The organism is Bacillus sp. 7_6_55CFAA_CT2 (genome assembly GCF_000238655.1).
GTDB classification, from domain to species: domain Bacteria; phylum Bacillota; class Bacilli; order Bacillales; family Bacillaceae_G; genus Bacillus_A; species Bacillus_A cereus.
Genome location: NZ_JH414710.1, coordinates 277438 through 335108, shown reverse-complemented (window position 1 = coordinate 335108; position 57671 = coordinate 277438). Strand labels below are relative to the sequence as shown.

Here is a 57671-nt window from a genome sequence, read left to right as displayed (position 1 = left end):
ATTTTGTCATACCTTTTGTAATTTCAAATGGTACAGGCTTTTCTAATTTTTTGTAGCCTGGTAAACTCTCTACTTCTACTAGCATGTACTTTCCTACTGATAAATCTGAAACTGTTGCTTTTCCAGCTTTATCTGTCGTTACTTTCGTTACTACCTTGCCTTTGTCGTCTTGTACTTCAAAGACTACACCTGCTAACGGTGCCTTATTATCTTTATCTATTTTTGTAATTTCTACATTTCCCGTATCTACCATTTCATTTTCTATGTTTAATGATAGAACTTCTGTCATACCCTTTTTAATTTCGAATGATACTGGCTCTGTTAGTTTTTTGTAGCCTGGTAAGCTCTCTTTCTCTACTAATTTGTACTTTCCTACAGATAAGTCTGAGATTTTTGCTTTACCATTTTTATCTGTTTTTACTTCCGTTACTACTTTTCCTTGTTCGTCTTGCACTTCGAAGACTACGTCTTCTAATACTTTTTGACTATCTTTATCCACTTTTGTGATTTCTACTGAGCCTTTGTCTACTAGTTCATTCTCTACTTTTAGTGATAAGACTTCTGTCATACCTTTTTTGATTTCAAATGATACTGGTTTCGCTAGTTTTTTATATCCTGGTAAGCTCTCTACCTCTACTAGCTTATATTTTCCTACTGATAAATCAGCAATCTTTGCTTTTCCTTCTTTATCTGTCGTTACTTTTGTTACTACTTTGCCTTTTTCATCTTGTACTTCGAAGACTACACCTGCTAATGCTTTTTGACTATCTTTATCTACTTTTGTAATCTCTACTGAGCCTTTGTCTAACTGTTCATTCTCTACTTTTAATGATAAGACTTCTGTCATACCTTTTTTGATTTCGAATGATACTGGCTCTGTTAGTTTTTTGTAACCTGGTAAGCTTTCTTTCTCTACTAATTTGTACTTTCCTACAGATAAGTCTGAGATTTTTGCTTTACCATTTTTATCTGTTTTTACTTCCGTTACTACTTTTCCTTGTTCGTCTTGCACTTCGAAGACTACGTCTTCTAATACTTTTTGATTATCTTTATCTACTTTTGTGATTTCTACATTTCCCTTGTCTAACATTTCGTTTTCTACTGTTAAAGCAAGAGATTTTGTCATGCCTTTTTCAATTTGGAAAGTAATCGGATCTACTAATTGTTTATATCCTTTTGGTGCTTTTACTTCTACTAACTTGTATGTGCCGACTGATAAATTAGTAACTTGTACTTGTCCTTTTTTATCTGTCGTTATTTTAGCGACTACTTGTCCTGCTTCATCTTGAATTTCAAAGACTGCATCAGCTAAAGCATCTTTATTTTCTTTATCTACTTTTGTAATTTCTACATTTCCTGTATCCACTAATTCATTTTCTACTGTTAGCTTTAGCGCTGTTACTCTACCCTTTTCAATTTCAAATGAAATTGGCTTTTCTAGTGGTTTGTATCCTGCCGGTGTTTCTACTTCTACCAACTCATACTTCCCGATAGATAAATCTGAAACGTTTGCTTTTCCTTCTTTATCCGTTGTTACTTTCGCAACTACTTTCCCTTTTAAATCACGTACTTCAAATACAACATTTTCTAATGGTGCTTTACTATCTTTATCTATTTTTGTTATCTCGACATTCCCTGTATCCACCATTTCATTTTCTACTTTTAATGATAGTACTTCGGTCATGCCTTTTTTGATTTCAAATGATATTGGTTTTTCTAATTTTTTATAACCAGGTAAACTTTCTACCTCTACTAATTCATACTTTCCTACAAGTAAATCTGAAACATTTGCTTTTCCATCTTTATCTGTCGTTACTTTTGTAACTTCATTACCCTTTTCATCTTGGACGATGAATGTTACTCCCGCTAACGGTGCTTTATTATCTTTATCTATCTTTGTTATCTCTATATTTCCCGTATCTACCATTTCATTTTCTATTTTTAATGATAGAACTTCGGTCATGCCTTTTTTGATTTCAAATGATACTGGATCTGTTAGTTTCTTATAGCCTGGTAAACTTTCTTTCTCTACTAATTTGTACTTTCCTACTAATAGATCTGAGATTTTTGCTTTACCATCTTTATCTGTTTTTACTTCCTTTACTACTGTTCCAGCTTCATCTTGCACTTCAAAAACTACGCCTTTTAATGCTTTTTTGCTGTCTTTATCTATTTTTGTAATTTCTACTGAACCTTTATCTAACTGTTCATTTTCTACTTTCAACGATAGGACTGTTGTCATACCTTTTTTAATTTCGAATGATACTGAATCTGTTAGCTTTTTGTAGCCTGGTAAACTTTTCGTCTCTACTAATTTGTACTTCCCTACTGATAAATCAGAGATTTTTGCTTTACCATCTTTATCTGTTTTTACTTCTGTTACTACTTTTCCTTGCTCATCTTGCACTTCGAAGACTACGCCTTCTAATACTTTTTGACTATCTTTATCTATTTTTGTAATTTCTACTGAGCCTTTGTCTAACTGCTCGTTTTCTACTTTTATTGCTAAAGCTTTTGTCATACCTTTTTTTATTTCAAATGGTACTGGTTCTGTTAGCTTTTTATAACCTGGTAAGCTTTTCGTCTCTACTAATTTGTACTTTCCTACTGATAGATCTGAAACATTTGCTTTTCCATCTTTATCTGTTACTACTTTTCTTACTACTTCATCTTTCTCATCTTGGACTTCAAATTCGACACCCGCTAATACTGCTCCGTTTTCTTTGTCCACTTTTGTAATTTCTATATTACCTTTGTCTACCATTGCATTTTCCACTTGTATTGGGAATATGCCGTCCCCTGTTACACTTACTTCGAACTCTGTTTCTTTTAATTGGTAGCCTTCAGGCGCTTTCGTTTCTTTTAAAATATATTTTCCTAGTGCTAACGGTTTAGAGATTGCCTTACCATCTTTATCTGTAACAATATGTTCGACTACTACACCGTCTTTTACTATATCAAACTCTGCATTTGCTAATGGTTTTTCACCATTTTCCGAATCAATTTTCTTTATTTCAATTTGACCCTTTTGCACAGTATTTTTAATTTCAATTGTTTTTGTTTCTCCAGCTTGAAGTGTAACCTCTACTGGGCTTGTTAATTTTTGATATCCTTCTGGTGCTACTGTTTCATAAACTTTATACGTCCCAGGAGCTAAAGTTTGAGGTACTGAAAAACCTTTTTCGTCCGTTGTCAGTTTTGCAACAACTTCATTTGCACTATTTCGAACTTCAAATTCGGCACCTTTCAACCCTTTGTTCGGATTCTCAGAATCTATTTTATGAAGCGATACTGTACCATCTTTTGGAGCTTCAGGCGGTGTAATAGTTACTTCTTTTGATGTTAATGTTTTATCATCAAAATGTAATTCCGCTTTATTAGGAATCTTCTTCTCTACGTAAGAAGATAAGTCTGCATTATTTTTAATTTTCGCCTTGATACTAAGATTAATTATCTGGTCTTCATATGACTTATAATCAAAATTCTCACCAAACGTAAATGTTACTTCACTTCTTTGTTTATCTATATTTAACGTCCCTTTAGAAGTAATATCTTGGCCATTTTTATCATACACTTTTGCCTCTAATACTTCTAAAACATCTTCTAAATCATCACTAATTACCATAGATGTGTATTTAGGAGGATCGTTCGGTATATGTGTACCAACTTGGTATTGAATAACTTGATCCATTTGTGTTAGCTGCTCATTCTCTACAAGCTTGCCATTCTCATCAACTATATTTTTTTCAATGCTAGGTGGATTATTGTCACCTGAACCGGATCCTCCCCCACCACTCACAAATACTTGTCCTACTTTTTCTTCAGTTTTAATATTTTTACCTTCTAATTTCACAGTATTTTTATGAGGTTTTGCAGCAGGATTTGTAACCTTTGTTTTATATCTTAAAATATAGCCTTTTGAACTGTCTGGAAATTCAATTGTAAATCCAGTCTTTGTTGCATTTATTTTAATGTTAGATAAATTTGCTGGCTTAATATTTGTTGGTGCATAACCATCTTCAAATACAGCCTCTTCTAATACTACGCTGTCTGTAATTAACTCATGCCCAGGTCCTAATGTATCTGTTAATTTAAGATCTTGCATTTCTGTTCCAGTTGCATTTACATATACAAGCCAATCAGCAATAGACGGATCTTCTTGATTATAAGAACCCCATTTCAATAGATTTTCCGTATTGGGTTGTGGCTTCGGTCTCTCTGTCGTATTACTTACATTTACTTCTTTATTTACGATTTGACCATCAACGTTAAATTCTAATGGAATTTCTTTAACACCATCATATGCTTCTAGACCAAAGTAGAATTCTACGAATAAAGAACCTTTAATGTTGTTCTTTCCTTCTACGTAATCACCCATAGTACACGTTAATAGACCCTTTTTCATCTCACATGTACCAACTGTTTTTCCTTCAGCATCTTTTAAAGGAAAACTCATATTCATAAGGTCTTTTCGAAACTCTTTTGGCATATCAATTGTGAATTGATCTCCACTTTTTATTTTTTCTTTAGCTGACCACTTCACTTCTACTTTCATACCATCTGAGGCTTGATATGGTTCAGATGTCGTGCCATCAGTACGGGAAATATTAATTTCGTCCACTGGACTTTTCATAACAGCAGCTTGAATAACTGGAGCCCACACATTCAGCACTGAAAATAATACTAGAAAAACTAATGAAACCATTGAAATATGTCTTTTAGTACTTTTCATTTGCATAGTTCCCTCCTAAATTTTTATATTTATATAACAAAAAAAGATCGTCCGGTTGCATCAAAAATGTGCAACCAGACGATCTTAGTAACCAATATGTATTACCGTAGACTCTAAGCTTTGCGGCCTATCCTTTCGAATAGTGTGCTAAAAATATCTTTTATTCTTTTTTTGTTTCATTTTCCTCTTAAACCAAATATTACTATACCGTCTGGACGGTTATAATTCAATACTCTATAAAATTGTTCTATTTTTCTAATAAAAAAAATAATTCACCACTACATTAAAGAAGCAATGGTGAATTATTTTAAAATTATATAGTTCGCATATTCTATTTATATGAATTACTAATAAGAGCTTGAATTACTTTTTCTCTTAACTCGGGGCTTAGTCTTCCAACCCCTAAATATTCCGAATACCATAATCCATCTGCTGCTAATCTAATAATTGTTGCACAAACTGAATCTATCTCATCATTCTCTATATTCTTTTGCAGTTGCTGAAATGATTGTTGTAATGGCTCAAGTAATTCAGGTTTTAACATGAGTGCTGCCATCATACTGCTAGACAACTCTTCTGTTCTTCTCTCATTACTTAATCTTTCCTCTACAAAAGAGCGAACCCATCTCCCTTTCCTCTCTGAGTCTTCCGCTACTTTATTGTAAATGGCCCCTTCATAATCCTCTACCCCTCGGACTATCATACCTTCTATTAAAGCTTCTTTATTTGAAAAGTGATACAATAATCCACCTTTGCTTAAACCCGCCTCTTTTGCCACTGCTTCCAAGGTTAATTTAGCAACCCCTTTACATTGTACAATTTGAGAAGCGGCCGTCAAAATCTTTTGCCGCGTTATGCTTATACTCATTCCTTTTTAAAACCCCATTTCTACTAAATTTATATAAATACGAATCTTATTTTTAATATTGTTGATTACTACTAAGTATTTTCTTTATACAACAAAAGCTTCATTACCTTTGAATTTTTAGTTACTTATTCTATTAAAAATTTCCATATCATTCAATATGATAACATTAAATACACAAAGCTGACTATACATCTATACTTTTGTGTTTATTGAAAATATATCCATTAATAAAATTTACCGATTTATTCCTTCTTATTACTTTAAGACAGCATTAATTCTTTCAGCACTAAATAAAAAATGTTATTACTCCCATTAAATTGAGTAATAACATTCTACTTAACAAATTCGCTGCCAACTAGCATCCTTCACATCTTCACTAGTCGGTTTTCTAACTGATCCAATAAAGTGAAACTTTATATCCGCAACATGGACAGGTGTATTTCATTTTGTCACTCCATTATTAACTTGTTTTCCCATATATTCCGACTCACAAAGAATGTAACAGCACAAATCATAGTTATCCCCATGAAAAATGTATTAGAATCTTCATATGTAGTTGGAATGCCTACCGTTACGAAAACAATACTAAAAGCTAAAAATAGATATAATAATAAAGATATAATATAGCTTAGTTTAAATCGTAAAATGATACCTCTAAACAATAGCTCACCAAGTAGACAGCCACCTAAAATAATAGGTACTCCGAAATACAATGTAAGGACTCCCATTTGCGCAGTAGATTGAATTATCTTTCCAATTATGTTCGGCGAAACCAGCTCACTATCGTTTCCCATCCTATCATATAAATCAAGTGCTGTTGCTGAAATAAAGAAACTTAATATAGAAAATGAATACGGTATTAAAAATTTGCTCACTCTCATTCACCTCGCTTTTTTCTTTACATATATTATTCATTATTTCCTATCATTTTTACATAAAAAAATAACCCTCTATGATAAAACATAGAGGGTAGCATTTCTATATAAAAATCTATACCTTATCCTGAAGTGAATCCCGAAAATAGGACAAATATCAAAACACCTAAACCATCTGCTATCTGCTCCCTACATTCTTTAGGGTAGATAGTTTATATGTTTTATTAGAAAGTAGTGCCTTCTTTTTTATAATATTCTTTTGAAATCTCTTCATAAAATGCGGCTGATGTCGCGTAGAAATAAGGTGCTAACCATAAGAAACCGATTCCTACAGTAAGAATACTTAAAATGAACCAACCTAAGAAACTTAAGCATAGTAAAAAGTAATCCATTTTATGTCCATTCATCATATGACGACTCTCAGTAATCGCTTGATTCGCTGTATATTCTGGATGATCATTCAAAATAAAATATGTCATAGAATAAGAAAATGATTTAATAATACCTGGAATAATAAGAAGTAATGTCCATAGAGTCAAGTATACATAAATTAGTAAATATGTTAAAAACGACTTCATCAACTTACTTCCATCGCTAAACCATCTAAATATATGACCAATGCGAGCATCAGTCCCACGAATTGCATTTAAAACAAGATAATAGGCACCTATTGTTAATGGACCAATAACAAGCATTACTATAATACTTACTGTAAGTGAATCACTTGCTTCTTCCCAACCCCAAAATATCGAGAAAATACCTGTTGTTAGCATTTCAACAGCTCCAATAAGGATTCCAATTAATAAGGTTGCCCCTACCGCTAGTCCCCATCTTCCTTTTAATGCATCAAGTGCTTCTCTTTTCAACTGACTTATCATATATAACCTCCTAATACTATTTCCATTTTATTATACCATTTATATCAAAAATCCCACATATTTTCCTAAAACAGAAGCATATTACCTTTTTTCATACGTATTGATACATGTGTGCTGTAGTTGTACTAATATATGGATTAAACGACTCTTTTCCCTATAACAAAAAAGCCTGCCTTTCATAATAGGCAAGCTTTCTCAAGTTACATCTCATTTATTTTCTTCTTATACCAATCCTGCATTCTCTCCGCATCTTCTACTCTCGTATGCTCTATTTTATAACTAGATGATGCACTCGAAAACTTATACGTACATAAATCCGCACGGCGCTGGAAATATGATTGTGTCTTCTCCATTGATTGGACGTGTCTTCTTCTAATAAGTCCTGTATATTTTCCGACGCTACGATAGACAAGTGTAATTTGTTCTCCGTTAACACTGTAGCCATTTGTTTTAAATGTTGCGTAGCCAAGTGTAAAGATAAGGATTGCGAGCGGTAGTAATGCCCACATGATGTAATACTTTTCAAAGTATATGCTTATTCCAGTAAGCGGGATTGCGAGCATAGCAAAAAAGATAAAACTATCAATGAGATAGCGGCGCAATGCTGCTTTTGGTAACGAAGTAATACTTGCATTCAGTTCGTATGGTAATTGTAAATGCGCGAGTAATTGTTGCACTCGATCTTTTCGAATGATAGGATGCAGTGTAACTTTTTCTTCTTTCCCTTCACTTTGAATGACTTCTACTTGCACAGCACAATAACCGAACGGTTGGCGTAAAATGCCTTCTTTTATCGTAATCCCTTGAATGCGGTGCAATTTTAGTACGAGTTCTTTTCTCTCCAGTAACCCTTGCGAAATACGGACTTCATCATTTTTTCGATTCACTGTGAAGTTACCGTGTTTTAACGCGTAGCCAATTGTAGATATCATCCAAGAAACGACAAGTAAAATAGCTACCATGTAAATCCAGCCATATATATCGTGGTCCATTACATATGACGTCACACTATTTTTTATCCATTTCGGAATATACTCATCTACTTGGTGATAAACGAAAAAGATTAAAGAGAACAATACTCCAAATTGACCAGATGTAACAGACGCTATTAAAATCTCTTTCCACGTTAACTTGTACTCTGTCGTTTGTTTTTCCTCTGTAACAATTGCTTTTTCTACTGTATTTTCTGCTGCTTCGTCTAACGTTTTTTCTGCTTTCACTTCTGGAGTTGGCTCATTTAGCAAAGTAATAAGCTCCGTCGCCTCTTCTACCGTAATTCCAGCTAAGCTAACTTCTGCTTCATCGCCCCCGCCAGCTGTTTCAATCTGAATTTTTTTCAAACCGAGCATTTGGTATAGTACGTTAGAACTTGTATTAATTGTTTGAACACGTTCTTTATTTAAGTAGCTCTCCTTTTTCACAAAGAGACCTTGTTTCACATGTAATACGTTATTTTCGACCCAGTATACTTTGTAATACCAGCCTACGATAGCTGAAATAATTGTGATCAACGCAAAACCAATAGGAACTAAATACCAAAATGGAAACTTTCCCCTTAAGCTAAAAAGAAAAATAATGAGTGGTATAAAATCTGTTATTTTTAATTCTAGTAACATCGTGATTGGATGCTGCCTCTTATACATCCTCATCACTCACTTTCGCTAATTCTGCGATTTTCGTTTTCAACATTTCAGCTTCATACATCGTTAAACCTGGGATGCTATGAGAAGTTGCTGCTGTTGAAATGTGTAATTCTGCTAATCCGTATTTTCTCATAATTGGCCCTTGTTCAATCGTAACGTGCTGCACACGAATCATCGGTACTAATACGCGCTTTACGACGAAAAGACCATGCTGAATTTCAAGTTCTTCTTCATTTAGTTGGTAGCTGTAATAACGTTGACGTAGTTTCGGAAACGTAAAGTAATCAAACGGTGTATATACAATTGTTAATCCGATGAGCACATAGAAAATCCAAGCCCACCAATTAAACTTAATCATAAAGAAAAGATATGCCAAAATGACTATAATACTGATTCCTAGCTCAATTAAAGAACGCGCTTTCCACACCTTGACCATGTCAGGGTGAATTTCATTTTTCAATGGATCCATGTAACCACTCCAAATCTAGTAATCTAATATATGAATACTCTCAATCTATATTTTACGTAACTTTACAGAAAATTGAAATTCAATCTTCTTTCTTCTCAGGAATAAAATATCCGAACCAAAGTAGCCAAATGAAACCGATTAACTTCATCCAATTTCCATCCGCTTGAAAAGCTTCAATCATACCTGGTATTTTATAAACCCCAATAAATCCAAGAAAACCGAGCCACCAGTTTTTTTGCATTTTCATCTTTACTCCTCCTTCATGACGTTTTTCACATTTCGAATCCAAATTTCTTTATACTTTAACTGGAATCCCATGAGCATATAGTTGCTCATATTATCAATCACGAGTGCTAGCGTATGAGCATTTTCTTCCGTTTCATGTTGTGACACTACGTCAAGTCTTGCGCCTTTCTTCAATAAATCGTGGAAACCATTTAAGAAATCTTCTTGTATTTCAAATAAGCGTTTCTGATACTTTTCATTTCGCGATGCAGTTACGATAAATTCATTGATAACGCGTAATATCCCTTCTTGCCCTTCATATTCAGAGAGCATATGTAAACCATCAGCAATTAACTTTTCTGCAAAGTTTTCTTTCGTATATTGCTCTTTATCGAAATAACTCACGAAATGATATCCAGAGAAAATTTCTTCAAATAAAAAATCGATTAACGCTTCTTTAGAAGAAAAATGATAATAAATAGCCGGTTTTGAAATACCTACCTCTTTCGCAATCATGGAAAGACTCATCTTCTCAATGCCGTGTTCTGCTATAAGTTTAAATGAAGCCTCTACAATGTTTTGCGATGTTTGTAAATTCTTCGTCATACTGTACCTCACTTATTTTTACTTACCGTTCGGTAAGTAAATTATAAAACAAAACGAAATGATTTTCAATTTGGTTAGCACTACAGAAGGTATTTATTGGAAAATACAGAAAGTTATAAAGTAAAAGCAACATATAAGAATAAGGAGGATATCATATGGGACTTGGTGGTAATGGCGGTAGTGGTGGTAATGGCGGCGGTGAAGCGGGACAAGCTGGTAAGAGCGGATTTTCATTAATCATTGTACTTTTTATCGTATTGATTATAGCTGGAATTAGCTATATCGGACTTAGCTTCTAAGAAAAGGCGTCCTACGTTACACATGTAGGACGCCTTGTTTTTAATCTCTATTCAGCAATCGCATACGATAACAATTCATCGTCACTTCTCCAAGCCTTTGCAGTAATTGATAGTTCGCATATGCGCCGACTGGGGCACCGATTACTGGTACGAGCTGAAGCATTTTCGCTAAATCAATATAGTCTCGGTACTCTGTTTGGAACTTTTCCCAGTCCATATGATTTTCTTTTTCTGTATCCCACGTTTCGATTGCTTTCCATATTTCTTTTCTGTGATCGTCACTTGAAAAGGCAAGTTGGAAAACGTGAAGGATAAAAAGACGCTCTTCTTGTTTACTCGTATCAAATCCGTACAATGTCGCTGCATCGAATAAAAATTTAATTTTAATTGTAAGTAAAAGCGGAAAGTCAGCAAGACCGAGGAGAATACCACCAGCTCCAGTCCCTGCTCCTTCTGCCGCTGCTATTTTTTTGTACTCATCCATTTTTTTACGAACTTCATCGTCACGTCTTTGCAGTGACCATGTCGTCTCTTTTAGCTTCGGCTTTATAAAGTTTGACCCGGCGCTAATCGTTTGCACCATCATACGAATCGTCTCTGTTAGTACCTTTTGTACTTTCGCTGGAATGAGCTGTTGCACCTTCGTCTGCACTTTTTTGGAGAACCGTGTCATCATAGAAGAATCTTTCATAAATGTAGCTTTCCACTGCTCCAATTCTTTTATAACCTTCTCTTCGTATGTAATCATAGGTTCATTCCTTTCAATTTAAACGCTCAATGCGCTTCGCCCCGTATTGGTAAACGAAACCGATACTAAATAATATGCTTACGATAAGTAAAATTCCTGTCATCATGAAATCTTTCGTTGCTAGTGCAAATATAACTGTAAAGATTACGCTTCCGATGATTAGAATCGCGTTTAATAAAGCAAGAAAATCTTTCTTCTTCTCTTCTCCCCCTACTGGATACAAATCAAGCCAAATTTTCATGCGATGATGTTTCCATAAAGTTAATAGCTGATAACCGATTAAGTATAGGAAGATAAGGCTTACGATAAATCGTCCATATAAAAATGGAATGAAGTAAAGAATTACTCCGCCAAGAGCGAGCAGACGCACATATAATCCAAAATAATTACCAGATCTTAAAAACGTTCTCGTATATAAGTATAAATATGTACGCTTTTCGCCTATCATCGACAGAATGAAATCTAGCCATTTTCTGCGGGCTACTCTTTCTTTTAATGCTGGTACATCAACGAACATGTTCGCAATGCGGTACAGTAGCATCATCTTCTTACCTTCTTCGGAAATTAAATACTCCCAGTTTAGTGGCTTTCCTTTGACCATTTGATGCATGATAGCAAGGTATAACACCATGAGAAGGACGATTCCACCAATGAAAAGAACTGAAGTACGTTCTACAAGGAAATATACAAATAAACCGTTTAGGATAAAACGAATAAACCAATCAGCCCTTTGTATATTTTGATCTGTTAAAAATGACTTTTCCCACGCTACAAATAAATTCCACGCTTTTACAATGACAAATGCGAGTACGATCCATATGTAGCCAGCTCCTGTTTGCTTCATTTGTTGGAAGTATAACGGAGCAAGCGCAGCTGCTACGATTGCGATTATGTATAACTGAATCATAAATGTAAAAAGAAATGCCTTTGTGAAGTAAGGTTTTAACTTTTCTTCAACTGGCAGTAAGTAAACGAGATCCGCTTCTTTTAATAACGTTTGAATGGATCCAGCCGTTAACACGAGTCCAATTAATACTGCCATTGCGAGCGCAGTTGGAAACGAAGGTGTTAACGTTTGTAACCATTGCTGGTAATAATACGCTCCCGCACCGATGATGAACACGAAAATAAATTTCAAATGATCATTAAATACGTATTTACTATATGTACGAACTTCTTTTAGAAAGTGACGAAATCGTTCTTTCCATAACGCTGTGCTATTCATAATCTTCTTCCTTTGTTAGCGCGATGTAAATATCATCTAACGTTGCACCTGGCATATTAAACTGTGATTGCAGTTCAGATAGCGTTCCCTTCGCTCTTACTTCACCTTGATGCAAAATAATGAACGAATCACAATAACGCTCTGCCGTCGCTAAAATATGTGTGCTCATTAAAATACCGGCACCACTCTTTTTCATTTGGTCCATCATTTGAAGAAGGGATTGAATCGCTAACGGATCTAATCCAACGAAAGGTTCATCTACTATGTAAAGAGATGGCTCCACTAAAAATGCACTCATAATCATTACTTTTTGTTTCATTCCTTTTGAGAAATGAGATGGAAACCATTTTAAACGATTTTTCATACGAAACTCTTGTAGTAGTTGTCCTACACGTTCTTCATATTGTTTTTCATCAACGCCATACGCCATAGCTGTTAATTTCAAATGCTCTTCTAACGTTAATTCATCATATAATACTGGCGTTTCCGGAATGAATGAAAAGCTAGAACGGTACGCTGTCATATCATCACGAATTGTTTTCCCATTAATTGTGACAGTTCCTTTTTTCGGTTCCATTAAACCGATAATATGTTTAATCGTCGTACTTTTACCAGCTCCATTTAAACCGATTAAGCCGACAAGTTCGCCTTTATTAACAGAGAACGAAACGTCTTTTAATACAGGTCGTTTCGTATATCCTCCTGTAACATTTTCTACACGCAATAACTCGCTCATACGACACCACTTTCTTCATTAGTATTCATTCTATATTCATCTTACCAAAAATTATGCTGTACTACATAGTATCCATGTACTCAAAAAAATTTTTAAATTTATTAGCATATATTTTTCCGAAAGCGGACATCATAATTATTGAAGAAGGAACACATTGAAAAAGCAACCACCAATTGATGAGTACAACAACATAGTGAAGTCATCATGAAATGGGGTGTCCAAGTTGGACAATGAAATTTACACATAACCAGATCATTTGTTTCATTTTCGAAACGGGGTGTCTCTGAAAGAGCATATACTGTTTTAAAAAATAAACAATTTCATTTTAAAAAAGATTGCAATTCATTTCACTTGAAAATGGGGTGTCTACGGCAGAAACTTTAGCCGATTTACCGTGCATTTCTTAAATAAATGAGGTGTCTGCGAAACGTAAATTACGATAATGCTTTTTCAATCCCTCTTCAGAAAACAGGAAGCTGAGTCAGCTTCCTGTTTTTCGTGTTTGTTCTCTTATGTAATTATGGTAAAATACGGCTAAGGATATTTGAAAGGATGAGATCAATGAATCATACAGCAGACAATTGTATTTTTTGTAAAATCATTGACGGGCAAATCCCTTGCTCAAAAGTATACGAAGATGAACATGTGCTTGCATTTTTAGATATTAGTCAAGTAACAAAAGGACATACTCTTGTTATTCCAAAAGTTCACAAACAAGACATTTTTGCGTTAACGCCAGAAATCGCATCACACATTTTTTCTGTCGTTCCAAAAATCGCAAATGCGATTAAAGCAGAGTTTAATCCAGTTGGCTTTAACCTACTTAACAATAACGGTGAAAAAGCTGGACAAACTGTGTTCCACTTCCACCTTCATTTAATTCCACGCTACGGTGAAAAAGATGGTTTCGGTGCTGTTTGGAAATCACATCAAAATGAATACACTATGGAAAATTTACAAAACATCGCAAGTACAATTGCAAATAGTGTGAAATAATGACACTATAAGAAGGCGTAATACATAACAAGCCACTTCCCTGAAGTCATCAAATTCCGCATGGCTTGTTTCTTTACTTAAAATGCTCAGGGATGATTGTTTGTGCATAGCACATATAAGAAAGATATGCATATTTTTCCCATCATGAATACGAACAAAAAATAAGGAGGTCTCCTTTTATGTCAAAAGCTAAATCCTTTATTACAGGTGTTATTTGCGGCGGAGCAGTTGCTGGACTAGCTGTTCTTTTCTCAACTCCTTCTTCTGGTAAAGACATGCGCGGCAAGTTAAAAGAAAAAGGAAATGATATTAAAAAGACTTTAGCTGATATTACAGCTGATACGAAATTATTAAAGCGTCAAATTGTTGAAACTGCTTCAGAAGGTAAAGAAGTGTTTCAAGAATTAAAAGATGACATGCAAGACACGCTTTCTAACTGGAAGCAAGATATTTCTCAAAACAAGCGCCATATTGAGAAAGAAATTTTGGACATCCAAAAGTCAATTGAGAAACTACAAGAAGCTGTTCCAGAAAAAGCGTAAACAAATTCCTGCTTAGTTTTTTGCATATAACAAATATTTTTTATATAAATTGACCTTGACACGGCATATCGTATAGATATGCCGTGTTTTTATGCATTTACAATATATGTTATCACTTAACATGTAAGGACAACGTATGTATTCACGACTCATAAAACGCTTCCATAGTTATGCATGATTTGTATAGAATGTCATTTTTCCGAAAAATTTTCACAATTCTCACAAAAAGACTTTATTAATTTTTATTTTACTGGCATAATAGATAGTAATGAAAAAAGAATGTTAAAGTGGGTGAGTAAATGAAAAGTGGAGAAAAAGATTACTCGGTAAAAGAAGCGATGATTTTCAGCCAACGCATTGCTCAATTATCGAAAGCGTTATGGAAATGTGTAGAGAAAGATTGGCAGCAGTGGATTAAACCTTACGATTTAAATATTAATGAACATCATATTTTAACAATCGCTTATCATTTAAAAGGGGCTTCTATTTCTGAGATTGCTAAGTTTGGAGTTATGCACGTATCAACAGCGTTTAACTTCTCGAAAAAGCTGGAAGAACGCGGCTATCTTGTATTCTCGAAAAAGGAAGATGATAAACGAAATACGTACATTGAAATTACAGACAAAGGGGAAGAATTACTACTTCGCTTAATGGAAGAGTATGACCCTGAAAATAATTCAGTGTTTAATGGGGCTCTTGCACTTCGTAATTTTTATGGGAAGTTCCCAGAAAATATCGAACTGATTGCAATCCTGCGTAACATTTACGGACAAGACTTTATCGATATTTTTGAGAAATCATTAGAAGATATTGAAGAGAACTTTACAGAATCCGATCAAAAGTTAGTTAAGAAATAATCTCTTTATTTTTTCGCAATCATGCTTAAGAATTCATTCATAAGCGGCTTAAATAAACCTTGTTTTGCTAGCGCTTCCGCAGTTTCGTGTACTTCGAGCTGATGTGGAAGCGCTTTTTCAAATTGATCTAACAGCGCATCGAACAAAAGAAGCCCTTCTGCTTTCTCCACTACATATTGCTCGTTCAGTTTTTCACAAAGATTTAGTATACGTTCAATATCTTTTTTACGAGCTTTTTTCTTTATGATCAAAGAATAAAATGGACACTTCTCTTCATCAATCATTTTAAATAATAAGTCTACATAGTATTCAGCTTGTTCTAATCTTCTAACAACGTCCATTTTCTCCCTCACTTTCTAACACAAAGTCTTCTATTTCTGAATTTTGTAACACGAACAAAATATCGTGTGATACAATATATGTATATGTATTTTAGCCAAAAGGAGGTCTCGCCTCATGACACTTATAACAGTTGTTTTTGTCGCATTCGCACTTCTTGTTATATTTTACACGAATTTCATGACACATACACTGTGTGAACGAAAACAAATAGCTGCGAGCCGCCAGCCCGGTGTCTTTCGGGTTATTAATGTATGTATAACAATTTTATTAATTTCTAGTTATATAGAAATTATATTTCATGGAAAGTGAGGAAGGAAAGCCCCTTCCTCACTTTTTTCCTCTATAAGCAAATTATACCTACAATAACCAATAAAATAAACAGTACAAGTAATAAAATAAGTTGAGAATTCATCCCCATCCCCTCCTCTATTCTGTATATGCGGCATGCGCCCAATATGGCACACTTTCAAAATCTGACACGTGCTGGTTAATTTTTCTTTATCAATATGAAAACGGTTCGAAATATGATATATTAAATTTTGTACATATTGCTTATACTATAGAACAAAACATTCATCAAAACTTTATCCTCAGCCACGGTAAGCCCTGTTAAGCGCGCTTTACCAATATAAAAAAGCAAAAGTATCAGTGAGACTTAATCGGGCTCTTATGAATCAAAATTCATTGGTGTAGGATAAATTAAAAATACATAATAGTAGGAGTGTTTATTGAATGAAGAAAGCTATGCTTGCCTTAGCCGCAACAAGTGTAATCGCATTATCAGCATGTGGAACATCATCATCAGACAAAATTGTTACATCTAAAGCTGGTGACATTACAAAAGAAGAATTCTACGATCAAATGAAGACACAAGCTGGTAAACAAGTACTAAACAACATGGTTATGGAAAAAGTACTTATTAAAAACTACAAAGTTGAAGACAAAGATGTAGACAAAAAGTTCGATGAAATGAAAAAACAATACGGTGATCAATTCGATACACTATTAAAACAACAAGGTATTAAAGAAGAAACGATAAAAACTGGTGTGCGTGCTCAATTAGCTCAAGAAAAAGCGGTTGAACAATCGATTACTGATAAAGATGTAAAAGCAAAATTCGAGGATTATAAAAAAGAAATTAAAGCAAGTCATATCCTTGTAAAAGATGAAGAAACTGCTAAAAAGGTGAAAGATGAACTTGCTCAAGGTAAATCTTTCGAAGAATTAGCAAAACAATACTCTGAAGATACAGGCTCAAAAGAAAAAGGTGGCGACTTAGGATTCTTCGGACCAGGGAAAATGGTAAAAGAATTTGAAGAAGCAGCTCAAAAGTTGAAAAAAGGTGAAGTAAGCGAACCTGTAAAAACACAATTCGGTTACCATATCATCAAAGTAACTGATAATCACGCAGATGCAAATTTCGATAAAGCAAAAACTGATATTAAAAAATCACTAGTTCAAGAAAAAACACAAGATGCTCAATTTATGAACGATCTTATGATGAAAGAAATCAAAAAAGCTGACGTAAAAGTTGACGATAAAGATTTAAAAGATCTTTTCGAAGAGAAAAAAGCTGACGCTAAGAAAGACGAAAAGAAATAATGAAGTAAAAAAAGCTTGGGCTTCGGCCCGAGCTTTTTTTTATCTCCTCTTCTCCCGGTAGTTATATCTAGATTCGGTAAATGAAATTATATCGGCGATTTTTCAAATATATCGACCGCAACTCCAATTATATCGGCGATTTTCAAACTATATCAGCGCAACTCCAATTATATCAGCGATTTTCGAAATATATCGACTTACCGACAAAAAACGACAACAAGCGTGACTCCCTCTTCAAACACAAAAAAACCTTGATCCACGCCACGTAGAACCAAGGTTTATCTTATTATCATTGATTAAATGAAAAAACTATGTTAAATTAGAACAGAAACACGTTTCCCAAAACAAAAGGAACGTATTTATCCGTATCTTAATTGTACACCAAAATACATCTTCAGTCAACCTCTATTTTTCACTTTTAAAGGAGTGCTTACCGTATGAACAAAAAACTTGATCTAGAGCAAAAAAGATTGGATACCGTAATTGAAACAATTACGGAGCAAATTGATAAACTGGAAAACGAAACTGGCAGACGCCGAGCAGAAGTAATCAATATTCGTAAACACTTTTGGGATGATGTGAAAGTGAATACTGATACTTTCGATGATTATCTTGAAACAGTTATCAACTTAAGACAACAAGCTCAGTCACTAGCTGTCACACAAATTACCCATAAGCACACCTTTAATCGACTTGCCGCATTAAGACGTATGCATAAAGCACCTTATTTCGGACGAATTGATTTCAAAGAAGAAGGAGAATCTGCCGCGGATCAAATTTATATCGGCGTCGCTACACTTACTGATGCAAGCGGAGAAAACTTCCTTATATATGACTGGCGCGCACCTATTTCGAGTGTGTACTATGATTATCCACCAGGACCTGCTGAATACAGTACACCAGGCGGCGTAATCCACGGTAATGTGGAGAAAAAATTACAATACATTATTCAAAATGGCGAGATTGATTCTATGTTCGATACGAGCCTCACAATTGGTGATGAAATCTTGCAACAAGCGCTTGGAAAAGGTACGAACAAACATATGCAGAGCATCGTTGCTACGATTCAGCGCGAGCAAAATGAAATTATCCGCCACGATGAAGGCCGATTCCTTATCGTTCAAGGAGCTGCTGGTAGCGGTAAAACATCAGCTGCTCTGCAGCGAATCGCCTACTTACTATATAAATATCGCGAATGGCTAAAAGCAGATCAAATTATTCTCTTCTCTCCTAACTCTATGTTCAATAGCTACGTTTCTAACGTACTACCTGAACTTGGTGAAGAAAATATGCAGCAAGTTACATTCCAAGAATATTTGAATCATAGACTAAGTAAGTCATTTGAAGTTGAAGATCCTTATGAGCAATTAGAATATATGTTAACTGAAACGAATAGCCCTACCTATAAAACGAGAAATGCGAGCATCCGATTTAAAGCATCCACTCAATTTTTCGAGATGATTAGAGCGTACAGACAATCTCTTGAATCTTCAGGCATGCTATTTAGAGGAATGAAATTTAGAGGAAAACTGATTGTTTCTGCGAAAGAAATTACAGAACAATTTTACAATACCGACTCCTCCCTCCGCTTCCATAGTCGAATTGAGAAGTTAACGGATTGGCTAAATAAGCAAATAGATGCACTTGAAAAAGCAGAACTGAAAAAGCCTTGGGTAGAAGAAGAAATTGAATTACTTAGTAAAGATGAATACCAAAAAGCTTATAAATATTTGCAGAAAAAAGGAGAGTTTGACGACAACTCCTTTAATGATTTTGAAAAAGAAACGAGAGTACTTGGACGTATGATTGTCCGTAAAAAATTGAAGCCCCTTCGTAAAGGTGTTCAAACATTACGCTTTATCAATTTCACAGGCATATATAAACAACTCTTCACAGATGCATCATGGGTTACTGAGAAAAAACCGAAAGAGTGGGATGACATTTGCTCCTTAACAGTAAACATGCTTGATGAAGGAAAACTATATTACGAGGATGCGACTCCATTCTTACTTTTAAAAGAATTAATTGAAGGCTTCCAAACGAACAGATCGATTAAACACGTACTCGTAGACGAAGCGCAAGATTATTCTCCATTTCAGTTCGAGTTTTTAAAACGTCTCTTCCCTGCCGCAAGAATGACGGTACTCGGAGACTTTAACCAAGCGATATTTGCTCATGCGAGTGAAACGGTTAATTTCGATACACTTACAAATTTATACGGTCCAGACGAAACAAACGGCATTAACTTAACTCGTAGCTACCGCTCAACAAAACCGATTATTGAATTTACACGTGCTCTCGTACCGGAAGGCAAGAACATTCACGCCTTTGAACGTGACGGCGAGAAACCTACAGTGACGAAAGTAGCGAATGAGAGCGAACTGCACGAACGTATTACTGCCAAAGTTGCTGAACTACAAAAAGAGCAGCACAATACGATCGCAATTATATGTAAATCTGCAGCTGAAAGCGCAGCTGCATACGAAGCACTTAATCATATCGATAATATTAAACTCGTGAAGAGTAACTCAGCCGAGTATGAGCAAGGCATTGTCGTAATCCCTGCTTACTTAGCGAAAGGTATTGAATTTGATGCTGTTATTATTTACAATGCTTCTAAAGATGTGTACAGCGATAAGAGCGTACATAGATTGTTCTACACTGCTTGTACGCGAGCGATGCATGAATTGCACCTTTATAGTGTTGGCGAGGTTAGTCCTTTTGTGCTTGGGGCTGATTCGGAGAGTTTTGAGCTTATAATGAAAACACCTTGATGATCATCAAGGTGTTTTTCTCATTCTAAAAGGAATATCTTTACGTCGATATACACTTAGCACGATTCCCATTATAAATGCGTGAAATAGAGTTGGTATCAAGCCGTAACTAATAAAGGGTAATGATATAGAGACACGTGGTAATATCCCAAGAATCATGCCAACGTTATAAACGAAATGGAATACAAAAAGAGTTACTCCACCAACGAGGAGTAATTTACCATAACCATCATTTATTTTATAAGCTATATTCATTATTCTTACTGCAAAAAGAGACAAAATCAAGACAAGAACTAGCGCAAGCACATATCCATAATAGTAAGTCAAACTTGCAAATACAAAATCAGTATGAGTAGCAGGGATAGACTTTATATTTCCATATGTACCAAACCAACCTGCCGATGCCATTGCCTCTTTTAAACGTAAATACCATTGATCATGCGCTGGGTTTAAAAACCCTAAAATTCTAGCTATCCGGTATTCTTTTACGGCAGACCAGGAAAATAAATCCCTAATAATAAAGAAACAAATCGGTAACATTGTAATGAGCCAGGCCGTTTTCTTTCCTAGCTTACTCCACCAAAGCATAACAAATACCATCGTGATATAGATGAACAGTGGTAAAAGAGTTGATGTAGTTAGAAATAAATATAAAGAAAATAAATACAACATGAGAAGATGTATAAACTTTAATCTACTGTTATTGAAAAAAGAAGCCCAGGCTAGAAGGAAGAATGGTATTGTCATTAGACAGTCAATTATGATGGAACCAATTTTCATTAATGGCTCACCATTCAAAAAAGCAGTCGGAAAACACTTTATCATTAACAAGATAAGTACACCAATTGTATAAAACAGCCAACCGAGTCTCTCTAACTTCCGATAATCAAATAGCATCATCCCAATCGCTGTTGTAACACCGAGAATTACAAATATCACCTTATTCATTAATAAGTCAGCATGTCCAAGCGCTATAACTGGCAAAAATCCTAGCCCCATCGCAGCCACTAATAAACCAATTAAGAACCAATCAACCTTTGGCTTATGTAGTTTATTAAGTTCCTGGCCAAGCTTAATTGGACTTCCCATTTGTTCAACAGCCTTATCTTCAGCAACTTCCTCACTTAAGCCTTTCTCTATCCACATATTCTTCGTCTGTTTCAAGTGAAAGTCTAGTTCTGTTGCCACCAAGTCCTTTGCTTCTTTTGATTTAATATGGTTCGTAACTTCTTTTAAAAAACGCTCCCCTTTTTTGCTCAATTTTTTCTCACTCCTGTACTAATCCTTTTAATATAAATCGTGCCTTCGTAGCATTCTTCTCTGCCTTTCGCAGCATCTTGTTTCCTTTATCATTTAATTGATAATATTTAGCTCCCGCATGATCCCAGCTAGATTGGATAAAGCGATTCTGTTCTAGACGATGCAATAAAGTGTATAGAGATCCTTCATCACCTTCGAATTTTTGAATTCCTCTCCCCCGCAGTAACTGCATCAATTCATAACCTGTTTTTTCATTCATAAGAAGTTGCAACACTGCTAAAAGGATGTCTTCTTCCTTTTCGGACGATTGATTGATTTTTTCGTGCACCCGCTTTTGGTGCCGATCAGAAAAACTCAAATGTTTAAACGTTGTGTTCTCCATTGATTTTCGCAAGCCTTTTAATCGACCTTCCATTCGATTATTCCTCCAATCCTTCCTTCAAAAGCTCCTTCGCTTTTTTCAGTCTCGTTTTTATCGTGTTTTCCTTTACTTCTATTACTGTAGCAATCTCTTTAATTGATAATTCCTCATAATAAAATAGATAAATGACTTCTCGATATTTTATCGGTAAATTCATTACCGCAGAAGCCAACCTACTATCCTCAGCATTTTGAATAACTGTTTGTTCGACACTTTCTTTTTGACTCTCCATATACGTAAAGTCATCCTCTGTCACGATAACTTTTTTGTTATACCAACTTTTTATATAGTCCTTACATTGATTGATTGCAATTCTCCATAACCATGTTTTCACATTCGAATTCCCTTTATATGTATGAAGAGATTTATAGCATTTCACGAATATATCTTGCGTTACATCCTCCGCAACCTCTTTATTATTCACATACGAATACACAAGCTGCAGGACTTCTTGTCCATACTTGTTCATTATTTCGTCGATAAGGTCCTCCTTATCTTCTATTTCAAACGCTTCTATCGTTAATTCATCCACATCATTTCCTCCTTCCCATATATTAGACGACGCACTGTATGGAAAAGTTTTATAAATACATAAAAAAATACGGATGGTAATGTCCATACCGTTTTTTTATAAATATTTATTTACTTCTTGTCCCCTGACACTAATGTTCTGCTTAAAAACAGGAATTTTCATCCATATATCTTGTTCCCTATTTTAAAACATAATACAATGAATACGTAACTTAATAAGCTATAACTAGTAGGTGTGGCAATCATCTCTTCCATTTTGAAAAAAGGGGGGAGGTGATAATATAATCGCGATGTTTATAATTAAATTAGTGTATGGTATCCTAACCGGAGCTGGCGTTGTCATCGGTAGAAGATACGTTGGTCCGTGGCTAATTTCTGTATACAAAAAAGCGAGAACCACCCTGCTTCGTGGAAAAGGTAAGGGCGGTTCTCGGCTAAAACGTTAATGTAATTGTCTTATAACCGCACCTACTACCACCACAATAGCAAGTTAGGTTACACAAGGCAGAAGTTTCTCAGGCTTCTGTCTTTTTTATTTTATGCAAAATTCACACTACATACTCTATCATTATTGTAACACATTTTATTTATTTTTAGTCAAGAGAAAAACTACCTAAAGGGCTCCCCTTCAGGTAGTTCTCTATTTTACGCTAACGCAGCTAGACTTTTTCAAGTTCAGCTGTGCCGCTCTCATCATTTATAGCACCAATAAAGACGGATTATGTACCCGCTTCATAACAATGAGTAAACAAGGAACAACACCTATTACGAATATAAAAAATCCTCTCACTATATAGCACCTATGTTTTCAGCAATACTCTATTACCATCAAACTAAATTTGTATAATTTAAACTACAGAATAGCAAGCTAATTTTCAAATATCTTCTTGCGCATTATCCTAAATTTATTATCTATTTGTATCATGCTTATAAATAAAAGATATCCTACCGACGCACCGAGCATATTTATAGCAATCCGCCACACATCAAAAACATCAGACAAAGTTAGTAAATGTAATATCTCCCAAACAAGAAAGGTCATAACATACCACTTACGAGCTTTCTTATAGTTAGTCACTTTATTAATCAGCACTGGAACGAAAAATCCAAATGGAACTACTAATATTATATGTTGTAAAACACTTAACCAATAAGTTGAGTTTCCCCAAGGACCTGGATGTGCAATAAAATCTTTAACTTGCCAAAGTGTTATTCCAAAAAGTTGTAATAACGTTTCTAAATCAGATATATGTAAAAATTGCTGCCAAAATTCAATGGGATGATAGACAGTCCCACCTGTCAAACTGCGAACAGAGTCAAATGTAGAAGTTGAAATAAACGTTCCTAAAAAGACAATAAAACAAATGATTATATAAGGAATACATAAAATTTTTGATAATACCTTTAATGGTCTAGGAACTTCGTATACCGATTTATTAATCTCTACGCCAATAACTTTTGATTCTCCAAAACTTTGAATCGCTTTATAAATCGCTTCTTTTTCATTCATACCTTGTTCCATATATTCTTCTTTCAAGCTGTTCAAGTGATCATACATTTCTAGAAATAACTCATCCTGTTCAATATCACTAAGTTCTGAATAGGCTAAAATAGACTTAATATACTCATCAAATTCACTCATAAATAACTCCTTTCTGACAAGCTTGAATTAATGCTGTTACACTCTCCCAAGAATTCACTTTCTTCTGCAATTCTTTTTTCCCTTTATCTGTAATAGTATAGAATTTCCTTTTCATCCCATTCTCAGATTCATTCCAATAAGATTCAAGAAACTCCTTTTTCTCTAATCTCTTTAAAGCAGGATACAAAGTTCCCTGCCCCATACTATACAAATCTTCACTTGCATCCTTTAAACTTTGAGCTATTTCATATCCATATGTATCACGTTTTGCAATGATAGAAAGTAATAAAATATCTATACTTCCCTTCAAGATTTCTTTGTCCAACAATACCACCACCTTATATACATCGTATAACAACATATGTCGTTATGCAATATAGTTAGAAGAATATTCCATAAAAAAAGAACCACCTAAAGGCTCCCCTTCAGGTGGTTCTCTATTTTATGCTAACGCAGCTGCCTGTTCTTGTTGATCTACAGGAATAACAGCGTCTGTTAGTGCTTTTTCTAGTTCTGCTGTATATTTCATTTGTTCTTCTTTGCTCCAGCCTAGTTTCGCAGCCATGTAGTTGATTACTGCTTCTTTCCACTCGTATACCCAGTGGATGTTGAAGAATACAGCGCCTCTGCGGCGTACGAAGAAGTCAACTGGTTTTGCTGTCATTTCATAATCCATTGCGTATACAAGTGGGATTAGAACGTCAAGCGGCATGTTGTATTCTTTCGCTTCGTCTTTATGTTTTTTCGCTAGGTCAAATAGTACGTCAACGTTAGAACCGTAGAATTTCGCGAATTCTTCTGCTTGTGCTGTTGTTAAACCATATTTCGTACCTTCGCCAGCTTTTTTCGCAACGAATGCTGGGAATCCGTGTGAACCATCTACATGTCCACCAGAGATTGGCATATGTTTCGTGTCGCTCTTCGGATATGCGCTATGACCTTCTTTTTGTAGTAAGTTCGTTACGTAGTCTACTACCATTTCAGCCATTTTGCGGTATCCTGTTAATTTACCACCTGCGATTGTAATTAAACCAGATTCAGAAGTCCAAATTTCATCTTTACGAGAAATTTCAGATGCACTCTTACCTTCTTCATAAATTAACGGACGTACACCAGCCCAGCTTGATTCAATGTCTTTCTCTGTAATTTTCACGCTTGGGAACATGTAGTTAATCGCATTAATGATGTAGGTGCGATCTTCAGTTGTCATTTGTGGTACAGCTGCGTCTTTATCGTAGAACGTATCTGTTGTACCTACATAAGTTTTTCCGCCGCGAGGAATCGCGAACACCATACGTTTATCTGGTGTATCGAAGTAAATCGCTTGACCTAATGGGAAACGTTTTTGGTCAATTACTAAGTGAACACCTTTTGATAACTGAAGTACTTTTCCTTTTTTCGAGTTATCTTTTTCACGAAGTGTATCTACCCAAGGGCCAGCTGCGTTTACAATTTTCTTACCGTAAACTTCATATACTTCACCGTCTAGTAAATCGATTACACGTACACCGCATACTTTTCCATCTTTATATAAGAAACTGTCTACTTTTGCGTAGTTAACAGCTTTTGCGCCGTGCTCAATTGCTTCTTTCATTACTTCAATTGTAAGACGCGCATCATCTGTACGATATTCTACGTAGTAACCGCCGCCTTTTAATCCTTCTTTTTTTACAAGAGGCTCTTTGTTTAATGTTTCTTCACGGTTAAACATCTTTCTGCGCTCGCTTCGTTTTACACCTGCTAAGAAGTCGTATACACGAAGACCAATTGATGTACTAAATGATCCGAACGTACCACCTGTATGGAACGGAAGTAACATCCACTCTGGTGTTGTTACATGGGGACCGTTCTCATATACGATCGCACGCTCTTTACCCACCTCTGCTACCATTTTCACTTCAAGTTGTTTTAAATAACGTAGACCACCGTGTACAAGCTTCGTTGAACGACTTGATGTACCTGCTGCAAAGTCCTGCATTTCAAACACAATTGTTGATAACCCGCGTGTTGCTCCATCTAATGCAATACCAGAACCAGTAATACCTCCACCAATTACGATCACATCTAACTCTTGTTTATTTACTCCGTTTAATACGTCTTTACGTTGTTTACTTGAAAATTTCATGGTAATTCCTCCCTTTGATAACGAAAAAAGAGACCACAAACTCCGCTATAGATTTCGCCTCTATAGCGCGTTGTGGTCTCTCCAAATCTCCTACCGAATTATTAACTTGTCACCATTATAACACTGTTTATGATTATTTGAAAGCTTTTGTTGCTTCAATTGCTTTTTTCCATCCAGCATATAGCTCTTCGCTTGTTTTCGCTTCCATCGTTGGTTCAAAGCGTTTGTCCATATGCCACTGTTCTTTAATTTCATCTTGGTTTTTCCAATATCCAACCGCAAGACCAGCTAAGTATGCTGCACCTAGAGCCGTTGTTTCGTTGATCACTGGACGCTCTACAGGAACATCTAAAATATCACTTTGGAACTTCATTAAGAAGTTATTTTTAACTGCTCCGCCATCAACGCGTAATGTTTTCAGTTCAATACCTGAATCTGCTTCCATTGCGCATAATACATCTTTCGTTTGGTAAGCTAAAGATTCTAGCGTTGCACGAATGAAGTGCTCTTTCGTCGTACCGCGTGTTACACCAAACATAGCGCCGCGTACTTCACTATCCCAATAAGGTGTTCCTAGTCCAACGAATGCTGGTACAACGTATACACCATCAGTTGATTCAACGCGACTCGCATACACTTCACTCTCACTTGCATCTTTAAACATGCGCATTCCGTCACGTAACCACTGAATTGCAGAACCTGCTACGAAAATACTTCCTTCTAATGCGTAGTTTACTTTACCATCTATTCCCCATGCAATTGTTGTTAATAGACCATGCTCAGAAGCTACTGCTTTTTCACCTGTGTTCATTAACATGAAGCAACCAGTTCCGTAAGTATTTTTCGCCATACCTTCACCGAAACAAGCTTGTCCAAATAAAGCTGCTTGTTGGTCACCAGCTACACCTGCAATCGGTACATTTTGGCCGAAGAAGTGGTAATCAATTGTTTCTCCGTAAATTTCAGATGATGGACGTACTTCTGGAAGCATGCTCTTTGGTACTGTTAACATTTCTAGAAGCTCATCATCCCACTGTAAGTCGTGAATGTTAAACATTAACGTACGTGATGCATTTGAGTAATCTGTTACGTGTGCTTTACCACCAGATAGTTTCCATACAAGCCACGAATCAATTGTTCCGAATAATAGATCGCCGTTTTCTGCTTTCTCTCTTGCACCTTCAACATTATCTAAAATCCATTTTACTTTCGTACCAGAGAAGTATGCATCAATTAAAAGACCTGTTTTTTCGCGAACAATTTCGCTATAACCTTTTTCTTTTAACTCATCACAAATTTCAGCTGTTTGGCGAGATTGCCATACGATTGCGTTGTAAATTGGTTTACTAGTTGTTTTATCCCAGACAACCGTTGTTTCACGTTGGTTCGTAATACCGATACCAGCGATTTGTTCTGGTTTTACATCTGCTTCACTTAAGCAAGTTGCGATAACTGCTAAAATAGATCCCCAAATTTCTTGTGCATTATGCTCTACCCAGCCCGGCTTTGGAAAATGTTGTGTAAACTCTTTTTGAGCTGAATGAACAATTTCACCTTTTTTATTGAAAAGAATTGCGCGTGAGCTTGTTGTTCCTTGGTCTAATGAAAGAATATATTTTTTCATATCGGTTTCCCCCTTATGCTACTTTTCTACTATTTGTATTGCTTCCGCTTTTTTTACTTGTCATATAAGAGATTGCTAGTACAATCACAGTTGCGATAATCACATAAATAAGTGCTGAATTTTGCTTTCCTTCAAATACAACTTGATGGAATAAACCTGCAAGTGATCCACCTAAAATTGGACCAACTACTGGAATCCATGCATACTTCCAGTTTGAACCGCCTTTTCCTGCAATCGGAAGGAAGAAGTGTGCGATACGCGGACCTAAATCACGTGCTGGGTTAATTGCGTATCCTGTTGTCCCACCTAATGATAAACCAATACTTACAATTAAGAAACCTACGATAAATGGATTTAATCCATCTGCAAATTTATTTGCACCAATTGCTAATATACCAAATACTAAAACGAATGTTCCAATCATTTCACTTAAAAGGTTTGCAAATGTGTTCGGAATTGCTGGACCTGTTGCAAATACACCTAACTTTGTTCCTGGATCTTCTGTTTCTTTCCAGTGTGGTAAGTAATGTAAATATACGATAACTGCCCCGATAATTGCCCCAATCATTTGTGCTGCGATATAACCAGGTACGTCACTCCATGGGAACGCTCCCTTAAATGCTAATCCTATCGTTAAAGCTGGATTCAAATGTGCCCCACTAATTGATCCAACCGCATACGCTGCAACCGCTACTGCTAAGCCCCAGCCCATTGTAATAACAATCCAACCTGAATCTTTCGCAAACGATTTCTTTAAACTTACACCAGCACAAACGCCGCCACCAAGTACGATTAACAACGCAGTCCCTATTAACTCTCCTAAAAATGCTGACATAGTATCCCTCCACAATCAATTTAAACGCTTCCAAATGTGATAGAGGTAAAATGAATGGCCATTCGTTTTTGTCAAAAGAAAAAGACCCACAGCTTGCACGCTTCTATATAAATTTATATAGAAACAATGAAATGTGGATCTCTACTTTTCTCCGTCACGTTTATTAACTTGTCTATAATGTTAACCGTAAATGAAAGCGGTGTCAACGAAAAAATTCACATTTTCGTCACTTTTTTTGGTAATGTTTCCATAGTTCGCGTTTTGATGTCGTAATTGCTGTCGCACCAGCGTTTAAAGCTCTTTCCACATCTTCTACAGTACGAATAAAACCACCTGCTAAAATTGGTACACCAGTACGCTCTTTCACTTCAGCGATAACGTCCGTTAACGCTCCAGGAAGTACCTCAATATAATCCGGTTTCGTCTTATCTAAAAGATTGCAGCTCTTCTCCATCGCACTCGAATCGATTAAAAAGATGCGTTGTATTGCCACAACACCTTTTTGCTTCGCCTTCATAATAACGCTCGCCTTTGTTGAAAGTAACCCGTACGGTCTAAACTCCTGACATAAATATTCCGTCGCATGCCCATCACTCTGCAAACCATGAATTAAATCCACATGTAAAAATACCTTTTTACAATATTGCTTCGCAAGTGATATAACACTCTTCAATTGGCCGACATGAATATCTAAAATAACGATATATTCATACGAACTATGTAATAGCTTTTCCAAATCTTTAATTTGCCTCACTGCCGGCAAAATCTTCTGTTCATGAAATTCCATTCTAAATGTCCCCTTCTTTATGTCATCCTATCCTTTATAGTACACAATTTAAGTGAAAAGAACAGCTAGTGTTGGGGATTTCTTTCAAATCTTTCCTCTATTTATATATTTTCTTCAACTTATCGGAACCTATGCCACCTATAGTCATGAATGCAAGGGGCAAAAGATTCATTACATATGGCGCATCTGCTACAATTGTAATACTTGCTCCAGCAAACTTATTTAGCATCCATACAACGATTTTTGCAATAAACAAAAATACTCCTATCATAAATAGACTATCAAAAAACACCTTCCATTTTGGATACGCCAATTGCTTACTATCTTCAATTACTTTCTGCGTCAATTCTTCATCACCCCTTAGCAATTCATCAATTGTAATACCGAACAGATCACTTAAATGAATAATAATTTCAATGCTCGGATAGTTCTTTCCCGTCTCCCATTTCGAAACCGACTGCCTACTTACATGAATTTTTTCAGCCAAATCATGTTGCGACCAATTTCGTTTTTCTCGTTCTTCTTTTAAACGTTCGCTAAAAATCATACTGTGTTTATCACCTCTCTACGTCTAGTATGGACAAATACATAATGAAGAGTAAAGCGAGTTGTCGTTGCGTTAGCTGTGCAACTTGTGCGTTACACCTGAAAATAAAGCTATGTAGTATGTCGATTTCATATATTTTTCTTCTATAATAATTTCCCGAACAATAATACAACGAACAGATACTAGTTAAGACTAGATTAGGCATAAAAAATACGCCATCCCTTCTTATCAGTCTCCAGAAAGAATAACGCAAATTTTCATTTTTACTCATCATTTTTCGGACTATATGAAAACCCCGGATATTTCACAACAGGCCTCTTCTCCTTACGCAGGGAATCCATTACTTGCGGGCCAACATGTATATTACTCTCCACTATTTCTCTAGGAGTCAGTGCCATCCATTGATTTAACGATACATCTTCAAAACGATTACTTCTGAACATCTCTAAAAACCATAATGTTTCGGTACCTGTATTTTGAATATAATGCCCCGTCGCAAACGGTACATATCCGACATCGCCAGCTCTATAATCAAATGTACGAGCGGTACCATTTCCAAGAAACACAGTCATTCTCGCTTCCCCTGTCAAATAATATTGCCATTCATCATTATTCGGGTGCCAATGAAGTTCTCTCATTCCACCAGGCTCAACCTCAACGAGCGCTGCTGCGATTGTTTTGGAAATAGGAAAATTTGTAGAATCTACAATTCGAACGCTACCACCAGGCGTCTTAATCGGCTTTTGTTTTAACAATTCATGTTTAAATGTTAAAGGAACTTCTCCTTTCGGTGATTGAATTTCCTGACTTTCAAGCGAACCTGGCACCTCTCCTTGATAAATATAAACTTGATCTGAAGGGATAGAACAAAAAGCACTCTCAGGTACTCCGAAATTAGCCGACAACACTTCTTTTGGCGTATGCGCAAACCAATCAGAAATAGCTAAAGTAGATAAATCAGAAAAATGCCCATCATCGAAAACGAGTAGAAATTCACAATGTTCCAATCCTTGAATGGAATGCGGAATACCAGGCGGAAAATACCAAAGATCACCTGGTCCAACATCAGCAATAAAATTACGCCCATTTTGATCAACAGCCGTTATGCGCGCCCGTCCTAAAAGCATATACGCCCATTCCGCTTCTTTATGCCAATGTAGTTCTCGTACTCCACCGGCCGTTAAACTCATATTTACTCCCGCAATCGTCGTCGAAACCGGTAGTTCCCGAGCAGTAATCTCCCGAGACCACCCGCCTTGTTTCAAAATCATAGAAGTGTCCGAGAATGAAAACTTCAAGTTAGGAACTAACCCTGCATCCGTTATAGGCGGAACAAGCATATTCGGATTTTGAATATCCCGCATAACATTACGAGGTCCAGAATCAATCGCACCTGCTCCGTCGCTGCGGATTGGTTGTGGCACATTCCCTCCCGCTTCATTAACAGTACGTTTCTTCATGATTACACTCCTTTTTCATCCGATTAGTAAGTAAAAAGCCTCCATCATAGTGTATGAATTGGGCTTTAGATGGTTACAGTTACTATGGAGTTACATCATCTGCCTATCATTATCGTTTTGTTCATTTCTCAACTTATACTAGTATGCTTAGCGCTTAGGAAGACAAAAAATAAACTAGAACTAACAAAAAACCCTGTAAAATTTATTACAGAGTTTTTCACCAATTATTTATTGTTTTATATATCGAATACGAACATTATCGTCCATTTGATAAATTTGTAATGTGTTCCCATAACTAATTCCTAACTCTTCACTTGCACCAACTGCACCCACAAGTACCTCTTAAAATAATTTATTCTTAGTTGGTTTTACTACCGATACTCTTCGCTGCCTCTTCAAACAGTTTCGAACCTTCTTGTGCTTTACTTACTGATTGATGCATTTTACTTTCGTCTTCTTGATCTAATGCATCAAAGAGAAGTTGAAAACAATCCGCATACAGTTCCATCGACTGCTTTATCTTCGCCTGTTCTCCCTGTAACTCAGGAGGCGCTTGTAGATTCTTCAGTTTCGTTGCAGTTGCCTTTGCTCCACCTAAACTCAGTTGTACTTCACTTTTCTTTTGTTTGTATGATTTTACGTCTGAATCTGCTATTCCTTCAATTAATTTCATTGTATCTTCAATTTGAGTAGCACTATTTATGATATCTGCCTTGTACCTTTCAACATCTGAACCAGTTACCTTACCAGTTGAAAAACTAGAAGAAGTTGAATTATTTGAAGAAGAACTTGGTTGACTACTTGATGAACTACTGTTTGTACCTTCACCTTTCGCTACAGATAAGCTATCCTCTTTCTTGCTATCAGTTGACTTACTCTCTTTTTCAGAAGTCTTATTCTCTTTCTCTACCTTTTGCGTTTCTTCTTTCTTTGGCTCAGCTTTCTTACCATCAGTTTCAATTGTAATACAACCACTCAATAACATAACTGGTAACGCTAAACTTACTAATTTCTTTGCTTTCATGATTACTAATACCCCTTTATTTGTAAAATGTAGTGCAAACAAATTAATATACTTAACTAATAAATTTCCCCCGAATAATTTATTAAAATCTACTATCCATAGATTTCCTGTATATTCATAATCTTTCCACAGATATCATTTTACAAAGAATTACATATTTGGTCAAAGGGATTTATGTAGTCCTTAAAAGAAAATTTTAATCACAAAGAAAAGAAGCTAACAATAAATTGTTAACTTCTCAATCGAAAGTAAAATACTATCTTTCCTTATCTTCTAATATCTAGGTTGTGATTGAATATTTGTAAGATGAACATCATACATATCAATGATTTCAAGAAATCTATCAGCTTCACGGAAAACATGGTCTGCTAATAACGGATGAATGATACTCTTTATTTTACATTGCTCAATTAAATCACGTGCTGTTTTCTTAAAATCCCGAAGAGATGCAACCGACACACGATTTTGATCTAAAAATTGATCTAAAAGAGGGGCTGTTTGGGATTGTGGTTTCATAGATTCTAAGTCAATTGCTTGATACATCAATTCATCAAAATCATTGCTAAAATTCCGTGCTGTATCTACAAGCTTTCTTTCCGATGGATCAAGAAGATGGCCAATAAATTTAGCATGGTCTGCCATAATCCGTAAAAAGAAAACATTTTCTTTAATAATAGCATCAGGAAGCGCATCTAATTTACCTTCATTTAATTGTATTAAACGTTTTCTAAAATAATCAGCTTCCCTACTTGTATGGTCAACTAAAAGTGGAAAGTTATTTTGTCCTGGCAATTTACATGTGAGAATTAATCCTAAAATTTTTCGTTTAAATCCCCAAATATTAGTTGCGGCTTGTTGTACTTCTGCATTAAATCTTTTTATTTGCTCAGGATCTGTTTCATTTGTATAGGAATGCGCTATTTGTTCAATATGTTCAAACAATCGATAAAATTGATTCGCCTCTTCGATTAGTTGAGTATCCTCGCACCTAAATCCTAAACGAAGAAAAAAAGAATGCTCCTTCATGATTCTAGACCAAAAACGAATTTCATTTAATGAACGCTCAACAAACATTACAGATGTAACACCTGTATCCGGATGTAATGAAGTTTCATCCCTATGCATTGTTAATCCCCCCCCAGTAAAATCCCCACTAGTTCCATTCTTATGAGTAAAAAAATATATAAATACCATCAATAAAAGTTTATGATGACTCTCTTATACATGTAAAATTAAACTAATATAACCTTAGCTTGATGAACATATACTGCTCCCGCAGAAGAAAAAAAGCTACCACCGAGATATAAAATCCTACTAGGTGGTAACCTTTCAAAATTTCTATTAAAGCAATACCGAATCTTTATCACTTTCCTGATTACGTTTCTCACGCTCTTCTTCTAAACGCTTCATATATACTTCGCCTTCTTTTTCAATAAACTCATTATCCATATCTTGCTCTTTTTTCGAAGTATATAAAACCATGTAGCCACTTAGTACAATCCCGACAATCACAAGATACACCCACCATGGTAAAGTTTCCAAATCACTTCATTCCTTTCCTTAGACAAGCCTTATTAGTTTCACTTTATGAGGAAAGAAGTGGATTTATGCTTAAAATTTTTATTGTGGATGCTTCGCGAAAAATGCTTGTACATATTCCATAAACTCAATTGGTTCTTGACGAAACGGTGCGTGGTATCCTTTTTCAATAATATGAAACGTACTATTTGCAAATAGCCCATGATACAGTTCACCATTTTTCCAAGAAACGCTCTTATCGTGTCGTCCCCATATAATTAAAGTCGGCACCTTAATCTTATCGGCTTCCATCGCGATGCGGCGCTCTCTCATTTTCGTAAGCTGATCATAATGCTCTTTATCATCACGACTATTTTTCACTTCATTTTTATTATACTTCGTAATCTCGGTTACAGTTTGTAAGTCCGTCGATAGCGGTGGTACTTCATAACTTTCTTTTTGCTGGAAAGACTCTATCCCTGTAGCATCCGCCAAGATGAGATGCGTCACTGCATCCGGATATAAATACGCTAAATTGAGAGACATCTCTCCGCCCATTGAATGGCCGAGCACCGCAAACTGATCGTATCCGAGCTTCTTCATTAACTTATAATATAAATTCACTTGCGCAGGAAACGAATACTGAAAATCAATAGGTTTAGAAGAACGCCCAAACCCTAAAATATCAACCGCAATAATCGTATGGTCTCGCGCTAGTTCCGGATAAATATCACTAAACCCATCAGAAGAACCACCAAACCCATGCAACATAAGTAAAGGGGGTTTTCCCTCACCAATTTGTTTAAAATAAATCGTCTGTCCATCAATTTGCGCCATACTCTCTTTCGTATTCAGCTTCATCATAACAGTATCTTTCACTTCGCCAACCTTCGCAATCGGCTTCTCAACGAAGTTACAAATAATTAACAAAACGAGCACAATACCGCTAATCATATAAAACTTAAACCTTTTCAAAGTTCCCGTCTCCTTTCTCTTGTTGCTATTTAAAAGTTTTTACATTTTTTGGTTATTTTATGTTCTCTTTTTAATTGTAACTAATACAGTTACAATTATACTAAAAAAATATAACTCATTTCTATTACTAATGGTTATACTGCAACTATTATAGTTACATATTTAAAGTAAGTCAATTCTTTTCTCTACATGGCCTGAAAATAGAAAAAGGGACTTCATGTTGAAGTCCCTTTCTTTGTTATTATAGTTGGCTTACTCCGCCGCCGTCGCCTTTATTATCTGCTGGTGCTCCTCCTGTGTCGCCAATGTTAACGTAGTCTGGTCTTGCTGGTGCTCCACCCGTATCTCCTCGACTAGCGTATTGATTAGATTCAGTAGAGCTGTTTAATCCTATGGCTAAAGCCCCCAAAATTGCTAATCCCGCTATTAATTTGCTAAGTTTTTTCATTATTTCAAAGCTCCCTTTTCTAAATATTTTTTATTCGCCTTATTATTTATATAAAAATATTTACTTGCTTTGATATGATTACCTTCTTCATAAAATTGCATTGCTAATTTTTCACTGTATTCTTTTATACATTCTAACAGATTTTTACTTTCAAAATACGAAATGCTTTCTAATACAATTTTCTCCATTTCATTTGCATTAGAGCCCTTATTCAATTCTTCCAATATCATAAAACGATATTGAAATTCTTTATTTTTTAATTCGTTACATGTTTCAATTCCCATCGCAATATATTTTTGCGCTAACTCAATTTCACCCAATTTCCAATACTCTTCAGCCACTGTAAAAATCGCTTTATAATGTTTAGGTAATTTCTCAGCAACTTCAGAAGCATGACGAATGGCTAAATCAGATAGATTTTGAGTACCATATAACCAACCTAAATTGTTTCTAATCATCAGAACGTACTTTTTATGATTTAATCTTTGGAATACATCTAAAGCAATATTAAAACTTTCTTCAGCTAATTCAAATTGCTTTAATTCCACGCAACATAAACCATATATATTTTCACATAATGCAACATTAATTTGGTACTCAGGATGATTTATAAATTCTTCTTTCGCTTTTTGAATATGGTGAATAGCTTTCACTTCCTGGTATGTATGATAGTAAAATTCACCTAAACGATAATTAAATTCTGCTTTTTCACAAGGATTTTGAATATATTCTAATAATTTTTCTGCCTGTTCAAATTCTTTACTAGCTTCCTCATAATTTTCAACCATTCTAAAATAAAGCGCTTTAAACAAATGATAATAATAAGCTAGCAAACCTTCTTGCGGAACTTCAAAAGGTTCTACTTGATTAAAGTGACCTTCTTTAATCGAAACCCAATCATTCAAAACTTGATACCTAAAATTCAACAACGCATGATAAATCAATACATCCTGATCCACGTCCAACCCACTAATCTTACTTTCAATCTCCTCTTTCATTTCCGTGGCCTTCTCTATATTTTGCTGCAACATTACACGATACCAATCATCCAATAAGTGTTTCATTTGCTCCCGCGTTACTACATCTGCTCCCATACACTCGCATCCCCTTTTCTCCAAAATTACAAAATTAGGATTTTTATACAATTATCAAAATTGTATATTACCACTCCTTTTCTATGTATTGAAAAATAATTATCAGAAAATTAAATATTTTAATTAATTATACCAAACTTTTCCTTTTTAATAACTTGAGAAACAATTGTCAGAAAACTTAACAGGACAAATAAAAAGCAAGCAGTTCCAGCACTCCGCTAAAACTACCTGCTCTCCTACTTACTATCTCTATTTTTACTCTTTAATAAATTCCTTCGTACTTCTCACTGTATCAATTGGACGAACTAATTTTTCAATTTCTTCACGTTTTGGCTCTAGGAATGGAGGTAAAGATAATTTTTCGCCAAGTGTTTCGTATGGCTCATCTCCCATAAACCCTGGGCCGTCTGTTGCAAATTCAAATAAGATTTGTGGTGCAACTCTTGCGTATAATGATTCGAAGAAGTGACGGTTTACATAGCCAGATGAAGGAAGTCCAACGCTACTGATTCTCTCAATCCATTCTTCTAATACAGCGCGATCTTCTACACGGAATGCAGCATGGTGAACCGTACCAAAACCTTGTCGTGCTTCTGGAAGAACCGTATTATGTTCTACAATGACAGAAGCACCGTTTCCACCTTTATTCACTTCAAATAAATAGAATTCTCCTTCTTGCGCAACCTCTTTAAATAATAAAACTTTTTCTAACACTTCTTTGAAGAAACTAAAGTTTGCAATACGGATGAATACAGGCCCTAAACCAGTAATTGCATATTCTAATGGAACTGGTCCGTTTTGCCATGGTGTACCTGATTCAATCCCTTTATCAAGTTCATCTGAGATTAATTGATAGTGTTGGTCATCAAAGTCAACGAAAGAAAGAGTTTTCTTACCAAATTGCTCTTTAATTCCTGTATGTTCTACTTCAAGACGGTCAAAACGTTTCACCCAATATGCTAATGCTGCATCAGTTGGCACTCGGAATGAAGTTTTTGAAATTTCATTCGTACCGTGTACTCCTTTTGGAATACCTGGGAAGTCAAAGAATGTCATATCTGTTCCTGCACTACCTTTATCATCTGCAAAGAATAAATGATACGTTTGAATGTCATCTTGGTTTACTGTTTTCTTAACTAAACGCATTCCTAAAACGTGAGTGAAAAACTCATAGTTTTTTTCTGCACTACTTGTAATCGCTGTAACGTGGTGAATTCCTTTTAATTGGTTCATTTTATATTCCTCCAATGGTTTTTAATTTATATTTTCTCTCCTATTACTTCTCTTCAATAGGTGCTAAATTTGCTTCAATCTCTGCACGCTGATTTTCTAAGAACGGTGGTAAATCAAGTTTTTCTCCTAGATGTTCCACATCTCCATCAACTGTAAATCCTGGTCCATCTGTCGCAATTTCAAATAGGATTCCGTTTGATTCACGGAAATATAAGCTTTTAAAGTAGAAACGGTCAATGATTCCTGAAGAATGGAAGCCTCTTTGTTTCACTTGTTCTTCCCAATAGGCAAGCTCTGCATCGTTTTTCACGCGAATTGCTAAATGGTGGATGCTACCGCGGCCGGGCTTTTCAGTAGGACCATCTAAATATTTCACAACGATTTCTCCAAAAGCCTCTCCTTTAATGGACTGAAAAATTGCTTCCTCTTCGCTTCGGCTAACCTCTGTATAACCAAACATCTCTGTAAGTGTACTCGCCAGTTTATCAAGTCTACGCACTGTCATTTCCACTGAACCCATTCCTTGAATTTGATGCTTTGCAGGAACTTCTGATTTCTCCCAATTTTCCCAGTGCTCTACTTTTTCTCCGTTTGAAACGAGTAGTACTAAGCGAAGACCTTCAGCATCCTCAAATTGTAAAGCAGGACGATTTGCATATGTTGTCATCTCACTATGTTTCACATTAAATTTCTCAAATCGTTCTTTCCAGTAATGTAAGCTTTCCTCTGAAGGAACGAGTAATCCAATTCGAGTAATCGCATTTGTACCGCGATATGTTCTTCCTACTAAAGGAATTTCAAAAAATGATAACTCTGTACCCGGACTTCCTGTTTTATCTCCGTAAAATAAATGGTACATTGACGGATCATCTTGGTTCACTGTCATTTTCACACGACGTAATCCAAGCACATTTTTATAAAAGTGATTATTTTCATTTGCATTTTTCGTAACCATTGAAATGTGATGATGCCCTTTAATTTTATACATTTTTAATTCCTCCGCTTCGTTTTACTAGTCAAGTGATGATAAAAAAATAATATGCTTTTTAGCTGTTCAATTTATTCTCATTATGTTTTTGTAAATTCATCTTAGTTTTTACTGCATAAGTTACTTTCGTTTTTAACTCAAAAACAACTGATTGTATGTTTTTCATATGGCTCAATTACTTTCGTTACTATCACTTTACAACTCAAGTGATTAAAAAGCAAGTATTTTATCTCGAATTCGAGATATTTTTTTATTAAATAACATTTTGGACTAAAAACACGAGAAATTCTTGGTTTGAGGACATTATAAAATTCATAAGTTGATGGATGTGAGATATCGCCAGCATTTTTGAAAAAAACACGCTAAGAGTATGCGAGATTTTATACAGTTTTTTCGTTAATCCAATAACAGACAAGAACCCTAAAACCGCACCAGAATAGGAATGTATAAAAAATTGCATAGATTGATAGAACAAAAAAAGGAGGTTCCCTTGTGAGATTAGGGTTCCTCCTTTTTTCTTGCTACCGATAATAGGACGTTATGTTAACTGATCATGTATAGGATATTCATATAGAAATTGTTTCTATCAATGCTGAATTATACAAAGAAGGAGGCATGATAATGAAAAAAGAACAATTAATATTAATTGCTAGTCTTACTCTTTTATTTCCTGTCCTTGAATTTTTCTTCCAGAAATATGATTACTTCAATTTTTACGCACATATAGGTATTATAGCCATTGCTGTATCAACTGTTGTATTCACACTCCATTATATAAAACAAATTTATTGGAAATTATCGATCGTATGAGGAAATTATGAAAGAATAGAATTTAATTGAATATGTTTTCTATTACCCGTTTCAAGCTTTTCCCCATACCTTTTACTGCCCATACTAGTTTAAGGAACACTTTAAAGATAGCATCCCATACGTGTTCATTAATAAAAAATTCGTATACTTTCTTTAACCACTCTTTCGGGGATTTACTCTTACGTTTAAACCTTTGCCAATGCGTTTCTTCACTAGTTTTCATAACTACCCCTTCTTTCTTAATCGAATATGCTTTCTATTAGAAGTTTTAACACCTCGCTATAATGATGAAAAGAACGAGGTTTATCATATCTGGCAATTTAATCACTCCTAATTTTAAATTAAATTCATTATATAACGATTTCTAAATTTTTAGTTAATTACTAGTGAGAATTAAGCAAAATTTAAACAAAAACACCTATGTTAGGCTTTAGTTACAGGTTTTCCCCCTATAAAATCAACTATTTGCGCCACCAACTATGGGGTACGCGAATTACTTTGATATTATCTTTGACGAACAAAATAACTCCTTTCGAAAAACAAATGAACTAATATTAATCAACTTCCAATATCGAGAATTATGTAAATAAGCTGCCCATATGGACAGCTTATTGTATTTTTTGCTTAACATATTTTTTCTGAAATGCTGGCGGTACTCAATTTAAAAGTTGATATGCCCCCATTCTAGTGGCAAGATATGTTTTATTAGTTCTTCGTTACACCCATGCGTACTTCTTAACTATTTTATTTCATTTTTAATAAAGTGAAACTTTAATCAGTGGGGGTTTTCTTCCCCCCACTGATTATCAGCCCTCACCAATCGGACTTTAATGACTTAACATTATGCTTATCTTGGGAGCAAGGTATTTTATCGGTGAGTGTATACAAACCATGTAATGCTTGCTGTTAATAATGCTGACGAAATCAAAGCTGTAAGAACACTATATGTTTGCCACATAAGTATTGTTGACCAATCGAAAGCGCAGCACAGTATACCCAGAGCAATCGTAGCGATCAGGAAAATAACTGTTACGGTTATTCTCTTTTTTGTCATTGGCTGTCGCTCATTCGTTCTCCTTCTGCGTAATCCTAAGAGAAATAGCAAAACGGCCAATAGGCAAAAAATAATTGTGATAGACGACAAAATGATATCCAAAAGCTGTGTGCCGCTTATTTCATATGACTGAGTTAGATTGCCTTCTAATATATCTTTAACTTTTAGTACCATGTTTGTATTGGTATTTGTGCCGTTGCTCAGCAAGGAGACGGCTGTTCGTTCATTTGGCAGTATGACTACTTCGGTTCTGAAATTTGGATTGCCCCCAGTGTGTTCTATAATCGTTTGTTCGGCATTTACGGACCAACCTGCCGCATAATACATACCGTTGACAGCCGAAACAGACATATCACCCCTATGTGATTTTTCGATAACCGTGTAAAATATTTCGGGTATGTCCTGCACGATACCCATCTGTATGCCCAGCCAACGAGCCATATCTTTTGTATTAGAAATGATGTAGCCTGCGGGTTTATTCCCAGCATAATCCGGAGCTTTAAATGGAGTTGTCATAAAAAAGGAAGAACGGTAGCCCTGTGCCAACTGTCCAGTAGCTTGAGCATCTTCTTTATAAACATACGTCTGGTGAAGACCTAGCGGCTGAAATACCTGTTCCTTCATAAAGTCTTCATAGCTTTGTCGCGACACAATCTCAATAACCAAACCCAATACGTCATAATTAACGGTTCCATAGTTATACTGTTCACCGGGAGGGAACGCCAATTCAGCATCAACGAGCATTTCCACAGTCTTTTGCAACATATCCGGTGTATTGCCTTGTGGAATATTTTGAAGATGCCTAATATTTGTTAGACCACTGGTATGGTGAAGAAAGTTATTTAGTGTAAGACTTTGCATATCAACAGGTTTCCCTTGATACTTTAATGTAAACCAAGGTAAATATTTTTGGACAGGGTCAGTCATTGAGAGCAGCCCTTGCTCTTCCAATAGCATAATACCCATACCGGTAAAAGCTTTACTGACCGAGGCTAACTCATAGAGTGTATTTTCACTTGCAGACAACCCCTTTTCACGGTCTGCATACCCTGAAGAAAAGTAGAACACTTCATCATCAGCAAGTATTGAGATTGACATTCCCGGCACACCTGATATACGACAGGCATCATCTAGCAACGCTTGTATTGCCGCAGATTGCGAATCTGACAACGCATAACTTTGTGTTGCGAATCCTGAGAATAATATAAATATCGTTAATACAAAAACATTAATCTTTTTCATAAACTCTCCCTTTTGGAAAAATTATAAGAGAATAATATAAATAACCTCCTTTTACAACTACGAAACTAATTTTTAATGTATCTTTCTATTCACCTATATAATATCAAATAATTGCGAATAGTTACACTTGAACGAACAGATGGATGTAATTTGAAACAACTTTAAAGAGCCTTGCTACGTAGAATGTAGTAAGGCTCTTAGCTTTTTAATAATCAAAATTCAATAACTTTATTATCATTATACAACAGCCCCACTAAGCGTATTAACACTTAATGAGGCCACTTTATTCACACTATTAATTATGGAACGTCGGTTTATAGAACGAACGATTATCAAGTGCAAAGACACGCTCTGTGTATTCACCTGGTTTTGTGCGTCCTAATGCGCGGTCCATCATGTTCATTTTTGCATCTAGGTTATCGATGTAGTGCAGAATTTCTGCTTCTTTTACTAATGGTGGTTTTGGGCTACCCCATTCTGCTTTTCCGTGGTGCGAAAGGACGATGTGTTGAAGAATTAATACTTCTTCTGCATCGATTTGCAATTCGTCTGCTGCTTTACCAATTTCGTTCACCATAATAGAAATGTGGCCTAGTAAATTTCCTTCTAACGTATACGTTGTAGAAATTGGGCCAGATAGTTCGATTACTTTACCAAGGTCATGTAAAATAACGCCTGCATATAGTAAGTCTTTATCTAACGATGGATATAGATTTGAGATAGCTTTCGCTAAATCAAGCATTGATACGACGTGATAAGCTAGTCCAGATACGAACTCGTGATGGTTCTTTGTCGCTGCTGGATAGTCTAAAAATTCGTTTTGATGCTTATTTAATAAATGTCTTGTTAGACGCTGAATGTTCGGGTTTCTCATTTCAAATATGTATTGCGTAATTTTCTCAACCATATCTTCTTTTTTCACTGGTGCTTTTTCTACGAAGTCTGAGATATCTGTTACTTCATTTTCATTCGCAACACGAATTTGTTTCACACGTAATTGAATACGTCCTTTGTAGTTTAAAATATCACCAGCTACTTTCACGATTGTTTCCGCTACATATTGTTTCTCAACTTCTGGTGATACGTCCCATAGCTTCGCTTCAATGTCTCCACTTGGATCTTGTAAGATTACTGTTAAAAATGGCTTTCCATTGCTTGCGATACCTTTTGTCGCTGTTTTAATTAACAAGAAAATATCGACTTGTTCACCAACTTCATATTCTGCAATTTTCTTTTTCATTCGAATTCCTCCACCAAATCAGTTACTTTTAGTATAGCACACTACAACTCATTTTCTTTACGCATATGTGTTAATTTTATAATCTGTTTTTCTGTAAAATACGCGAGTAAATGCGCATGACATGTAAAGAATATGACTTGTCTATCCTTTGCAATTTCCTTTATAAGTTCAATCGTTCGATTCGTCCTTACCGCATCAAAATGCACGAAACTATCATCAATAATGAATGGATAATCATGTTCGAATGTTTTCGCGAGTGCAAATCTCAGCGATAAATATAACTGCTCCGCTGTCGCTTGGCTTAGTTCATGACTGTAAAAACGCATACCGTCGTTACGTTCAACGATAAACGGTTCTGCCTCTGACGGTGAAAAGATTTTACTATAGCGTCCGCCTGTTAAATAGACGAAATACTCTTCTGATTTTTGTAAAATACGAGGAAGATGAACTTCATGATAATAGTGCTTCGTTTTCGTTAACACTGTCTTTGCGGCCGCATAAGCAGCCCACTTCTTCACTTGTTCACGCACTTGCGCTTTTTTCATTTCCCATTCATGCATTAAATCGCCGTACGTACTACCTTCTTCTAAATTCGCAATTTCCATACGATGTTTCGCAATACGCTCTGTCAATTCTTTCTCTTGCGCCAGACAATTTTGCACGACTGTCATTTCTCTCTTTAATTTCTCTTCATAACCATCAGCTTCATAATGTTCAGCTAATGATAAACTCGTTAAACGCTGTTCCAACAGATCAATTTGCGGTAATAAACGCCCCACTTGTTTCTCTGCATCCTCACGTTTTTCCGCCAGTTTACCTGCTTCTAAAAACATCTCTTCATCTGTAGACTCTGCAATATGCCATAAACCATCTCGTTCTATTAGTAATTGCTTTAATTGTTCTTGCATAAACTCATATTCTTCTTGCCATTCCGCCAGTTTTTCTTTTAACTGCTTACAAGTTTGGCGCTTCTCTTTCTCATTTTGCATACGGCTTTGTGCCTCGTGTAGCTTACTATACTCCGCACTACCGATAACAGTTTCTAGTTTATGTTCAAATTGCGAAATCATTTCATATAATGAAGATTTTCGCGTACCTTGCTTCTCTAACTCCCGATATAATTGCTGCATTTTTTCAATACGCTCAAACGCCGGCAATATGTGTGCATACGTATAAAATTCAGGAAACATATAGCGCGTTTTATATGCATCGACTTGTTCTCCCGCCTGGAACGTTTCTCTCTCCCATTCCTCATACGATGAAACGACTTTATCATACGCTCGTTCCAACTGCTGTAACTTATAAGACTCGCGCTCAAATAACTTCCGAATCTCTTCATCTTTTTCTAACTCATAGCGTACAGACATCGCTTCTTCACTTTGTCTCCCGCCGGCACTTTGCTGAAGAGTAAGAAGCTCTTCTTGTAATCCGCTTGATGAATCTTTATATAAAACAAGGGCGAGAACAATCCCTACAAATACGATGACACTAATAAATAAAAGCGGGCGATTGTCTATAAATAAGCTCGTGAATAAAATGCCTGTATTAATAAGGAGTAACAGAAGACAAACTCTTTGCCACTGCTTTTTCTTTTGCATAGCCGCTCCTGCTTTTTCCTCGTACTTGCGCTTCATTCTCTCTGCGCCCATACCGATAAACGCCGCATCTTGGAACGACTTCTCTTTCTCAGCTAACGCATTTCGCTCTTCATCCGCTAACATTTGTTGCTTAATCTGTCTTATATTCTCTTCTTGTTCTTCTAATTGCTCCTGCGCTACTTTAAAACGATCATCAAGCTGTGCTTTTTGCGTTTCTAATTCACGCGCCTTTTGCACTGTTTGCGTAATTAACTCTTTCGTTGCCAAACTCATATCAAACGACAGAACTGTTTCCTTTTCAAAAGTAGCACCAATTTGTTGCTCTAGTTCTGCCAGTTCTTCTTTTATATTCGTAATACTTCCTGTCAAATCACGCATTTCTTGGCGTGCATTTTCGTAAGACATATGCTGCATACGAAGTTCTTCTACATAACTTTCTTTTTGTAAAAACTCTTCATCTATTTGAATCGAGGCAATTTCCGATTGCACTGTCTCAATTTTCTTGTGGAGCGAATCAACTTGTAATTGAAGCGGCTCCATCTTCGCCTTAATTGCTTCATAACGCGCCATTCCGTTTACAGGAAACTGCCCGCTCTCGTTCTCTAACACTTTCTCGTGCGCACGCTTTTCAATAACGAGAGGCTCAAGCGCTGCTAATATTTCATAATCTTGCTTCCGCTTTTCTGCATTCTCTTTTTCCCCGCGAACAGAAGCAAGTTTCTCTTCACTTTCTTTTAACTGCTCCACTTGCTTTTCATACGTGCCAATTTTCCCTTGCCACTCTTTCATCTTCTCTTCCAGCTTCTTCATCTCTTGCAATGATACGTTAATTTCTGGTTTACGACCACTCGGCTTGAAGCGCTGGTCCATTTCTTTTTCTAGCTTTTTATCTAACTGCAATAGAGCATCACTTCCGACTGCACTTGCCGAAAATAAATAATTGCCAATATCCGCTTCGCCGAGCTGATGAATGTTTTGAAGGCCATGCATATCAAATGAAAAGACAGATTCAAATAAACTTTCATTCATCCCGCTTAATATATCGTTTAAAATTTCTTCTCCGCCCGTTTTCCCGTCTTCAAAATAAACGGTCACCTCGCCAGCTGCCGTCTTTGGCAATCGCTCAATTTTCAAACGACCGTACTGCTCTGTTTGCACAGTGATCGCACCGCCATACTTCCCGCCTTCTTTCGGCTCATAACGGCGCTGTCCTCTCGTCGGAAAACCGAATAAAATACTTTTCATAAATGAGCGAATTGTCGATTTCCCCGCTTCATTTTCACCGTATAACACTGTCAGCAAGGAAAGATCCATTTCCACATTTTCTAATTTTCCGTACCCATAAATATGGAGTTTTTCAATTCTCATTTTTTATCCCTCTCTTGCTGGAATAATTGTTCTAAAATAATATTTTCTGCTTCCTTTTGAATCTCTTTCTTCTCTTCTTCTGTAAAAGATTCAATACTATTACGCGCTACAGGAGATGTCCAAATAGTGCGCAATACTCCGTCCATATTAGTGAAAGCTTCTAACTCCTTTAGCACACTACCGATGAAATGATTTTCCGCTTTCAAACGTTCGATTTCCGCAAAAGAAACCGTCTCATTTTTCCACTTCATCGCATATACGAAATCTTTTCGCTCTTCTCCAGATGCTAAAATGTGAAAAATCTCTTCCACACGCTTTTCGTCGCGCAAATAAGGTGAAAGTGGGCCTTGTCCTGTAAATATGACAGTTAATAATGTCCCTTCTTCTTCTCTTCGGCATTCATTTATCGCACTTGATACGCTCGTCATAAGTTCATCAACCGTTTCAAGTCCATCGATACTCACTTCTATCTCATCCCACACAACATCCGCCGTATGGAAAAATGAACACTGCGATCCTTTTTTCGTAAGTTCAATAAGGTATGCACCCTTCTCGCCTGTTTCCTTACGATGACGACCTTGTATGTTCCCTGGATAAATAATGTATGGTTCTTCTGATAAAATTTCACGTTTATGTATATGGCCAAGAGCCCAATAATCAAACTGTTTTTCTTTCAACTCACGAATTTGAAACGGTGCATAGCGATTATGCTCTGCATCTCCTTCCACACTTCCGTGAAGCATACCAATATGAAAAGGCGCATCACTCATTTTCGTATACTGCGCTGTCATATTATCCGTTACCGCTTGCTGCAAATAACTAAAACCATAAATAGAAGCTAATAGCTCACCATTTTTATAAAATGATTTCTCTTCTACATAAGGCTCAGTAAATACATGAACATTTTCTGGAAACTCAATTGCTGCCCAGCTTCCCCCTAAATGATCATGGTTACCGTGAATAATAAAAACAGGGATATCGTATTGCGAAAGTCTCTTCATTTGCTCACGCACAAACACTTGCGCCCTCAAACTTCTCGTCTCCGCATCATACAAATCCCCAGCTAGTAATACGAAATCAACGCGCTCTTGAATCGCTTTATCAACAATACGCTCAAATGATTCAAACGTACTTTGCTTCATTCTCTCCCACACAGACTGCGCAACATTCATCTCCATCCCTTTAAACGGACTATCCAAATGCAAATCAGCCGCATGTATAAACTTTACTTGTTTCACAAATAACGATCCTTTCTATCTTTCAAAAGTTTCATTTTATCAAAATTTAAATCGCTGAAAACTAATAATTATCGAGAATAAAAATATTCTCGATAATTAAAGTTTCATTCTATTTTACCACGCAATGTCATATATTTCTTTGCATATTGTAGCGTTTTATGTCAAAATAATTATAAGATTCTGATTTTAATTATTGGAGGGAATTTTCATGGGAGTATACGTTCTAACAGTCTTTGAAAAAGATGGTTCAAAAGCATTAGACGAATCATTCGAGGCGGCAACTGAAAAAGAAGCAAAAGTAAAAGGTGAATCTATCTTACAAGAAAAAGGATTGTATGAAAAAACACATCGCTGTACATCTACTGCAGGTAAGCTCGTTTTATTCCAGCGCTAAAAAAAGAAGCGTCATCCGCTTCTTTTTCACTCTACTATATCTTCGTCACACCACGTAAACACCACATCTAGAATACGATTACCGATACGTACGCGTTTATTCCATTTACCTGTTTGGATCTGATGTTGCAATTCTGCTTTCATCTTTTCCGTCCAGTCGTGAATCGTTTCACTACCGTCGTACGGATATACGCTCGGAAACTCTTTCTGCAGTAGATGCAAGCTCTCTGCATCAAAATGAAAATGGAAGAAGTAGTTTGCTGTAAGCGATGGTTCTTGCAATCGTAAAAAATGATCATCAATTTGCTTTCTATTTCGATAGAAAGTAAAGATATTCACTTTACCGCTAGTAATTTGGTCAATTTGAATTTCGTGCTTCTCTATAATCACGTCTTCTCCACCTCGTTGTATACTATCTTTAGTATATATGTCTTTTGCAACAAAGTTAACCATTTTCGCGCGAAATTCATTTCCTTCATTATATTACCTGTACCTCCATATGCAATCAGAATAAATAAAACAAAGTTGAAGGGGAGCGATCACATGTATTTCGGAAGCAAAGGTTGGTATGTAAAAGAACTTAAAAAATTAGGTATCCGTACTTATGAAGGTAAAAAACTAGAATCGTATCGTACGCATGTGTTGTCTAGTTTACTTGAGAGAATGAAGAGAGCTTCGGCTTAATAGAATAGCAAGAAGTAAACCTGAATATTGGTAAATGATAAAAAACACCTCCTAAATTCGCATACTAAGTATGCAAATTAAATGGAGGTGTTTTTATCAGTCTCACTTTTTCAGGGGCGCTTCAGTTTTCATAAAATATTTTTTGTTTCCGTTGAAACGGATAAGTTTTAATCTCAGCTGTATCTAAATTTTCATTGAATAAATGAATAGCTATAATTTGTCTACAATCGTAAGTATGGTAATAATATGTTCCAGATTCCATACACATTGCACTCGTATAGATGGTATTATCTAATGTTCCGTCTTCTGTTATTACTGCCCCTTTAGGAACCTCACAATTTGATAAGATATGAAAAATAGCCGATATCCCCTCTTCTTCGTTCTCTATACCTTGAATGTTTTGTTTGCCATATGCTGCCCGTACAAATCTTGATGGCGGGGTAAAATCTCCAGGAAGTCCCATCGTTCCTGAACCTTGGCCAAAAGCACTTAATGGTACATCTCCCCACTCCGTTGGCGCAAATGGCTGCGATTTAAGTCCAATATATTGTCTTAAATTTTGTAAATGCCAATTAAACTCCGGACTATTAGTCATCACTCCTAATGGATTGTCATACATTTTTAGTCCATCAGTTGTCGGCTCAAGTACAATACAATCTCCCCATTTATCTGCTAAAATCCAATGTAGCGGCGGGGTAATTCCTAAAACTGGTAATGGTATATCTATAAGGGAAATGTTATCAACAGATTTTTTTAACTCTTCAACAGAATTAAATTGCGTGAGGCTCCAAGCCACAAAATCAAATGGCGCTAAATTCGTTTTATGGTTATCTATACTGTTACTATAAGTAGCGAATCCCGGGAAATAGAGAGTGGCACACGTCATACCAGCTTCATTTACTCCGTCCGCCATAATGACCCTTCCTTCATGATTAATTCCCATTCCGACAACAGCCTTTTTCGCTCGGATAGTTTCACCAGTTATATTGTTCCACTGATAACGCCGAGGAATGATTATTACTTCCTGATTCATATCTAATGTGAAATCCATTGTTCTCGCAAAAAGATGTTGGAAATTTTTAGTTTGTAACGTCAAACTAGTACACATGAAGAAATCCCCCCATTTTATAGTTATATACACATTTTATAAAATTCTGATAAATACGTAAATTAAAAACCCTATTTATCACTAACAAAGTAACCACCCAAACTAAAAATGCTATAATAAACCCAATCAAACTAAGGGGGCAAATTACTTTGCTTGGAACATGCATTCAATTTCATAAGTTTGGCAATCCAAAAGACGTATTACAAGTTGAATATAAAAATATAGAACCACTGAAAGATAATGAAGTTTTCGTCCGTATGCTAGTTAGACCGATTAATCCATCTGACTTAATTCCCATCACAGGAGCATACGCTCATAGAATTCCTTTACCTAACATACCTGGCTATGAAGGTGTTGGTATTGTAGAAAATGTTGGTGCTTTTGTTTCTCGAGAGCTTATCGGTAAACGAGTGTTACCTTTACGCGGGGAAGGTACTTGGCAAGAATATGTGAAGACATCAGCTGATTTTGTAGTCCCTATTCCTGATTCCATTGATGATTTCACAGCGGCACAAATGTATATTAATCCCCTTACGGCGTGGGTTACTTGTACAGAAACGTTAAACTTACAGCGTAATGACGTTTTATTAGTGAATGCTTGTGGGTCCGCTATTGGACATCTATTTGCGCAGTTATCCCAAATTTTAAATTTCCGATTAATTGCCGTTACAAGAAATAATAAGCATACAGAAGAATTACTGCGCCTTGGTGCTGCATATGTAGTTGATACTTCCACTGCTCCGCTTTATGAAACCGTTATGGAATTAACAAACGGGATTGGTGCGGATGCTGCGATTGATTCTATCGGAGGACCGGATGGAAATGAATTAGCTTTCTCCTTACGTCCAAACGGGCATTTTTTAACGATCGGTCTTCTATCAGGAATACAAGTGAACTGGGCCGAGATTGTCACAAAAGCAAAAGTACACGCAAACATATTTCATTTACGACATTGGAATAAAAATGTGTCAGCATATAAATGGCAGGAGACGTTTCGTCACTTAATTCGTCTAGTAGAAAATGAGCAATTACGTTTTATGAAAGTCCATTCTACATATGACTTAGCGGATGTGAAAACGGCGGTTGATGTTGTGCAATCTGCGGAGAAAACGAAAGGGAAAGTTTTTTTGACGGGTTACTGACTACAATTGAAGGAGTCTTTTTGATTGGCCATTTAAATAGACTAGATAGTACGTTTAGGAACACCTAATTGTAAGTATCTGGTATAATCCTATTAAAAGGTGAAAGGAGATTTTCACATGTGGCTAATCACGGCAATCGCGCCTGTTGTAATAGTTGGTGGAATTGTAGTATTTGTAATTAAAAGATTGGAACATAAATATAAGAACGGAAAATTAGGTAAGAAAAAATCTCAAAAAGCTCAACTGTTATTAGATAGTTTCATACCTATGGGAATGCTTGTCGGCTGTATGATTGGTTTGATTTCCGGTATGTTTCCCCCAGATTTCTCACTGTTTTCCATTAGTTTAGGGTCTGGAATAGGCTATTTATTTGGTTATTTCGCCTATGAAATTTATAGCAAGACAGGCAACAATTTTTCATAATCCAAAAAGAATAAGCGGAACAGTACATAATCGTCATATAAAATATGTACTGTCCTTTATTGTTGCATCAACATTATCACCTTACCTTCCACATCCTATACACCTTTTTTATTGACTTTCCTCTCCTCCCTCTTTTGTATATCCACTTTTTTATTTTCATTGGATCTATACCCATAGTAAAGTAGAGCACATGTAATAACTGAACCTACAATATATCCTAAAAAACACCCTAACCAAAACATAATGTAACCGCCTCTATTCATTATAAATTTTATGTAATACAACCCTTTACATGCTCAATCGTTTATTTCTATAAACTATACACTCTCGTTATTCATACCATTATTTCTCCCCTTACCTCAAATAACAATTTTTTTATTTATCATAAAGTTAACACTCTCGTTAAACAAATATAAAGATTGCTGTATTTCTTACTTTTCTCCTTGAAAACGATATATACTATATTTGAAATAAGCGGGTGCGTCTGCTTAGTATCTAAATTCCCGTGCAATACCCCCAATCCTAGCATCTTTTACAATAACGTTTTGCTTATTTTTTGTACTTATAATACGCCATCAACTCTTCTTCATTTTAACTTTAATCATGAAACAAAAAAATCCCCTCAAAGCATGAACTTTAAGGGGTGAGCCTGTTTTTTATTTACTTATATACGTACAGCTGTACCACTTACAGCAACCATTAACATTCCATCACGAACAACTTCGTAATCTACGTCAATACCAACGATAGCGTTCGCACCTTTTTGTTTTGCAAGTTCTTTCATTTCATCCATTGCGATATCACGAGCTTCTTTTAGCTTGCTTTCGTAAGAACCAGCACGACCACCGACAACATCACGAACGGAAGCGAATAAATCGCGGACAATATTTGCACCCATAATAGCTTCACCATTTACAATATCGATATACTCAATAATTTCTTTACCTTGAATTCCAGACGTTGTTGTTACAATCATGACTGACACTCTCCTAATAAGTTGTAGTTTTTTAATGCGCTTTCTTATGTCTTTATTATGACACAGAAAAAATATCTAATCTATTGAATTACCTTACAGGAGTGTGACAATTTTGTAAGAATAAAACCCCCATTATGTTCAATAAAGCGCTTTAACATTAGGATACATAAACGAGTCTCTATTTTCTTTCCAATCCTTTTCTACTTCTTTAAAAGTTGGTCGCCCTAATTCTTTATTATTTTCATGTTTACTAAACCATTTTTTCACATACTGATCTCCATTTTTACTTTGAACTGTGCAAAGGAAACTATTGCTACTATCCTTTAATATTTTTACAATCACGAATAGACACCTCTTCCCTTCTCAATATCATAATAGGACTTGATCTTTTACTATAAGCCCTTCCTCTCTTATAGTCATACGACTCCTCGGCCGCGCCAAAGTTGTAAGATCAAAAACGATATTCACTTTGTTTACATTTTATTTAAAGAAATCAGAGTTATAGGCATTATGCTTATCAAATATTTTATAGATTTCTAACTTATCATCTAATTTTGCATCTACTAAAATTAATATATTTCCATCGTAAATATATTCTTCATACTTTTTAGCATGGTCTTCAGGGATTCCTAAGCCGATAAATGCTCCTATTAAACTTCCAGCTCCTCCGCCAATACCAGCTCCTCCAATAGCTGCTGCGATTGGTCCTGCTGCTACAATTGGACCCATTCCAGAAACGGCAAGTATACCAAGACCTGTTAATAAACCACCGAGTCCGCCTGCTACTCCTCCAGCTACAAGCCCTGTCGCTGAAAAGATATCTGCTTTATGTGCAGTTTCGCTATTCACTTTTTCACCCGATTTTTCTTCCAGATGTTCAATTTCCTTTTGATCTTTCGCAATAGCTGAAATGTTATCTGCTGAGTATCCTTTTTCATTTAATTCATTAATAACGAGTGCCGCATCATCAATTGTTCTAAAAACACCTACTATTTTTCTATCTACATTCATAACTATTAACCTCCTAAAGTTTTATATAATGTATCTTTATTTTTCTTCATTTCTGTATACACTAATCTTTTTATTAACATAACCATTTACGAAAAAAGCGAATAGTAAAAGCACTACAAGTGAACTACTTAACAAGTAAATTAAATCAAATGTAATATTAATCATCATTTCATTCATGTATACCAGGCTCCTTTTTATTTAAAGTAAAAGTATATTTTGATAGACTAATCTACTAAACATAGACATCTTACAATTCATCTTCAGTTAATCTCTTTGTAGTATATGTATACCCTTCCTAACCTTTTCTAAACGTAAAAAACTATAATTATATTTTTTCTTATTTATATGTTTAACACTTTTTAAAACGGGTATGTTTATATTGTTATGCTTACTATATGGAAAGGAATATTACGATGAACGCCATTCACTCTACTACTATTTCTTATAATGAAACACCTACAATAACTCAGATTCATCATTTTTATGCTTTAATGACAACATTTCAAACGAATGTATTTATAAGTAAACACGGAACACTTACTTCTATTAAAAACTTAAGCACTCTAGTATCCTTTTTCCTTACTGTAAAAAAGAGAGATCTTGTATTATTTATTTTTGAAGGAATAGATGCAAAAAGAGCTTTAAGAACACTCTTCCCTTCTTAGAATATTTGTTATCCTCTATTCCCTCGTTTACTACCTTTCATATATGTTTTTATATTTCAAAATGATTTCCTCTATAAAAAAAGAACCCCCTAATACAATAGGGGGATTTCTAGTTTAGCCTTATGAAAACTGATATAATATATATTACGTTTTTCATTCTTTAAAATAGAAAAGTTTTAATAACCTTGAAGGTAGGAATTTTTAATGAACTCGAAAGCAAAATTTAGTATTCGTTACAAAATTATGGCTGGTTATTTAGTTATCATTTTGTTCTTACTTATTTCTTTCATTATGTTGAACAATGAGATTTCTAATTTACAAAAATCTCGTAATTTTATTATTGAGCACGATTTTAAAGTTCTCAATTTAACAAATCAAGTGGAGAAAGATTTACTAACAATTGAAAATAAAGCGAAAGGGTTTATCATTTCTAATAATCCAAATTACGTACAATCTCTTAATTCTGCGGAAAAGGATTACGAAAAGCATTATCAAGATCTTTTCTCATTATTAGAGGATAACCCATCTCAGCAAGAAAAATTAAAACAGATTAACGAAAATATTATTAGTTGGATAAATAAAGAGATTCACCCGTTAATTGCAAATCACAATAGTAATAACGTACAAGCAATCGACACGACTCAAATTCAATCACTACAATCGCAGCTAACTAACTTCCGTAGTGTAGAGGAACAACTAACGAAAAAAAGAGCAGCACAATTAGATACTGAAAATAATAAATTAGAGATTTGGTTATACAGCTTATTGTTCTTACTTTCTTGTATTTCTATTATCATTTCACTCTATATTTCGAATTCCATTACAAAAACGATTAAAAATAGTAATTCAAGCTATTAAATCCATTTCTTCTAAAGAAAAAATACACGGAAAGAATTCATGTAAACACACGTGATGAAATAAAAGATCTTGCTCATACAACGAATCACCTACTAGACGAAATATCGAAAAGAGAATGGTTACAAACGGAGCTTGCAGAATTAATTTTAATGTATCAAGGTGTATCTTCTATTGAGATGTTAGGTAAAAAAATTCTTAGTGGAATTATACAAAAAACGCAAACTTCTTGCGGTGCATTTTATGTACGTGAAGAATATGAAGAAACTGTCTACTATGTGAAAAAAGCTTCTTTCGCCGATCAAGGTGCTGATATTGGGAAACAATCCATTCAAATGGGTGAAGGTTTCATTGGACAGTCTGCCTTAGAAAAGAAAAGTTTTATTCTCAGGGATATACCCGAAGAGTTTCGTTATGTCACTAGCGGAGTATTAGAAATACGTCCTAAAAATCTATTAATCATCCCTATCTTATTTGAGGATGAAGTAATCGCAGTAATGGAGTTAGTAAGTGTAACTGAGATTTCAGATTTACATCAAGATTTAATTCAACAAACCGTTGATAATCTAGGTTTAACAATCCATAGCATTATGGGACGTATGCGAATTCAAACTCTTTTACATGAATCACAAGCAATGACAGAAGAGTTACAAGTTCAATCAGAAGAATTGCAAACGCAAGCGGAAGAACTACAAATGCAAGCAGAAGAATTACGAACAACGAATGAACAATTAGAGTCTAGAACGGAAGAGGCGGAGCAAAAGACAGCTGACTTACAAATTACTAAATCAGAATTAGAAGAAAAAGCAAGTGAGTTGTTGCGTAGTTCAAAATACAAATCTGAGTTCCTAGCAAATATGTCACATGAATTACGCACACCGTTAAATAGTATTTTACTATTATCTGAAATGTTAAGAGAAAATCATGATAACAATTTATCCGACGATGAGATTGAATTAGCAACTGTCATTCATTCATCAGGGAAAGACTTACTTACTTTAATTAATGACATACTCGATTTATCTAAAGTAGAAGCAGGCAAACTAGACATCATTTTTGAAGCAACGAACATAAGTGACATGGCAGCCAATATGCATCAAAACTTTTTACATATAGCTGCACAAAAAAATGTCGAATTTACTATTGAAGACAGTGATACGATTCCTGATCTGTTTTATACAGATGCAAAACGGATTGAGCAAATTATTAAAAACTTATTATCCAATGCATTTAAATTTACAGAAAAAGGATCCGTTTCTTTACATTTCGATTCGATAGAAACAAGTAATTTAAGTCATGATATGCAGTCTATAAGTAAAGATTGGATTACAATTTCAGTAAAAGATACTGGTATTGGTATCGCTAAAGAACAGCATCAACTTATTTTCGAAGCCTTTCAACAGGCAGATGGCGCAACGATTCGGAAGTATGGTGGTACAGGATTAGGTTTATCTATTTGTAAAGAGTTTGCTAGATTGTTAGGTGGTTGGATTACGTTAGAGAGTAATGTAGGAGAAGGTAGTACTTTCACGGTATATATTCCTAACCTTCCAAATGGATTACCAGATATACAGTTATCCAATTTAGAAGTCGCAGCAACGATAGAAGATGTTATTCCTGCTGAAGTTGTTGAAGAAACTATCGTTACTCCCGAAACAAATAACGTCTTCCAAGAGAAAACCATTTTAATTGTCGATGATGATCATCGAAATATATTTGCGTTACAAAACGCATTAAAAAAACAAAATGCCAACATTATTACTGCCCAAAACGGCTTAGAGTGTTTAGAAATACTAAAAAGTAATACAAATATTGACCTTATTTTAATGGATATTATGATGCCTAATATGGACGGTTATGAAACGATGGAAAATATCCGAATGAACTTAGGGTTAAGTGAAATACCTATTATCGCATTAACTGCTAAAGCAATGCCAAATGATAAGGAAAAATGTTTATCTGCTGGCGCTTCAGATTATATAAGTAAACCATTAAATCTACATCAACTCTATTCGGTAATGAGTGTATGGTTAATAAAATAAGTGAGGTTTAGTTGGAGTGGAAAATAAGTATTATAATTTTGATCCATCAGTAGATACAGATGAGCGCACGAACTTAGAAATTGAATTACTATTAGAAGCAGTATTTAAACTATCAGGATTTGATTTTCGCCAATATGCTCGCACATCTATTTATAGAAGAATTTGTAATAGAATGCAGCTCTCTAATATCCCTACCATTTCAAAATTAATTGAAAAAGTAATTCACGAGGAAGGGGTTTTAGAACAGTTATTAAATGATTTCTCGATTAATGTAACTGAAATGTTCCGTAACCCTGCCTTTTTTAAAGCGCTTAGAGAGCATGTTATTCCTGAATTAAAAAAGCAACCTGAAATTAGAATTTGGCATGCTGGATGCGCAACTGGTGAAGAAGTATTATCAATGTCCATCTTACTTCACGAGGAAGGATTAAGTGAAAAGTCGGTTATTTACGCAACAGATATGAATACAAATGTGTTAGAAAAAGCAAAACAAGCTATCCTCCCGTTAAATAAAATGCAAACTTATACGAAAAATTATTTACAAGCTGGCGGTACACAAGCATTTTCTAACTATTATTCAACAGATAATCGTTTTGCTTATTTTAATCCATCACTTTTACAAAACATTATTTTTGCACAGCATAATTTAGTAACTGATCAATCTTTTAACGAGTTTCATATTATACTTTGTCGTAACGTTTTAATTTACTTTACAAGTAAACTTCAAAATCAAGTGCAGCACCTATTTTATGAAAGTTTAAGTCACAATGGATTTCTATGTTTAGGAAATAAAGAAACTCTTCGTTTTTCAAATATAATGCCGCATTATACCCAATTTAATCCTAGCGAACAAATTTATCAAAAAATACAATAAAAAGCGTATGAAATCCTCT

57 protein-coding genes, 1 pseudogene and 1 riboswitch (1 of these 59 running past the window's edge) are annotated in these 57671 nt (G+C 35.4%); of the genes and pseudogenes, 16 read left to right on the top strand and 42 right to left on the bottom strand.

Features of this window, described 5'->3' with window-relative positions; translation table 11 throughout:
* The 8 genes from HMPREF1014_RS17365 to HMPREF1014_RS17330 form a co-directional block, all read right to left on the bottom strand.
* Nucleotides 1–4738 carry the 5' portion of a SpaA isopeptide-forming pilin-related protein gene (locus tag HMPREF1014_RS17365; protein WP_001178121.1) on the bottom strand. 941 nt of this gene lie to the left of the window's left edge, so only the first 4738 of its 5679 coding nucleotides appear in the window; its start codon is at nucleotides 4736–4738; its stop codon lies off the left edge, out of view.
* 60 nt (nucleotides 4739–4798) lie between these two features.
* Nucleotides 4799–4891: riboswitch (cyclic di-GMP riboswitch) on the bottom strand.
* 172 nt (nucleotides 4892–5063) lie between these two features.
* Nucleotides 5064–5600 (bottom strand): TetR/AcrR family transcriptional regulator, encoded by a 537-nt coding sequence (locus HMPREF1014_RS17360; protein WP_009327226.1) that lies wholly within the window; start codon nucleotides 5598–5600, stop codon nucleotides 5064–5066.
* A gap of 449 nt (nucleotides 5601–6049) precedes the next feature.
* Nucleotides 6050–6475, bottom strand: coding sequence for a hypothetical protein (locus HMPREF1014_RS17355; RefSeq protein ID WP_002098741.1), 426 nt, complete (start codon nucleotides 6473–6475; stop codon nucleotides 6050–6052).
* A gap of 224 nt (nucleotides 6476–6699) precedes the next feature.
* Complete coding sequence (locus HMPREF1014_RS17350; protein ID WP_000625398.1) at nucleotides 6700–7353, bottom strand: DUF975 family protein; 654 nt, start codon at nucleotides 7351–7353, stop codon at nucleotides 6700–6702.
* Nucleotides 7354–7553: 200 nt separating this feature from the next.
* On the bottom strand, nucleotides 7554–8996 hold the full coding sequence (locus HMPREF1014_RS17345; RefSeq protein ID WP_000278202.1) for a PH domain-containing protein: 1443 nt from the start codon (nucleotides 8994–8996) through the stop codon (nucleotides 7554–7556).
* The gene (locus tag HMPREF1014_RS17340; protein ID WP_000371346.1) at nucleotides 8989–9465 is read right to left on the bottom strand and encodes a PH domain-containing protein; all 477 of its coding nucleotides are present in this window, start codon (nucleotides 9463–9465) and stop codon (nucleotides 8989–8991) included. Before HMPREF1014_RS17340 ends, HMPREF1014_RS17345 begins: the two co-directional genes overlap by 8 nt.
* Before the next feature lie 79 nt (nucleotides 9466–9544).
* Entirely contained in the window at nucleotides 9545–9712 is a 168-nt protein-coding gene (locus tag HMPREF1014_RS31660) for a hypothetical protein (protein WP_000783813.1), read from the bottom strand.
* 2 nt (nucleotides 9713–9714) lie between these two features.
* A complete protein-coding gene (locus HMPREF1014_RS17330; protein ID WP_000164826.1) occupies nucleotides 9715–10296 on the bottom strand; it encodes a TetR/AcrR family transcriptional regulator in 582 nt (193 codons plus the stop codon).
* A gap of 155 nt (nucleotides 10297–10451) precedes the next feature.
* Here HMPREF1014_RS17330 and HMPREF1014_RS30380 point away from each other — a divergent pair, with 155 nt between their 5' ends.
* Complete coding sequence (locus HMPREF1014_RS30380) at nucleotides 10452–10595, top strand: YjcZ family sporulation protein (RefSeq protein ID WP_000522758.1); 144 nt, start codon at nucleotides 10452–10454, stop codon at nucleotides 10593–10595.
* Between the two features lie 40 nt (nucleotides 10596–10635).
* Here the strand turns inward: HMPREF1014_RS30380 and ecsC are convergent, their stop codons facing one another.
* The 3 genes from ecsC to ecsA are packed head-to-tail and all read right to left on the bottom strand — an operon-like array spanning nucleotide 10636 to nucleotide 13304.
* Nucleotides 10636–11343 carry an ecs operon protein EcsC gene (gene ecsC / locus HMPREF1014_RS17325; protein ID WP_000634142.1) on the bottom strand — a complete coding sequence of 236 codons (708 nt, stop codon included), beginning with the start codon at nucleotides 11341–11343 and terminating at the stop codon, nucleotides 10636–10638.
* A gap of 13 nt (nucleotides 11344–11356) precedes the next feature.
* Nucleotides 11357–12568: an ABC transporter permease EcsB gene (ecsB, locus tag HMPREF1014_RS17320; RefSeq protein ID WP_001089106.1), complete on the bottom strand. Its 1212-nt coding sequence runs from the start codon at nucleotides 12566–12568 to the stop codon at nucleotides 11357–11359.
* On the bottom strand, nucleotides 12561–13304 hold the full coding sequence (gene ecsA, locus HMPREF1014_RS17315; protein ID WP_001292603.1) for an ABC transporter ATP-binding protein EcsA: 744 nt from the start codon (nucleotides 13302–13304) through the stop codon (nucleotides 12561–12563). The genes ecsB and ecsA overlap by 8 nt, the downstream gene beginning before the upstream one ends.
* Before the next feature lie 561 nt (nucleotides 13305–13865).
* On the opposite strand from ecsA, the gene HMPREF1014_RS17310 reads away from it, so the two are divergent.
* The 3 genes from HMPREF1014_RS17310 (at nucleotide 13866) to HMPREF1014_RS17300 (ending at nucleotide 15699) form a co-directional block, all read left to right on the top strand.
* Nucleotides 13866–14300, top strand: a complete 435-nt coding sequence (locus HMPREF1014_RS17310) for an HIT family protein (protein ID WP_001016835.1) — start codon at nucleotides 13866–13868, stop codon at nucleotides 14298–14300.
* 179 nt (nucleotides 14301–14479) lie between these two features.
* A complete protein-coding gene (locus HMPREF1014_RS17305) occupies nucleotides 14480–14842 on the top strand; it encodes a YtxH domain-containing protein (RefSeq protein WP_000030302.1) in 363 nt (120 codons plus the stop codon).
* A 299-nt stretch (nucleotides 14843–15141) separates the two neighbouring features.
* Nucleotides 15142–15699, top strand: a complete 558-nt coding sequence (locus HMPREF1014_RS17300; protein ID WP_000834924.1) for an HTH-type transcriptional regulator Hpr — start codon at nucleotides 15142–15144, stop codon at nucleotides 15697–15699.
* Nucleotides 15700–15704: 5 nt separating this feature from the next.
* Here the strand turns inward: HMPREF1014_RS17300 and HMPREF1014_RS17295 are convergent, their stop codons facing one another.
* Nucleotides 15705–16040: a DUF1878 family protein gene (locus tag HMPREF1014_RS17295; RefSeq protein WP_000383655.1), complete on the bottom strand. Its 336-nt coding sequence runs from the start codon at nucleotides 16038–16040 to the stop codon at nucleotides 15705–15707.
* Between the two features lie 115 nt (nucleotides 16041–16155).
* Between HMPREF1014_RS17295 and HMPREF1014_RS17290 the strand changes: the two genes are divergently transcribed.
* The 3 genes from HMPREF1014_RS17290 to helD all read left to right on the top strand — a co-directional run bounded on the left by HMPREF1014_RS17290 (nucleotide 16156) and on the right by helD (nucleotide 20417).
* Entirely contained in the window at nucleotides 16156–16350 is a 195-nt protein-coding gene (locus HMPREF1014_RS17290) for a hypothetical protein (RefSeq protein WP_000172690.1), read from the top strand.
* Between the two features lie 423 nt (nucleotides 16351–16773).
* A complete protein-coding gene (gene prsA / locus HMPREF1014_RS17280; RefSeq protein ID WP_000710060.1) occupies nucleotides 16774–17643 on the top strand; it encodes a peptidylprolyl isomerase PrsA in 870 nt (289 codons plus the stop codon).
* A gap of 437 nt (nucleotides 17644–18080) precedes the next feature.
* Nucleotides 18081–20417, top strand: a complete 2337-nt coding sequence (gene helD / locus HMPREF1014_RS17275; protein ID WP_001035429.1) for an RNA polymerase recycling motor HelD — start codon at nucleotides 18081–18083, stop codon at nucleotides 20415–20417.
* A gap of 6 nt (nucleotides 20418–20423) precedes the next feature.
* Here helD and HMPREF1014_RS17270 read toward each other — a convergent pair whose 3' ends face one another.
* From HMPREF1014_RS17270 to HMPREF1014_RS17260, 3 genes are read right to left on the bottom strand one after another with little or no spacing between them, the layout of a single operon-like run.
* The gene (locus HMPREF1014_RS17270; protein ID WP_000037418.1) at nucleotides 20424–21677 is read right to left on the bottom strand and encodes an FtsW/RodA/SpoVE family cell cycle protein; all 1254 of its coding nucleotides are present in this window, start codon (nucleotides 21675–21677) and stop codon (nucleotides 20424–20426) included.
* A 7-nt stretch (nucleotides 21678–21684) separates the two neighbouring features.
* A complete protein-coding gene (locus tag HMPREF1014_RS17265; protein ID WP_000399088.1) occupies nucleotides 21685–22092 on the bottom strand; it encodes a PadR family transcriptional regulator in 408 nt (135 codons plus the stop codon).
* 4 nt (nucleotides 22093–22096) lie between these two features.
* Nucleotides 22097–22630, bottom strand: coding sequence for a sigma-70 family RNA polymerase sigma factor (locus HMPREF1014_RS17260; protein ID WP_000344007.1), 534 nt, complete (start codon nucleotides 22628–22630; stop codon nucleotides 22097–22099).
* A gap of 307 nt (nucleotides 22631–22937) precedes the next feature.
* On the opposite strand from HMPREF1014_RS17260, the gene HMPREF1014_RS31900 reads away from it, so the two are divergent.
* Complete coding sequence (locus HMPREF1014_RS31900; RefSeq protein WP_172107503.1) at nucleotides 22938–23075, top strand: hypothetical protein; 138 nt, start codon at nucleotides 22938–22940, stop codon at nucleotides 23073–23075.
* Between the two features lie 422 nt (nucleotides 23076–23497).
* On the opposite strand, the gene HMPREF1014_RS17250 is transcribed toward HMPREF1014_RS31900, so the two are convergent.
* The 16 genes from HMPREF1014_RS17250 to HMPREF1014_RS17175 form a co-directional block, all read right to left on the bottom strand.
* Entirely contained in the window at nucleotides 23498–24271 is a 774-nt protein-coding gene (locus HMPREF1014_RS17250; protein ID WP_001288383.1) for a VanZ family protein, read from the bottom strand.
* Entirely contained in the window at nucleotides 24264–24596 is a 333-nt protein-coding gene (locus tag HMPREF1014_RS17245) for a PadR family transcriptional regulator (protein WP_000356630.1), read from the bottom strand. The genes HMPREF1014_RS17250 and HMPREF1014_RS17245 overlap by 8 nt, the downstream gene beginning before the upstream one ends.
* Nucleotides 24597–24713: 117 nt before the next feature.
* A complete protein-coding gene (gene glpD / locus HMPREF1014_RS17240) occupies nucleotides 24714–26396 on the bottom strand; it encodes an aerobic glycerol-3-phosphate dehydrogenase (RefSeq protein ID WP_000672831.1) in 1683 nt (560 codons plus the stop codon).
* Between the two features lie 133 nt (nucleotides 26397–26529).
* Nucleotides 26530–28020 (bottom strand): glycerol kinase GlpK, encoded by a 1491-nt coding sequence (gene glpK, locus HMPREF1014_RS17235; RefSeq protein ID WP_000760005.1) that lies wholly within the window; start codon nucleotides 28018–28020, stop codon nucleotides 26530–26532.
* 13 nt (nucleotides 28021–28033) lie between these two features.
* Nucleotides 28034–28855, bottom strand: coding sequence for a glycerol uptake facilitator protein GlpF (gene glpF / locus HMPREF1014_RS17230; protein ID WP_001272195.1), 822 nt, complete (start codon nucleotides 28853–28855; stop codon nucleotides 28034–28036).
* 226 nt (nucleotides 28856–29081) lie between these two features.
* Entirely contained in the window at nucleotides 29082–29642 is a 561-nt protein-coding gene (gene glpP / locus HMPREF1014_RS17225; protein ID WP_000394285.1) for a glycerol uptake operon antiterminator GlpP, read from the bottom strand.
* A 97-nt stretch (nucleotides 29643–29739) separates the two neighbouring features.
* Nucleotides 29740–30189 carry a helix-turn-helix domain-containing protein gene (locus HMPREF1014_RS17220; RefSeq protein WP_000577636.1) on the bottom strand — a complete coding sequence of 150 codons (450 nt, stop codon included), beginning with the start codon at nucleotides 30187–30189 and terminating at the stop codon, nucleotides 29740–29742.
* Nucleotides 30190–30452: 263 nt separating this feature from the next.
* Entirely contained in the window at nucleotides 30453–31649 is a 1197-nt protein-coding gene (locus tag HMPREF1014_RS17215; protein ID WP_000747509.1) for an oxalate decarboxylase family bicupin, read from the bottom strand.
* Nucleotides 31650–32007: 358 nt separating this feature from the next.
* Nucleotides 32008–32673, bottom strand: a complete 666-nt coding sequence (locus HMPREF1014_RS17210) for a DUF7018 domain-containing (lipo)protein (protein ID WP_000644834.1) — start codon at nucleotides 32671–32673, stop codon at nucleotides 32008–32010.
* Between the two features lie 273 nt (nucleotides 32674–32946).
* Nucleotides 32947–33798 (bottom strand): DUF2935 domain-containing protein, encoded by an 852-nt coding sequence (locus tag HMPREF1014_RS17205; RefSeq protein ID WP_000554479.1) that lies wholly within the window; start codon nucleotides 33796–33798, stop codon nucleotides 32947–32949.
* Nucleotides 33799–34014: 216 nt separating this feature from the next.
* Nucleotides 34015–34215, bottom strand: coding sequence for a sporulation YhaL family protein (locus HMPREF1014_RS17200; RefSeq protein ID WP_000449225.1), 201 nt, complete (start codon nucleotides 34213–34215; stop codon nucleotides 34015–34017).
* A gap of 78 nt (nucleotides 34216–34293) precedes the next feature.
* Nucleotides 34294–35166: an alpha/beta fold hydrolase gene (locus tag HMPREF1014_RS17195; RefSeq protein ID WP_000819473.1), complete on the bottom strand. Its 873-nt coding sequence runs from the start codon at nucleotides 35164–35166 to the stop codon at nucleotides 34294–34296.
* Nucleotides 35167–35407: 241 nt separating this feature from the next.
* Nucleotides 35408–35614 carry a Phr family secreted Rap phosphatase inhibitor gene (locus HMPREF1014_RS17190; RefSeq protein WP_000736506.1) on the bottom strand — a complete coding sequence of 69 codons (207 nt, stop codon included), beginning with the start codon at nucleotides 35612–35614 and terminating at the stop codon, nucleotides 35408–35410.
* Complete coding sequence (locus tag HMPREF1014_RS17185; RefSeq protein ID WP_000500573.1) at nucleotides 35614–36708, bottom strand: response regulator aspartate phosphatase; 1095 nt, start codon at nucleotides 36706–36708, stop codon at nucleotides 35614–35616. Before HMPREF1014_RS17185 ends, HMPREF1014_RS17190 begins: the two co-directional genes overlap by 1 nt.
* Before the next feature lie 255 nt (nucleotides 36709–36963).
* The gene (locus HMPREF1014_RS17180; RefSeq protein ID WP_001072542.1) at nucleotides 36964–37941 is read right to left on the bottom strand and encodes a ring-cleaving dioxygenase; all 978 of its coding nucleotides are present in this window, start codon (nucleotides 37939–37941) and stop codon (nucleotides 36964–36966) included.
* A gap of 43 nt (nucleotides 37942–37984) precedes the next feature.
* Nucleotides 37985–38929 (bottom strand): ring-cleaving dioxygenase, encoded by a 945-nt coding sequence (locus tag HMPREF1014_RS17175; protein WP_000276682.1) that lies wholly within the window; start codon nucleotides 38927–38929, stop codon nucleotides 37985–37987.
* 621 nt (nucleotides 38930–39550) lie between these two features.
* Here HMPREF1014_RS17175 and HMPREF1014_RS17170 point away from each other — a divergent pair.
* Nucleotides 39551–39739, top strand: a complete 189-nt coding sequence (locus HMPREF1014_RS17170; protein WP_000712159.1) for a hypothetical protein — start codon at nucleotides 39551–39553, stop codon at nucleotides 39737–39739.
* Between the two features lie 22 nt (nucleotides 39740–39761).
* Here the strand turns inward: HMPREF1014_RS17170 and HMPREF1014_RS17165 are convergent, their stop codons facing one another.
* The 5 genes from HMPREF1014_RS17165 to HMPREF1014_RS17145 all read right to left on the bottom strand — a co-directional run bounded on the left by HMPREF1014_RS17165 (nucleotide 39762) and on the right by HMPREF1014_RS17145 (nucleotide 47479).
* Complete coding sequence (locus HMPREF1014_RS17165) at nucleotides 39762–39962, bottom strand: hypothetical protein (protein ID WP_000858032.1); 201 nt, start codon at nucleotides 39960–39962, stop codon at nucleotides 39762–39764.
* Between the two features lie 645 nt (nucleotides 39963–40607).
* A complete protein-coding gene (locus HMPREF1014_RS17160) occupies nucleotides 40608–42035 on the bottom strand; it encodes a serine hydrolase domain-containing protein (protein WP_000723592.1) in 1428 nt (475 codons plus the stop codon).
* Nucleotides 42036–42330: 295 nt separating this feature from the next.
* Nucleotides 42331–43275: a 3'-5' exoribonuclease YhaM gene (yhaM, locus tag HMPREF1014_RS17155; RefSeq protein ID WP_000726639.1), complete on the bottom strand. Its 945-nt coding sequence runs from the start codon at nucleotides 43273–43275 to the stop codon at nucleotides 42331–42333.
* A 41-nt stretch (nucleotides 43276–43316) separates the two neighbouring features.
* The gene (locus tag HMPREF1014_RS17150; RefSeq protein WP_001217606.1) at nucleotides 43317–46241 is read right to left on the bottom strand and encodes an ATP-binding protein; all 2925 of its coding nucleotides are present in this window, start codon (nucleotides 46239–46241) and stop codon (nucleotides 43317–43319) included.
* Nucleotides 46238–47479 (bottom strand): metallophosphoesterase family protein, encoded by a 1242-nt coding sequence (locus tag HMPREF1014_RS17145; RefSeq protein ID WP_000815699.1) that lies wholly within the window; start codon nucleotides 47477–47479, stop codon nucleotides 46238–46240. The genes HMPREF1014_RS17150 and HMPREF1014_RS17145 overlap by 4 nt, the downstream gene beginning before the upstream one ends.
* A 208-nt stretch (nucleotides 47480–47687) precedes the next feature.
* Here HMPREF1014_RS17145 and HMPREF1014_RS17140 point away from each other — a divergent pair, with 208 nt between their 5' ends.
* Nucleotides 47688–47873: a YhzD family protein gene (locus tag HMPREF1014_RS17140; protein ID WP_000539557.1), complete on the top strand. Its 186-nt coding sequence runs from the start codon at nucleotides 47688–47690 to the stop codon at nucleotides 47871–47873.
* Nucleotides 47874–47899: 26 nt separating this feature from the next.
* On the opposite strand, the gene HMPREF1014_RS17135 is transcribed toward HMPREF1014_RS17140, so the two are convergent.
* Nucleotides 47900–48262: a hypothetical protein gene (locus HMPREF1014_RS17135; RefSeq protein ID WP_000582785.1), complete on the bottom strand. Its 363-nt coding sequence runs from the start codon at nucleotides 48260–48262 to the stop codon at nucleotides 47900–47902.
* 153 nt (nucleotides 48263–48415) lie between these two features.
* On the opposite strand from HMPREF1014_RS17135, the gene HMPREF1014_RS17130 reads away from it, so the two are divergent.
* Complete coding sequence (locus tag HMPREF1014_RS17130) at nucleotides 48416–48556, top strand: YflJ family protein (RefSeq protein ID WP_000273537.1); 141 nt, start codon at nucleotides 48416–48418, stop codon at nucleotides 48554–48556.
* Between the two features lie 121 nt (nucleotides 48557–48677).
* Here HMPREF1014_RS17130 and HMPREF1014_RS17125 read toward each other — a convergent pair whose 3' ends face one another.
* A complete protein-coding gene (locus HMPREF1014_RS17125; protein WP_000337593.1) occupies nucleotides 48678–49664 on the bottom strand; it encodes a choloylglycine hydrolase family protein in 987 nt (328 codons plus the stop codon).
* A 149-nt stretch (nucleotides 49665–49813) separates the two neighbouring features.
* Here HMPREF1014_RS17125 and HMPREF1014_RS17120 point away from each other — a divergent pair, with 149 nt between their 5' ends.
* Both HMPREF1014_RS17120 and HMPREF1014_RS17115 read left to right on the top strand, forming a co-directional pair.
* On the top strand, nucleotides 49814–50806 hold the full coding sequence (locus HMPREF1014_RS17120) for a zinc-dependent alcohol dehydrogenase family protein (RefSeq protein ID WP_000901747.1): 993 nt from the start codon (nucleotides 49814–49816) through the stop codon (nucleotides 50804–50806).
* A 117-nt stretch (nucleotides 50807–50923) separates the two neighbouring features.
* The gene (locus HMPREF1014_RS17115; RefSeq protein ID WP_000266268.1) at nucleotides 50924–51229 is read left to right on the top strand and encodes a hypothetical protein; all 306 of its coding nucleotides are present in this window, start codon (nucleotides 50924–50926) and stop codon (nucleotides 51227–51229) included.
* 664 nt (nucleotides 51230–51893) lie between these two features.
* Here the strand turns inward: HMPREF1014_RS17115 and HMPREF1014_RS17110 are convergent.
* The 4 genes from HMPREF1014_RS17110 to HMPREF1014_RS31655 all read right to left on the bottom strand — a co-directional run bounded on the left by HMPREF1014_RS17110 (nucleotide 51894) and on the right by HMPREF1014_RS31655 (nucleotide 53393).
* Nucleotides 51894–52205 (bottom strand): YbjQ family protein, encoded by a 312-nt coding sequence (locus HMPREF1014_RS17110; protein ID WP_000637510.1) that lies wholly within the window; start codon nucleotides 52203–52205, stop codon nucleotides 51894–51896.
* Between the two features lie 138 nt (nucleotides 52206–52343).
* Entirely contained in the window at nucleotides 52344–52547 is a 204-nt protein-coding gene (locus HMPREF1014_RS17105; protein ID WP_000635861.1) for a DUF4028 family protein, read from the bottom strand.
* Nucleotides 52548–52685: 138 nt separating this feature from the next.
* On the bottom strand, nucleotides 52686–53216 hold the full coding sequence (locus HMPREF1014_RS17100; RefSeq protein ID WP_001100100.1) for a general stress protein: 531 nt from the start codon (nucleotides 53214–53216) through the stop codon (nucleotides 52686–52688).
* A gap of 36 nt (nucleotides 53217–53252) precedes the next feature.
* The gene (locus HMPREF1014_RS31655; RefSeq protein ID WP_001004571.1) at nucleotides 53253–53393 is read right to left on the bottom strand and encodes a hypothetical protein; all 141 of its coding nucleotides are present in this window, start codon (nucleotides 53391–53393) and stop codon (nucleotides 53253–53255) included.
* Between the two features lie 236 nt (nucleotides 53394–53629).
* On the opposite strand from HMPREF1014_RS31655, the gene HMPREF1014_RS17090 reads away from it, so the two are divergent.
* The 3 genes and pseudogenes from HMPREF1014_RS17090 to HMPREF1014_RS17080 all read left to right on the top strand — a co-directional run bounded on the left by HMPREF1014_RS17090 (nucleotide 53630) and on the right by HMPREF1014_RS17080 (nucleotide 57652).
* The gene (locus tag HMPREF1014_RS17090; protein ID WP_000991357.1) at nucleotides 53630–53881 is read left to right on the top strand and encodes a hypothetical protein; all 252 of its coding nucleotides are present in this window, start codon (nucleotides 53630–53632) and stop codon (nucleotides 53879–53881) included.
* A gap of 204 nt (nucleotides 53882–54085) precedes the next feature.
* Nucleotides 54086–56778: pseudogene (locus tag HMPREF1014_RS17085) on the top strand (ATP-binding protein).
* 16 nt (nucleotides 56779–56794) lie between these two features.
* Nucleotides 56795–57652: a CheR family methyltransferase gene (locus HMPREF1014_RS17080; RefSeq protein WP_000429041.1), complete on the top strand. Its 858-nt coding sequence runs from the start codon at nucleotides 56795–56797 to the stop codon at nucleotides 57650–57652.
* The last annotated feature ends 19 nt before the right edge of the window (nucleotides 57653–57671 follow it).

What these genes read in the sequence shown, in the direction of transcription:
- HMPREF1014_RS17170 (WP_000712159.1), top strand. Translation starts at nt 39,551, where the DNA reads ATGAAAAAAGAACAATTAATATTAATTGCTAGTCTTACTCTTTTATTT.
- HMPREF1014_RS30380 (WP_000522758.1), top strand. Translation starts at nt 10,452, where the DNA reads ATGGGACTTGGTGGTAATGGCGGTAGTGGTGGTAATGGCGGCGGTGAA.
- glpP (WP_000394285.1), bottom strand. Translation starts at nt 29,642, where the DNA reads ATGGAATTTCATGAACAGAAGATTTTGCCGGCAGTGAGGCAAATTAAA.
- helD (WP_001035429.1), top strand. Translation starts at nt 18,081, where the DNA reads ATGAACAAAAAACTTGATCTAGAGCAAAAAAGATTGGATACCGTAATT.
- HMPREF1014_RS17185 (WP_000500573.1), bottom strand. Translation starts at nt 36,708, where the DNA reads ATGGGAGCAGATGTAGTAACGCGGGAGCAAATGAAACACTTATTGGAT.
- HMPREF1014_RS17125 (WP_000337593.1), bottom strand. Translation starts at nt 49,664, where the DNA reads ATGTGTACTAGTTTGACGTTACAAACTAAAAATTTCCAACATCTTTTT.
- HMPREF1014_RS17345 (WP_000278202.1), bottom strand. Translation starts at nt 8,996, where the DNA reads ATGTATAAGAGGCAGCATCCAATCACGATGTTACTAGAATTAAAAATA.
- HMPREF1014_RS17305 (WP_000030302.1), top strand. Translation starts at nt 14,480, where the DNA reads ATGTCAAAAGCTAAATCCTTTATTACAGGTGTTATTTGCGGCGGAGCA.
- HMPREF1014_RS17265 (WP_000399088.1), bottom strand. Translation starts at nt 22,092, where the DNA reads ATGGAAGGTCGATTAAAAGGCTTGCGAAAATCAATGGAGAACACAACG.
- HMPREF1014_RS17110 (WP_000637510.1), bottom strand. Translation starts at nt 52,205, where the DNA reads ATGATTGTAACAACAACGTCTGGAATTCAAGGTAAAGAAATTATTGAG.
- HMPREF1014_RS17215 (WP_000747509.1), bottom strand. Translation starts at nt 31,649, where the DNA reads ATGAAGAAACGTACTGTTAATGAAGCGGGAGGGAATGTGCCACAACCA.
- yhaM (WP_000726639.1), bottom strand. Translation starts at nt 43,275, where the DNA reads ATGAAAAAGAAAATTGCAGAATATGAAGTTGGTGAACAAGTCGATATT.
- glpK (WP_000760005.1), bottom strand. Translation starts at nt 28,020, where the DNA reads ATGAAAAAATATATTCTTTCATTAGACCAAGGAACAACAAGCTCACGC.
- ecsC (WP_000634142.1), bottom strand. Translation starts at nt 11,343, where the DNA reads ATGATTACATACGAAGAGAAGGTTATAAAAGAATTGGAGCAGTGGAAA.
- HMPREF1014_RS17190 (WP_000736506.1), bottom strand. Translation starts at nt 35,614, where the DNA reads ATGAAAAAACTTAGCAAATTAATAGCGGGATTAGCAATTTTGGGGGCT.
- HMPREF1014_RS17130 (WP_000273537.1), top strand. Translation starts at nt 48,416, where the DNA reads ATGTATTTCGGAAGCAAAGGTTGGTATGTAAAAGAACTTAAAAAATTA.
- HMPREF1014_RS17360 (WP_009327226.1), bottom strand. Translation starts at nt 5,600, where the DNA reads ATGAGTATAAGCATAACGCGGCAAAAGATTTTGACGGCCGCTTCTCAA.
- HMPREF1014_RS17150 (WP_001217606.1), bottom strand. Translation starts at nt 46,241, where the DNA reads ATGAGAATTGAAAAACTCCATATTTATGGGTACGGAAAATTAGAAAAT.
- HMPREF1014_RS17300 (WP_000834924.1), top strand. Translation starts at nt 15,142, where the DNA reads ATGAAAAGTGGAGAAAAAGATTACTCGGTAAAAGAAGCGATGATTTTC.
- HMPREF1014_RS17205 (WP_000554479.1), bottom strand. Translation starts at nt 33,798, where the DNA reads ATGCATAGGGATGAAACTTCATTACATCCGGATACAGGTGTTACATCT.
- HMPREF1014_RS17165 (WP_000858032.1), bottom strand. Translation starts at nt 39,962, where the DNA reads ATGAAAACTAGTGAAGAAACGCATTGGCAAAGGTTTAAACGTAAGAGT.
- HMPREF1014_RS17140 (WP_000539557.1), top strand. Translation starts at nt 47,688, where the DNA reads ATGGGAGTATACGTTCTAACAGTCTTTGAAAAAGATGGTTCAAAAGCA.
- HMPREF1014_RS17350 (WP_000625398.1), bottom strand. Translation starts at nt 7,353, where the DNA reads ATGATAAGTCAGTTGAAAAGAGAAGCACTTGATGCATTAAAAGGAAGA.
- HMPREF1014_RS17175 (WP_000276682.1), bottom strand. Translation starts at nt 38,929, where the DNA reads ATGTATAAAATTAAAGGGCATCATCACATTTCAATGGTTACGAAAAAT.
- HMPREF1014_RS31655 (WP_001004571.1), bottom strand. Translation starts at nt 53,393, where the DNA reads ATGAATGAAATGATGATTAATATTACATTTGATTTAATTTACTTGTTA.
- HMPREF1014_RS17100 (WP_001100100.1), bottom strand. Translation starts at nt 53,216, where the DNA reads ATGAATGTAGATAGAAAAATAGTAGGTGTTTTTAGAACAATTGATGAT.
- HMPREF1014_RS17295 (WP_000383655.1), bottom strand. Translation starts at nt 16,040, where the DNA reads ATGGACGTTGTTAGAAGATTAGAACAAGCTGAATACTATGTAGACTTA.
- HMPREF1014_RS17180 (WP_001072542.1), bottom strand. Translation starts at nt 37,941, where the DNA reads ATGAACCAATTAAAAGGAATTCACCACGTTACAGCGATTACAAGTAGT.
- glpF (WP_001272195.1), bottom strand. Translation starts at nt 28,855, where the DNA reads ATGTCAGCATTTTTAGGAGAGTTAATAGGGACTGCGTTGTTAATCGTA.
- HMPREF1014_RS17220 (WP_000577636.1), bottom strand. Translation starts at nt 30,189, where the DNA reads ATGATTTTTAGCGAACGTTTAAAAGAAGAACGAGAAAAACGAAATTGG.
- HMPREF1014_RS17115 (WP_000266268.1), top strand. Translation starts at nt 50,924, where the DNA reads ATGTGGCTAATCACGGCAATCGCGCCTGTTGTAATAGTTGGTGGAATT.
- HMPREF1014_RS17210 (WP_000644834.1), bottom strand. Translation starts at nt 32,673, where the DNA reads ATGAAAGCAAAGAAATTAGTAAGTTTAGCGTTACCAGTTATGTTATTG.
- HMPREF1014_RS17160 (WP_000723592.1), bottom strand. Translation starts at nt 42,035, where the DNA reads ATGAAAAAGATTAATGTTTTTGTATTAACGATATTTATATTATTCTCA.
- HMPREF1014_RS17250 (WP_001288383.1), bottom strand. Translation starts at nt 24,271, where the DNA reads ATGAGTGAATTTGATGAGTATATTAAGTCTATTTTAGCCTATTCAGAA.
- ecsB (WP_001089106.1), bottom strand. Translation starts at nt 12,568, where the DNA reads ATGAATAGCACAGCGTTATGGAAAGAACGATTTCGTCACTTTCTAAAA.
- HMPREF1014_RS17340 (WP_000371346.1), bottom strand. Translation starts at nt 9,465, where the DNA reads ATGGATCCATTGAAAAATGAAATTCACCCTGACATGGTCAAGGTGTGG.
- HMPREF1014_RS17330 (WP_000164826.1), bottom strand. Translation starts at nt 10,296, where the DNA reads ATGACGAAGAATTTACAAACATCGCAAAACATTGTAGAGGCTTCATTT.
- HMPREF1014_RS31660 (WP_000783813.1), bottom strand. Translation starts at nt 9,712, where the DNA reads ATGAAAATGCAAAAAAACTGGTGGCTCGGTTTTCTTGGATTTATTGGG.
- ecsA (WP_001292603.1), bottom strand. Translation starts at nt 13,304, where the DNA reads ATGAGCGAGTTATTGCGTGTAGAAAATGTTACAGGAGGATATACGAAA.
- HMPREF1014_RS17090 (WP_000991357.1), top strand. Translation starts at nt 53,630, where the DNA reads ATGAACGCCATTCACTCTACTACTATTTCTTATAATGAAACACCTACA.
- prsA (WP_000710060.1), top strand. Translation starts at nt 16,774, where the DNA reads ATGAAGAAAGCTATGCTTGCCTTAGCCGCAACAAGTGTAATCGCATTA.
- HMPREF1014_RS17290 (WP_000172690.1), top strand. Translation starts at nt 16,156, where the DNA reads ATGACACTTATAACAGTTGTTTTTGTCGCATTCGCACTTCTTGTTATA.
- HMPREF1014_RS17310 (WP_001016835.1), top strand. Translation starts at nt 13,866, where the DNA reads ATGAATCATACAGCAGACAATTGTATTTTTTGTAAAATCATTGACGGG.
- glpD (WP_000672831.1), bottom strand. Translation starts at nt 26,396, where the DNA reads ATGAAATTTTCAAGTAAACAACGTAAAGACGTATTAAACGGAGTAAAT.